51 protein-coding genes, 2 tRNA genes, 1 other RNA gene and 1 CRISPR repeat array (1 of these 55 running past the window's edge) are annotated in these 57,671 nt (G+C 54.3%); of the genes, 28 read left to right on the forward strand and 26 right to left on the reverse strand.

The annotated features are described in order from the left end of the window. The first annotated feature begins 203 nt into the window (after positions 1-203). Together JX360_RS05670 and JX360_RS05675 are read left to right on the forward strand one after the other, a co-directional pair. Positions 204-288: transfer RNA gene (locus tag JX360_RS05670), tRNA-Ser, on the forward strand. Positions 289-462: 174 nt separating this feature from the next. Continuing rightward, a tRNA-Met gene (locus JX360_RS05675) sits at positions 463-534 on the forward strand. 495 nt (positions 535-1,029) lie between these two features. Here the strand turns inward: JX360_RS05675 and JX360_RS05680 are convergent. From JX360_RS05680 to cas10, 13 genes are all read right to left on the reverse strand, one after another. Further along, positions 1,030-2,355: a TIGR02710 family CRISPR-associated CARF protein gene (locus JX360_RS05680; RefSeq protein ID WP_244349643.1), complete on the reverse strand. Its 1,326-nt coding sequence runs from the start codon at positions 2,353-2,355 to the stop codon at positions 1,030-1,032. Beyond that, positions 2,337-2,900 (reverse strand): Uma2 family endonuclease, encoded by a 564-nt coding sequence (locus JX360_RS05685; RefSeq protein ID WP_244349644.1) that lies wholly within the window; start codon positions 2,898-2,900, stop codon positions 2,337-2,339. The genes JX360_RS05680 and JX360_RS05685 overlap by 19 nt, the downstream gene beginning before the upstream one ends. Before the next feature lie 25 nt (positions 2,901-2,925). After that, positions 2,926-3,834: a putative CRISPR-associated protein gene (locus tag JX360_RS05690; protein WP_244349645.1), complete on the reverse strand. Its 909-nt coding sequence runs from the start codon at positions 3,832-3,834 to the stop codon at positions 2,926-2,928. Between the two features lie 15 nt (positions 3,835-3,849). Next, the gene (locus JX360_RS05695) at positions 3,850-4,524 is read right to left on the reverse strand and encodes a hypothetical protein (RefSeq protein WP_244349646.1); all 675 of its coding nucleotides are present in this window, start codon (positions 4,522-4,524) and stop codon (positions 3,850-3,852) included. Continuing rightward, positions 4,524-5,519 (reverse strand): RAMP superfamily CRISPR-associated protein, encoded by a 996-nt coding sequence (locus tag JX360_RS05700; RefSeq protein ID WP_244349647.1) that lies wholly within the window; start codon positions 5,517-5,519, stop codon positions 4,524-4,526. The genes JX360_RS05695 and JX360_RS05700 overlap by 1 nt, the downstream gene beginning before the upstream one ends. Before the next feature lie 77 nt (positions 5,520-5,596). Continuing rightward, positions 5,597-6,046: a hypothetical protein gene (locus JX360_RS05705; protein WP_244349648.1), complete on the reverse strand. Its 450-nt coding sequence runs from the start codon at positions 6,044-6,046 to the stop codon at positions 5,597-5,599. Beyond that, positions 6,043-7,008: an RAMP superfamily CRISPR-associated protein gene (locus JX360_RS05710; RefSeq protein ID WP_244349650.1), complete on the reverse strand. Its 966-nt coding sequence runs from the start codon at positions 7,006-7,008 to the stop codon at positions 6,043-6,045. Before JX360_RS05710 ends, JX360_RS05705 begins: the two co-directional genes overlap by 4 nt. A 25-nt stretch (positions 7,009-7,033) precedes the next feature. Beyond that, the gene (locus JX360_RS05715) at positions 7,034-7,663 is read right to left on the reverse strand and encodes a hypothetical protein (RefSeq protein ID WP_244349651.1); all 630 of its coding nucleotides are present in this window, start codon (positions 7,661-7,663) and stop codon (positions 7,034-7,036) included. A gap of 14 nt (positions 7,664-7,677) precedes the next feature. Then, a complete protein-coding gene (gene csx7 / locus JX360_RS05720; protein ID WP_244349653.1) occupies positions 7,678-8,529 on the reverse strand; it encodes a type III CRISPR-associated RAMP protein Csx7 in 852 nt (283 codons plus the stop codon). Positions 8,530-8,635: 106 nt separating this feature from the next. Then, positions 8,636-9,073, reverse strand: coding sequence for a hypothetical protein (locus tag JX360_RS05725; RefSeq protein ID WP_425244365.1), 438 nt, complete (start codon positions 9,071-9,073; stop codon positions 8,636-8,638). Further along, a complete protein-coding gene (gene csx10 / locus JX360_RS05730; RefSeq protein WP_244349657.1) occupies positions 9,070-10,287 on the reverse strand; it encodes a type III-D CRISPR-associated RAMP protein Csx10 in 1,218 nt (405 codons plus the stop codon). The genes JX360_RS05725 and csx10 overlap by 4 nt, the downstream gene beginning before the upstream one ends. Beyond that, a complete protein-coding gene (locus JX360_RS05735) occupies positions 10,287-11,012 on the reverse strand; it encodes an RAMP superfamily CRISPR-associated protein (RefSeq protein ID WP_244349659.1) in 726 nt (241 codons plus the stop codon). The genes csx10 and JX360_RS05735 overlap by 1 nt, the downstream gene beginning before the upstream one ends. Then, complete coding sequence (gene cas10, locus JX360_RS05740; protein ID WP_244349660.1) at positions 11,009-13,366, reverse strand: type III-B CRISPR-associated protein Cas10/Cmr2; 2,358 nt, start codon at positions 13,364-13,366, stop codon at positions 11,009-11,011. The genes JX360_RS05735 and cas10 overlap by 4 nt, the downstream gene beginning before the upstream one ends. A 508-nt stretch (positions 13,367-13,874) precedes the next feature. Here cas10 and cas6 point away from each other — a divergent pair. After that, positions 13,875-14,999, forward strand: coding sequence for a CRISPR-associated endoribonuclease Cas6 (gene cas6, locus JX360_RS05745; RefSeq protein ID WP_244349662.1), 1,125 nt, complete (start codon positions 13,875-13,877; stop codon positions 14,997-14,999). Between the two features lie 50 nt (positions 15,000-15,049). Next, positions 15,050-19,595: a CRISPR direct-repeat array (repeat unit 37 nt; unit sequence GTTTCCGTCCCCTTGCGGGGAAAAGGTAGGGATCAAC). A gap of 263 nt (positions 19,596-19,858) precedes the next feature. Here cas6 and cas2 read toward each other — a convergent pair. The 3 genes from cas2 to JX360_RS05760 form a co-directional block, all read right to left on the reverse strand. Beyond that, positions 19,859-20,137: a CRISPR-associated endonuclease Cas2 gene (gene cas2, locus JX360_RS05750; protein WP_244349666.1), complete on the reverse strand. Its 279-nt coding sequence runs from the start codon at positions 20,135-20,137 to the stop codon at positions 19,859-19,861. Further along, positions 20,137-21,147 carry a CRISPR-associated endonuclease Cas1 gene (gene cas1 / locus JX360_RS05755; protein WP_244349672.1) on the reverse strand — a complete coding sequence of 337 codons (1,011 nt, stop codon included), beginning with the start codon at positions 21,145-21,147 and terminating at the stop codon, positions 20,137-20,139. Before cas1 ends, cas2 begins: the two co-directional genes overlap by 1 nt. Positions 21,148-21,347: 200 nt before the next feature. Further along, on the reverse strand, positions 21,348-22,790 hold the full coding sequence (locus JX360_RS05760; RefSeq protein WP_244349674.1) for a TIGR03985 family CRISPR-associated protein: 1,443 nt from the start codon (positions 22,788-22,790) through the stop codon (positions 21,348-21,350). Between the two features lie 251 nt (positions 22,791-23,041). Here JX360_RS05760 and crn3 point away from each other — a divergent pair, with 251 nt between their 5' ends. From crn3 to JX360_RS05850, 18 genes are all read left to right on the forward strand, one after another. Beyond that, positions 23,042-23,962, forward strand: a complete 921-nt coding sequence (crn3, locus tag JX360_RS05765) for a CRISPR-associated ring nuclease Crn3/Csx3 (RefSeq protein ID WP_244349681.1) — start codon at positions 23,042-23,044, stop codon at positions 23,960-23,962. Between the two features lie 226 nt (positions 23,963-24,188). Beyond that, on the forward strand, positions 24,189-25,343 hold the full coding sequence (locus tag JX360_RS05770; RefSeq protein ID WP_244349682.1) for a LabA-like NYN domain-containing protein: 1,155 nt from the start codon (positions 24,189-24,191) through the stop codon (positions 25,341-25,343). Positions 25,344-25,383: 40 nt separating this feature from the next. Next, positions 25,384-26,157, forward strand: a complete 774-nt coding sequence (locus JX360_RS05775) for an HD domain-containing protein (protein ID WP_244349684.1) — start codon at positions 25,384-25,386, stop codon at positions 26,155-26,157. Positions 26,158-26,323: 166 nt separating this feature from the next. After that, a complete protein-coding gene (locus JX360_RS05780; protein WP_244349686.1) occupies positions 26,324-26,530 on the forward strand; it encodes a hypothetical protein in 207 nt (68 codons plus the stop codon). Then, complete coding sequence (locus JX360_RS05785; protein ID WP_244349687.1) at positions 26,527-26,829, forward strand: acylphosphatase; 303 nt, start codon at positions 26,527-26,529, stop codon at positions 26,827-26,829. Before JX360_RS05780 ends, JX360_RS05785 begins: the two co-directional genes overlap by 4 nt. A gap of 175 nt (positions 26,830-27,004) precedes the next feature. Next, on the forward strand, positions 27,005-30,214 hold the full coding sequence (locus tag JX360_RS05790) for a PAS domain-containing sensor histidine kinase (protein ID WP_244349688.1): 3,210 nt from the start codon (positions 27,005-27,007) through the stop codon (positions 30,212-30,214). 85 nt (positions 30,215-30,299) lie between these two features. Further along, positions 30,300-31,973, forward strand: a complete 1,674-nt coding sequence (locus tag JX360_RS05795; RefSeq protein WP_244349689.1) for an NAD+ synthase — start codon at positions 30,300-30,302, stop codon at positions 31,971-31,973. 193 nt (positions 31,974-32,166) lie between these two features. Beyond that, positions 32,167-32,385: an NAD(P)H-quinone oxidoreductase subunit O gene (gene ndhO / locus JX360_RS05800; RefSeq protein ID WP_244349690.1), complete on the forward strand. Its 219-nt coding sequence runs from the start codon at positions 32,167-32,169 to the stop codon at positions 32,383-32,385. Positions 32,386-32,442: 57 nt separating this feature from the next. Beyond that, positions 32,443-33,309, forward strand: coding sequence for a cell division protein FtsQ/DivIB (locus JX360_RS05805; RefSeq protein WP_244349691.1), 867 nt, complete (start codon positions 32,443-32,445; stop codon positions 33,307-33,309). Positions 33,310-33,315: 6 nt separating this feature from the next. Continuing rightward, positions 33,316-34,053 carry an energy-coupling factor ABC transporter ATP-binding protein gene (locus JX360_RS05810; protein ID WP_244349692.1) on the forward strand — a complete coding sequence of 246 codons (738 nt, stop codon included), beginning with the start codon at positions 33,316-33,318 and terminating at the stop codon, positions 34,051-34,053. 574 nt (positions 34,054-34,627) lie between these two features. After that, entirely contained in the window at positions 34,628-34,936 is a 309-nt protein-coding gene (locus tag JX360_RS05815; protein ID WP_011430450.1) for a carbon dioxide-concentrating mechanism protein CcmK, read from the forward strand. A 137-nt stretch (positions 34,937-35,073) separates the two neighbouring features. After that, positions 35,074-35,415 (forward strand): carbon dioxide-concentrating mechanism protein CcmK, encoded by a 342-nt coding sequence (locus tag JX360_RS05820; RefSeq protein WP_235277274.1) that lies wholly within the window; start codon positions 35,074-35,076, stop codon positions 35,413-35,415. Next, a complete protein-coding gene (ccmL, locus tag JX360_RS05825; RefSeq protein ID WP_244349693.1) occupies positions 35,415-35,714 on the forward strand; it encodes a beta-carboxysome shell vertex protein CcmL in 300 nt (99 codons plus the stop codon). Before JX360_RS05820 ends, ccmL begins: the two co-directional genes overlap by 1 nt. Before the next feature lie 68 nt (positions 35,715-35,782). Then, positions 35,783-37,759 carry a beta-carboxysome scaffolding protein CcmM gene (gene ccmM / locus JX360_RS05830; RefSeq protein WP_244349694.1) on the forward strand — a complete coding sequence of 659 codons (1,977 nt, stop codon included), beginning with the start codon at positions 35,783-35,785 and terminating at the stop codon, positions 37,757-37,759. Between the two features lie 62 nt (positions 37,760-37,821). Next, entirely contained in the window at positions 37,822-38,475 is a 654-nt protein-coding gene (gene ccmN / locus JX360_RS05835; RefSeq protein WP_244349695.1) for a beta-carboxysome scaffolding protein CcmN, read from the forward strand. Between the two features lie 25 nt (positions 38,476-38,500). Beyond that, positions 38,501-39,217: a beta-carboxysome assembly protein CcmO gene (ccmO, locus tag JX360_RS05840; RefSeq protein ID WP_244349696.1), complete on the forward strand. Its 717-nt coding sequence runs from the start codon at positions 38,501-38,503 to the stop codon at positions 39,215-39,217. 119 nt (positions 39,218-39,336) lie between these two features. Then, positions 39,337-39,434, forward strand: an RNA gene (gene ffs / locus JX360_RS05845) — signal recognition particle sRNA small type. 94 nt (positions 39,435-39,528) lie between these two features. After that, positions 39,529-39,933: a hypothetical protein gene (locus tag JX360_RS05850; RefSeq protein WP_244349697.1), complete on the forward strand. Its 405-nt coding sequence runs from the start codon at positions 39,529-39,531 to the stop codon at positions 39,931-39,933. A 79-nt stretch (positions 39,934-40,012) separates the two neighbouring features. Here the strand turns inward: JX360_RS05850 and serS are convergent, their stop codons facing one another. The 4 genes from serS to JX360_RS05870 form a co-directional block, all read right to left on the reverse strand. Then, positions 40,013-41,320 (reverse strand): serine--tRNA ligase, encoded by a 1,308-nt coding sequence (gene serS / locus JX360_RS05855; RefSeq protein ID WP_244349698.1) that lies wholly within the window; start codon positions 41,318-41,320, stop codon positions 40,013-40,015. A 19-nt stretch (positions 41,321-41,339) separates the two neighbouring features. Next, positions 41,340-42,332: a ketol-acid reductoisomerase gene (gene ilvC / locus JX360_RS05860; protein WP_244349699.1), complete on the reverse strand. Its 993-nt coding sequence runs from the start codon at positions 42,330-42,332 to the stop codon at positions 41,340-41,342. A 112-nt stretch (positions 42,333-42,444) separates the two neighbouring features. Further along, positions 42,445-43,845, reverse strand: a complete 1,401-nt coding sequence (locus JX360_RS05865) for a glycosyltransferase family 2 protein (RefSeq protein WP_244349700.1) — start codon at positions 43,843-43,845, stop codon at positions 42,445-42,447. A gap of 155 nt (positions 43,846-44,000) precedes the next feature. After that, the gene (locus JX360_RS05870) at positions 44,001-44,462 is read right to left on the reverse strand and encodes a YlqD family protein (protein ID WP_244349701.1); all 462 of its coding nucleotides are present in this window, start codon (positions 44,460-44,462) and stop codon (positions 44,001-44,003) included. A gap of 280 nt (positions 44,463-44,742) precedes the next feature. On the opposite strand from JX360_RS05870, the gene hemC reads away from it, so the two are divergent. Next, positions 44,743-45,729, forward strand: a complete 987-nt coding sequence (hemC, locus tag JX360_RS05875) for a hydroxymethylbilane synthase (protein WP_244349705.1) — start codon at positions 44,743-44,745, stop codon at positions 45,727-45,729. Positions 45,730-45,821: 92 nt separating this feature from the next. Here hemC and purC read toward each other — a convergent pair whose 3' ends face one another. Next, positions 45,822-46,613, reverse strand: a complete 792-nt coding sequence (gene purC, locus JX360_RS05880) for a phosphoribosylaminoimidazolesuccinocarboxamide synthase (RefSeq protein ID WP_244349706.1) — start codon at positions 46,611-46,613, stop codon at positions 45,822-45,824. Between the two features lie 56 nt (positions 46,614-46,669). Then, positions 46,670-48,133, reverse strand: coding sequence for a sugar transferase (locus tag JX360_RS05885; RefSeq protein WP_244349707.1), 1,464 nt, complete (start codon positions 48,131-48,133; stop codon positions 46,670-46,672). A 66-nt stretch (positions 48,134-48,199) separates the two neighbouring features. Here JX360_RS05885 and JX360_RS17520 point away from each other — a divergent pair, with 66 nt between their 5' ends. From JX360_RS17520 to JX360_RS05905, 5 genes are all read left to right on the forward strand, one after another. Next, a complete protein-coding gene (locus JX360_RS17520) occupies positions 48,200-48,328 on the forward strand; it encodes a hypothetical protein (protein WP_279611282.1) in 129 nt (42 codons plus the stop codon). 40 nt (positions 48,329-48,368) lie between these two features. Further along, on the forward strand, positions 48,369-49,142 hold the full coding sequence (locus JX360_RS05890) for a ZIP family metal transporter (RefSeq protein WP_244349708.1): 774 nt from the start codon (positions 48,369-48,371) through the stop codon (positions 49,140-49,142). A gap of 23 nt (positions 49,143-49,165) precedes the next feature. After that, entirely contained in the window at positions 49,166-49,933 is a 768-nt protein-coding gene (locus JX360_RS05895) for an alpha/beta hydrolase (RefSeq protein WP_244349710.1), read from the forward strand. Between the two features lie 101 nt (positions 49,934-50,034). Then, entirely contained in the window at positions 50,035-50,397 is a 363-nt protein-coding gene (locus JX360_RS05900; RefSeq protein ID WP_244349712.1) for a DUF7980 family protein, read from the forward strand. A gap of 57 nt (positions 50,398-50,454) precedes the next feature. After that, a complete protein-coding gene (locus JX360_RS05905) occupies positions 50,455-51,141 on the forward strand; it encodes a cadmium resistance transporter (protein WP_244349713.1) in 687 nt (228 codons plus the stop codon). Positions 51,142-51,199: 58 nt separating this feature from the next. Here the strand turns inward: JX360_RS05905 and JX360_RS05910 are convergent, their stop codons facing one another. From JX360_RS05910 to pruA, 4 genes are all read right to left on the reverse strand, one after another. After that, on the reverse strand, positions 51,200-51,466 hold the full coding sequence (locus tag JX360_RS05910) for a hypothetical protein (protein WP_244349714.1): 267 nt from the start codon (positions 51,464-51,466) through the stop codon (positions 51,200-51,202). 119 nt (positions 51,467-51,585) lie between these two features. Further along, positions 51,586-52,560, reverse strand: a complete 975-nt coding sequence (gene murB / locus JX360_RS05915; protein ID WP_244349716.1) for a UDP-N-acetylmuramate dehydrogenase — start codon at positions 52,558-52,560, stop codon at positions 51,586-51,588. Beyond that, a complete protein-coding gene (gene murC, locus JX360_RS05920; protein WP_244349717.1) occupies positions 52,557-54,077 on the reverse strand; it encodes a UDP-N-acetylmuramate--L-alanine ligase in 1,521 nt (506 codons plus the stop codon). Before murC ends, murB begins: the two co-directional genes overlap by 4 nt. A 170-nt stretch (positions 54,078-54,247) precedes the next feature. Beyond that, the gene (pruA, locus tag JX360_RS05925) at positions 54,248-57,202 is read right to left on the reverse strand and encodes an L-glutamate gamma-semialdehyde dehydrogenase (protein ID WP_244349718.1); all 2,955 of its coding nucleotides are present in this window, start codon (positions 57,200-57,202) and stop codon (positions 54,248-54,250) included. 354 nt (positions 57,203-57,556) lie between these two features. Between pruA and JX360_RS05930 the strand changes: the two genes are divergently transcribed. Beyond that, positions 57,557-57,671 carry the beginning of an RNA-guided endonuclease InsQ/TnpB family protein gene (locus JX360_RS05930; protein WP_425244366.1) on the forward strand. 1,154 nt of this gene lie beyond the right edge of the window, so the window shows 115 of its 1,269 coding nt (coding positions 1-115); the start codon lies at positions 57,557-57,559; its stop codon lies off the right edge, out of view.

Genomic DNA, 57,671 nt, shown 5'->3' on the forward strand with positions numbered 1-57,671 from the left:
GTGGTGGTGACCCGTTTCATGGGGACTATTGTATGTACTATTTCTGTTGCTGAATAAATTCAGCCTGTGCGCTTATATCCCCCGGTTAGAAACCGGGGGCTTTACGCTGCTTTTCGTAAGGGATCCCAATAAGGGCGCCACTGGGGGGCGAAAACAGGCCAAAGCTGGATCCCGGGTCTGATACAATTGAGGGTCTGAGCGCTGGAGAGGTGGCCGAGTGGTCGAAGGCGCAGCACTGGAAATGCTGTGTGGGGCAACTCACCGTGGGTTCGAATCCCACCCTCTCCGTTCTCCTCATGCACCTCGTCAGAACTGAGGTTACAAGTCGTTTGTGCCAAGGCGCCGCTGTCGCGAAGGGGAGTGGCCATCGTGGATCCCTGTGATTCCTTCTGGATTGCCACTATGATCTGCGAAGAATTCAACTGGGATCTTAAGGATGCTATCCTAGTTAAGCGCTGCTCTGGCTCAGTAGCTCAGTGGTAGAGCAGGGGACTCATAAGCCCTTGGTCGCGTGTTCAAATCACGCCTGAGCCATCCCACTACAACCCCCGCATGGGTAGTGCTCCCAAGATAGGGAGGTTTTCCCTATTGGAGCCACTGTTTGTTGCAGCGTTGTGACTGGATGTCGCTGCTTGGGGCTGGTTCGACCTCCAATCTAGTCCGTTGGCGCAGTCTGCCAAAGGCGTGATTTACATTCCCGATGAACCCTGTCTGAGTATCCAGCCCTATGTAGAGCAAGTGGTGCTGCCGACATTGGCAGATCCTAATGTCGGATGCTGGAACGGCTGCAACAGATGGGTCTACTGATGGGAGTTTGTACCCTTTACCGATGGGCAGATGAGAGTACTGGCTTTGGTGGGTTTGTCGGTCTTCAATGTGGTAGGAAGAGGATGTTGGCTGTGCAACCGAGAAGGTTAACTTGCCAGCGAGCGCATTCAGTCCCTCCGACATTCGCCCTTGCTCCTTATCTTCTGGCTTCCTCTTCTATGGGTTAGGGATCCCTACCCTCTCAGCGGATGTATTCTTCCTTCAGGGCTGCTCAAACAGAAAGTCCTGGGGAAACTGAGGGGACGAAGAGGACTTTTTGAAATTGAGTTCAGCAGCCAGCAGTTGCACACCCTCTCGAATAAAAGCCACCAGGGATCCCTGCATTTTTTGATAGTCACTTTGGGTGATGGGCTGAAATCCATGGGCAAATAATGAGTGGTTTCGCACCTGGAGGGCATCTGCAATCAAGGACTGCCGTTCCTGGAACAATTTTCCCAAAGGATCCCCACCCAACTGGCTGAGTAACTCATAGCTTTTGCGCAGGGCGATCTCGATTTTGCCTTGGCGATTTTGATAATGGGTGCGCAGAGCTTCAGGCAGTCGCTGGGGATCCACATTTCCGGTCTCAATCTCATACTTTTGTTTGAGACGAACTTGAGCCAATAACTCTAATGCCCGATAAATCCGACCCACTGCATCATCAAATCGCTGTTGGGAGGCTCGCCGCTCAGCATTGAGCAGGAGATCCTCGACAATCTCATAGCCATGACCTGGGGATCCCTGGGATCCATCAAACTCAGGATCAATCAGCCCCCGACTACTCATCACCCGCTTGAGAAATAGCCCCAACGGCTGGATCCATTTTTGTTTCATCAGAGGCTGTAGGTATGCCCACGCCTCCAGGTGATCAAAACGATCCCAGGCATCAAGAGCTAGGCAAAGAGATCGATGATTTCTAACTCGCCTGCTATCATCGGGCATCATTCCTTGCGCAACCACCAGATTTTCAAGCTCCACCAAAGCAGCAGGATAGTTATACTGAGCCACTAATGGGGGTACTTTTTGCTTTAATAGACGCTCTACCATCACAGGAGTAAGGCTGACCTGCATCGTCATTTCTCCTCTATTGACCCTAACTGTATCTGTGCGTTCTCCGGTGGTGAGAAATAATTTTGCCTCATAGTCTAATCCTGCTAATCCTAGGGCTAGAGACATGGTTTTTGTGCCGCCTGTATAATCAGCTTGCACAATGTTGCCGGGATCCTGCCTAATCTCAGCCATCTTTGCAGCAATCACTCGATAACACTCTGAAAGATCATCAAGACTTTCTAAGACGACGACATCTTGTTCTGGATCAAATCGCTCTCCTAGATTGGCTTGAGTTGGAATGTTGGGTAACCGTTCAATCACATCGGATCCCTTGTGAATCTCACAGGGAGTACCTGAGCCTGTAACTTGAGACACGGTTGTGCTGGAGCAAACAAATATGACTCGTTCAGGATTGAGCTTTTTGATGGCAGTGATGATGGGAGGAGGGGATCCCCCTACGGTGACAAAGAGAACGGTTTTCATAGAGACAAGGGCCACAGTTTTTCCAGAGAGCAAGTGAAATCGGGTAGCAAGGGGGAATCCAGAACATCCTGCCCCAGACAGGTTTTGATCAACACCAGGGATCCCTCCTGGCGGCGATAGATTTCGGCTTGTTTTTGCTGGGGATCCAGGATCCAGTATTCTTGCACCCCGCGACGGCTATAGAGTTTGAGCTTGATCTGGCGATCCCGGTTGGCATTACGGGATCCGGGGCTGATTACTTCAATCACCAATTCTGGGGCACTGTGCAGTTTGCCATCTTCTTGCAGGGCGTTTTGTAGGCGACTATGACTGATCCAGACCACATCTGGGGCGACATCGTCATCTTCGGCAAAGATCAGTCCCGGTGCGGTGTTCGCTATGCCCAAGCCTGTTTTATCGCTCCATTCATTCAGAAATTGAGCAAGGCGGGTTGCAGCATATTGGTGTTGCCAACTGGATTGATGGGTCACATACAACTCTCCATCAATGACTTCATAGCGCTTGCCATCCTCCGGCATCAGGGCCAGATCCGAGGACGTAAAGCGGTGGGCAGCAATCATGGCGTACCTCAAGAGCTAGGGTTCTTTAGAGCAACCGACCCAGGCGCTCCCGCAACTCAGCGGCGGCTTGTTCCAGATGAGCGGGAGTATGCCCCGTAGTCTCCACCATAACCGCCATGTGGGTGTCTGTACTCTCATGGAGGTGGATCCACAAAATATGCCGCCCATCAGGAGTTTTGCGAGGGCAGGACTTGAGACCATTTTTGGGGGCAGCGTAGGCTTGGGGGTCGTACCTGACCCGATCTACCCAGAGAGTTTCTTGCAGCAGTTTTTCCACTTTGGGCCAGATACGTGGGCGATGGTGGGCGGTATTGGCTTGCACTTGAATGACCTCAGAGCGTTGGCGACCAGAATCGGGCAAATCAACCCGGATCACCCGCTGCTGAGACTCTGTTTTGCCTGACAAGTAGGGCAGGTACACCAAGGCATCGTACTGCTCATGGATATAGCAGACTGGGATCCCCAATTCATTGCCCACCAGAGCCATGATCATGCTCTGGGCTTTGAACCCTCCTGTTGCTGCAAAAGTAACCATTCCTTTGGCCTGCTCAACCCAATGTTTCAAGAGGTGAGCCATGCGTTCCAAAGAAGACCTCTGTTCATTTGAGTCGTAGTTGAGCCCAGGGAGGGGTACCAAAGAAACATCCTGCTGCCCCAACTCCTGCTCAAAATAAAGCTTGAGGATCTGGGCACATTCCAACCCACTAGGGGTGTCGGAGTGCAACAATATCAAAACGTCTTGAGGAGTGGGATCCAGTCGCCAATAGGTATTGGTTTCAGCGCTGATCCGTTCCAGCTCAGCACTTTTCATCCAAGCGAGTGCTCGCTGGGGATCCCCGATCCTGTTTTGCCCAAGCCAGGGACGCTTGTTGTCGGATTCTGTGTCACGGTTGGTGAGGAGAGAGGTGCCCACGGTCATCATAATGGTTTGCATGGATTCTCCTAAGGGTTAGAGCAAGCTAATCCTACGGATCCCGCCATCGTCCTTCAGGTCTGTAATCGCCACTTGCACCACCTGACCCACAGACAGGGATCCTGCTCTTTTGGGTTCTTTTTGGGTAAGTCGAATGGTACCCAAGATCTCGTAGGTAACCCTGTTGCCATTGATATTAGCGACAGTGGCATCCAGTTTTTGGCCAACTCGAAACTGGGTGTTATCCCGGACTTCCGCAATTTCGGCGAGCCGTTGGGCTTGTTCTTCTACGGGGCGCTCTGAATCACTATTGAGCTGGGATCCCGGTGGTGGGGGTATTTCTCCGAGGGGCATACCTCCGTCTTTGTAGTAGCGCATGAGTCGAGCGGCCCAGCCCAAGATCTGCAGCATCTGGGCAGGGTTGTCCTTCAAGGATTCTAAGTAGTCCTTACAGATTTCTTCAATAGAGCGATAGTACCCTTCGGTTTGTTTGGTGCGGTGCAGGCGACGTTCTCGAACCAGTTCACTCATGAATTTGAAAAAGCGGGATCCCGCATCCGGGTGATGGGCAACGGATCGCAGATAAGCAGTCACTTTGCTCAGCTCATTGACATCCGTATTCGCCTTCACCAAGGTCATGGCGATGCTGTGAGCCAGATCCCAAGATTGGGGGCTCAGATCAACGGATTCCAGTAGAGGGGTGTTGGCCATCAATACACTCCAGACGGGGGTTTACGTAGAGCGGTGGGGTTCAAGATGGAGGAAAGTTGCTTTAGTTGCCCAGGCAGAATGTAGCCTTGGGTGGCTTTGATCTGTTTCTGGATGAAGGCTTTTAGGGTTTCGCCCTCCAGGATGTCCGATGCTGGGGCAACATAACTGCTGTAGCGGTCTTTGAGGTTAGCAGGCCGCTCAATTTTATCAATGGTGATTTGAATGGAACCTAAGCCCACTGGTTTACCGCCGCCCAGTTTGAGCAGCATTGGATGATTTGGATCCTGACCCAAAACGGTGAGTAGGGTGCCCAATTCGGCAGATGTGAGATTTTTGAAATGGATTTGGGTTTTGAACACAGTCTTTTTGGCAGCTTGTTGCGTGGGGGTGCCCCCATTTCCCGCATCCAACGCCTCAGTTTGAGCATAGTAAAACTTTCGCCCGGCAGCTTTACCATTTTGGAAATAGGCGCGACGCTGATCAGGACGAGGGCGATAGAGGGCAGGCAGGGATCCCCCGCTGGATCCGGCACTGACAGCGATGGCATCGCTGAACTCGACTAGACCTTGCCAGTCTAAGGCACCAAATACACGACTGGCGGGACAGAGTTGCTCTTTTTTGCGGCAGGGATGTCTATCTGGGGGGATCTGAGATCGATATTTGTTGGTGATAACGGCGAGGGTACTGTTGGTGATGGCCTCATACATGGCCCGAATTGCACCTTTGAGGGAACTTCCCTGGATTTTCAGCTTTTGATCCGGTGTGGTTGTCATCGTTTTCAGGAGTGGGATCCCGCGCACTCCCACATCACTCCCTAAGGCCAAGAAACCTGTAGAAACATGAACCGCGGTCTGCACCGTCAAGGTGAGAAAAAGGGTGCCATGTAACCTGTCAGCATGGAACTTAGCATGCCCGGCTGGCCTTTCCAGTTTGGGAGACTCTTTGGGAAACGGAATCAGTTCATAAGGTTTGGAGGAAACTGATTGGCTTCCCATATTTTGATTCTGATTCGGCTGGAGAGTTGTTGGATGGTGAGTTTGATGGGGAAGTCCTCTAGGGCCTCGGGTCATAGCTACCTCGGAATCAGTGCAATAAAGTGAACACGAGCAGTGACTGAATCGATAAAATATCGTTGACCTATCTCCAGCGCTTTGGAATAGTCAAAAGATTTGGGAAAACGAGTTTCCTGGTTTTGTGGGTTACCATAGAGATCGGCTTCGTAATCTTCATACCGCCACTCGCCTGAAAGGGGGGTAAAGGATGCTGCTGGACTTTGGGTGCCCAAATAGAGTAAATCCAAACCTCTTACAGTCTGCTTCCATCTCAGCTCCGCCTGAAGCGCAAACACTTGACCTTCTTGACAGGTGAAGTCATGCGGGATCCCAGACTGAATGCCGCTGACTTGGTGAGGCCAGCGCAAAAAGAAGTAGGTCGTTTCTGTATTGGGAAAGTGATGGTGAAGGATCCCAGCAATCTCAGAAGTATCTTTGAGTTTCAGCGAAGCAACGAAAGCCTGTCTCATGATGCTTTGGCCCCCTCTTGAAGTAGCTTGGCCCATGCTTTCACTGCCGTTGCCAACAGATGTTCAACTTTTGCCTCAGTTGACTGATTCCAGGTGAGTTTGGCTCCAAAGCCCAAGGGCATCAGTTCAGCCCCAACAGGCACGGCTTCACGATCAGGTTTGGGAAATCCATATTTCTTCGCCTCATCCGCAGTCAGAAACTCCCCTACCCCCAACAGGGATCCCTTGGGCCAAGAGAGATTGGATCCCATCAGCTTAAGGGTGTCCTCGACAAGGCAACCTGGATACTCCACAACTGCCGACTCATACTGAACCTGGACTGTGCCCATGCCTCGTGATTTGGCAAAACCAATGCCAAACCATCCTTCATTGAGATCTCGCAAGACTAGACCAATTAAACCCAATTGCGCCAGGGTAAAGTTTTTGAGGTGAATTTTGGTTTGAAAGGAGCCTTCCACACACACCTGGTAGTTAAATGGCCCCACTGCTACCGAGCCAAAAACCCGATCAATAGCAACACCGTTGCGTTCTTCAAGTCTAAGAGGAGCCCCTGGTTTGGGATAGGCATCTTCGATGCGGATGCGGCTGGCAAGGGCCGTATTGCCAAACATTTGATCAGTAAACGAAGACAGAGCATAGACTCGGTGGGATTCCTGGATCTTTTCCAGCCATTGATTGGCTTTTTGATCCAAGGGATCGCTGGCCCAAAGCTTGAACTTATCTCCTTCAGGCCGCTGATCACTGCCCACCGTTCTGACAATTCGTTCGGCATGGGCACGGATGGCTCCTTTGAGGGAGCTGCCAGGGAAATAAACGGTTCTGCCGCCCCGATGATAGGTTTCCACAAACTCCATATCGGGTTTGGTGGGATCCGCTCCTTCTTTACCTGATTTAATCAGGACAGGGCCATCGGGCTTAAGGGTGAGGGTGAGGGTGCAGTGGTTCACGTAACGTTTGTGCATTGTTTGAAATCCTCGAATAAGGGAATTAGGCAGGGATGAGAGTTTGCAGCTGAATAGTGCATTGAGAGAAAACAAAGTTAACAGCAGCAAATAGTTCGTCTAGCTGCTGGATAGTGTAAAACTCTCTATTCAAGATAAATTGATTATCTCTTAATTTTCCAAACTGCCAGGTTACACCGTTAGAAGTAATACCATAAATAATAATTCTTTTAATTCTTTCGTTGTCATTGAGACGCTGAGCAGCAATCATTTCAGAAATGCACTGCCCCCAAGCTTGGTCAAAGTTATCTTTTTTTGCTTCAACCAATAGCAAATAAGGTTTATCGAAAACAACTCGGCCTAATGGTGAGCGACGAGCCAAAATATATTCGGGGAAACCCTGTAGATCCTGATCATATGCTAGATAGCGATGGCTCCAAAGAATAAAATGCTCTCGATAAGTTTTCCATACTTCCTTGAAGATAGGATAGATAATATTTTCGCAAATAGCAAACTCTGAGCTGTCAACAGCTCCATCTTTCATAACAATCTCAAGATCCTGTCGAAAAAACTCTGGGATAGAGAACGGCAGCTCTTCAAGAAAAATTTCCTCTCGATAAAAGATCTGAGAGGCTTTAATTGTTTCACCTACTGTTTTATAGTTTGTAAAGGCCATCGGGATCCCTCCTTTTATGCACCAATGCTGGTCGGTTGAAGCTGGGAGGTTGTTCTTAATTTAGTAATGAGTGCCTCGACCCAGTCTTGACGGTAAGCCTGTGCCGTTTCTGGCGAAAGCGGTTGTCGGGATCCGCGCACCAACTCTTGTAAATAGCGGAGAAGGCGTTGGGGATCCCCTTCGGAGTCAAACCAATAGGTTTCCAAAATATCCAGTTGGACGACCCCCAATCCCCGTGAGCGCCCGCCCCCCAAAGGAATCTGCTCTGTCTCAAATTGGTGTAAGCCAATGGTGAATAAACCCAGTTCCCATTCTTGGGCATTTTCTACCACGGCATGAAACTCAAACGGTGTGTTGGCGGGTACCACCTGAAAATCATAGAGCTTGCCATCTGAGGCTGTTTCCGTATCTCGGTCAATCGCTACTCCATCCCGCTCTTGATATTGTCCAAACCAAGCGCTTGGCACCACAGGCAGATCGCGAATTTGCACCTTGCCCGCCAACCAAGGGGAGCCGAAAACTTGCGACACCAGATCCGTAACCCCCAAGAGAGCTTCCGTTAAGGCAGCATCGTTATTCTTGTGATTTTGTTTGAGGTCATTGATAATCCTAAATTGCTCAGAACTGGTTAACTCACTGGGATCCTTAGCCAAGCTTGGATCAATTCCCCGCAAGAAACTTTCCAAACGGGAACGCATGGCACCCTTGAAGCTGGAGCCGGGAATGATCGGGCGACCGACTGCATCTTTGAGAACGGGTAAATCCGAGCCGATGGGTTCGGTAGAACGTCCCGCTCCAATTCTTAGGGCGGTCACTGTGGTGAGGATCCCGGTGATTTCAAGTCGGTTTTTGAAGATATCAAACATGGCTCTTTCCTAAACTAAGACAGGCTGCTGCGTATAAGAAAGCAGGATCCCTAGGATTTTATTGATTGCGTTGATGGATTACTCCTTGGAGTCAATAGCAGGAATCTTAGGATTCCCCGTCGCGCTTGTACTTGAGATAGCGGGCACCATAGCCGAGGTATCGACGGATCAAATCCATCTTAATCTCGTTGGTTTTGGGGGATCCCTTAGCCACTTCGGCTTCTTTGGCAATGTCAATGGCTTTTTGATGAATCCAATGATCAATATCTTTGATGATGGATTCAGCCAGAGAATTTTTCCCCTTCCCCCATTTGTTATCTCGACCGACTTGATAGCGAAGAAAGTTCTTGATGACCTCTGGACTATCTGTGGAGGTTGCAACATGGAGTAAATTGCGGTACTGAGATTCCTCTAGATTTTTGAGATCCCTAAAATTATCCAGAGCAGTTTGGATTCTGGTAACCAGCTCATCTTCTGCTAAGCGGATCCCACGTTGAATCTTAAGCTCCTGCTCAGAACTAACCTTGTCAGTTGTGATTGTCATACCGCATTCTCCCAAAAATGAAGATGAAACTCGCTGCACACTTCAACTTGACCAAATCCTTCGCTGGTACGCTCACCAACGCCGATCTGCTCTAAGTCAGTCAGTGCAGGGATCCAGCGATCCAACTGAGTGGTACTGAAAAGAAACACACTCCCTGGGCTGGTGACCAGATCCACATCTTTGAACAATCCCCATGCAGCATTCCAACCAGAAACATAGTCGTAACTGCTGAAGGCAAGCTCCAGACAGAGGGATCCATCCTCAATACCCGTCTCTTCCTGCAGCATGGCAGGGCTAAGAACGGTGGTTCGCTGCCAGTTGTCTCGTAGGATGGCGCCGGACTGTAGGCCGATAGCGAAATACTGCCGGTCGGAGGGTAGTTTTGCGGAAGCAAAAATTTGCCAAGCTTGCCATCGCTCTTGAAGTTTTTTGTTAAAGGTTGTGAGGCGTTGAGGCAGGGAGGAGGGGGTGGAGGATTGAGGTTTGGCTTCAATCCTGACCCGTCCCAAGCCGCGGGATACACTTCCACCCAAGCGGAGCAGATGGGCATTGGCTTGGATATATCTGGTTAGGGTTTCCGCCAGTTTGGCATCCCTAAGATAAATCTTGCCGTTAAAGGTTGTGGCCCGAATCGGTTGCTCCTTTCTGGGTTGACCTTCATTCATCACCTCCAAGCTATAGAGGATTTGGTCGGCAGCGGTGGCGCGGCGCCGGTTGATGCCGACACGGGTGAGAAGGCGTTTGCCGGTTGAAGCCATTTCATACTGGGATCCCTTGGGCTGGTAAAACCCTCGGTAAGGCTCGACCCGTCCCCCGGATCCATCTGGCTCAGTCGGGTCAAAGGGGATCCCCAGCTTGTGGGAGCAGAAGCGGTCGATGAGGGTGTCAAAGATGCCCGTCTTATCCTTGCCTGAATCTTTGAACCCCGGATCATTTTTGGAACTCAGAGCCGTAGCAGGCAGAACCTTACTTTGGGATCCTGGATAGGCGTTGGTAAAAACGGCGGGCTGAGCCGCTGTGAACAGGGCCGCAAAATCTCCCTCCAGAGGAGCATGGGGATTGGCTTGAGCTTGGCTCAGGATCAAACCGGCTATTGCTCCGCGAATGACACTGCCAGGGATGTAGTCCTGGGCTTCGCTGATGGCTCCCCCTGGTTTTTGGCGACCAATGGCAAGGGGAGATTCCGCCGTAAGGGTGAGTTGGATAGTTTCCATCAGACCCATCCTCCTTGACCCAGTTGCGCCCAATCTTGCTCGGTCGGTTGCAGCGGAACCAGCGATTGGGGATCCCAAGTGAGCCAACCCAACCCCGCAGATTTACTCCCTCCCAAGGCATGAATGTGATGGAGCGCTGCAAGGATGAGGGCTTTGCCCCAGGATGGACAATCCGGCAACAGGTGCAGGGATCCCGTGAATTTCAGGGCTGTTGCGGGAGAGGTCTCGATGAAATAGAGCCGTTGATCTTCGGCGGTTTGGCGGCGACGGTTGAGGGTCACCCCAGGGCGCAGAGCCTCCTCATAGCCCTCTGGAGAAAGATCACACACCAGGTCATCCACCCAAAGGCGAGAGGGTAGGGTGGGGTTGCCAAAGATTTGACAAACCCAACAATGGGATCCCTCATATCCCGCAACCCGGTACTCCTCGCGCTCAAAACGACCCGGGATCCCTTCCCGTTTGGGGCACATCAGGTTGGGATCCGGAGATTGGCAAATGGCCCAGCCCAGCCCCCGCGCTAATTTTTCACATTCATGACGCAACCGTCCTTTCAGTTGGGATCCTGGGATCAACAGTCGGCCAAAGGCATCTTTGACGATGGGTTTGTCCGCCAGGGAGCCACTGGAGCCACCGGATCCCACCGAAAGCGCAGAGGAAAGGGTGGCGGTGAGGGAGACAGAGGCTGTGGTACGGCCCTGAAGGGGTAATTCTGCCAGTCGAATCATGCCTCTCCCTCCACGGCTGCTAGAGCACCGACTTTTTGATCAGCACCCTCTACCTGTACAAACCCATAGAGATCCACCAGGTCTTGCCAAATCGTCTCGTAGACACTGGATGAACCTTCGGATCCCAGGTGCATCCAGGGGGGGAGGTAGCCATCATTGGTTTTGGCTTTGCACCAGGTTTGTTCAAACGCTTCCACGAGGGGCTTACCTTTGGATCCCAAGCGGGTGCGGAAATAGAGGTAGTTGAGGGTGGCAGTCCGTTTGCCTTTTTCCAAAAAGCTGCGCATTTGGTAAAGTTGTGAACGAGGGAATCCAGAAACTTTAAGGGCTTGTACAGTTTTCAATAAGCCGTGGACTTCCTGTACAGTATAGGGAGCAGCATAGAGCTGAAGGGTGTGATTTCCTTTGGAAATCTCTAGGGCTTGCTGACGAAACTCCTTGATGCTGGAGGCAATCATCGTCACTGACTTGAGAGTGAGAAAATCAAGAGTTGCAACAGAAGAATCTGAATGAGCAGGCTTGAGTTTTTTGGAGTAGGTCTTAGCGGATTTACACAGTTGATCAGTGAGTTTTTGAGCATAGTAAATCGGAGTGTCTTCAGATGCGATCAAAACACCTGCTGAGCTGGATAGCTGACACAGCTTGGCGGATTGAGAGTCAGACCCATATGGTTGATAGCGTTGTTTGATTGTCCCAGGAGACTGGGCAGCATAATCTTTGGACTTAGAGAGCAGTATTTGCTCAAATTGTTCACAAAACGTTGTGGCAATATCAAGCGCTTTGTGAGCGGGAACGATAACAAATACATCATCCCCTCCCACAGTTAAAATCTCAAAAGGATGAATCCATCGTCCGTTGCGCTCCTTACCGGTTTCGGAATCCTGCTGTAGGCTATGGATTTGATGAGCTTGCAAATGCTGAGCCAAGGCATGATAAACGGCTTTTTCGGTTGCTTCTGAAACATCCTGGCTAAATCTTTGATAGGCTTCTGGGGTTTTGATTTGTTTTTGGATATAGCCTCCCATGTTGTTGCCATCAGCATAGATATAGGCAACAAAGCCCTGGCAGCCGCTACTTGCATTGGCAATCTCTCGCAAGGACTGTGCCTCGCCAATGGTATCGTGAGGATGGGCTTTTTCTTCATGGATTTTATAGTAGAGATCTTGATAAAACCGACCTTCAGAAGAGTCCAAAAAACGTGCGAAACGACTCACCCAACTTTCCACAAAACCGGGATCCCATTCGGGAAACTTGCGAAACCATCCTTGCTTGCCAGTTTCCATCCTTTTGGCTTGACGACCGACCAGGGCTTTGCGGGCAGTGGCTTCCGAAAGCCAAGGCTCACCGGGTAGCTCAGCTTTGGCAATGGCAGAACGACGGTCGGTGCTATCCCGACGGATATAGGGATGGGTCTCAAAGAAGGCAGGATGGGCGCGGCTGGGGCGGTTAGGATCCGGGTTGCCGTTGCGGCGGTGGTTAAACTGGGCAGCCAGATGACCGACCAATTCGTTGAAATTTTTCCGGCTTTCAAACTCTTTTTGGCTTGCATTTTTGCCGTAATAGGCTTGCACCAGAGGATTGCTGTTGTTACGGGTGAGCCAATCCAGCCAGGGGGTCTCCTCAATCGGATCCCGCAGCAACCCGTAGCGCAACTCCAGTAACCGAAAGGTGGATCCCACAGCGCAGGCGTTGGCGGTGAGGGTTTCTTGGGTGTAGCGGCGCTCAATGGCATCGGCGAGATCATTGACCCAGGCTGCCGGACAAAAAGCAAGGATATTGCCACCGGTGGAATAAATGATCAGCTCCGGGATCAGGGCTGAGGCTAACCCCGGATAGTGTTGCTCGAGCCAAGCGTGGATCCCATGCTTCGGCTCAGGATCCTTCACAAACCTTTTGAGGGCAGAACGACTGGTTTCATCCAAATCGGCCCAGCCTGCGTAGGTATCTTCGGGATCCCCAAAAAAGGCGGGTAAATCGATCAGGTTAATGCGATCCAGAAGGGCGGAAGCGCCGCGGATCTCCGGTAGCTTGGCGGACTCGAAGACATACCCCTTGATCTTGGTGGCCCCACCGTACACCAGACCGATGCGGGTAGTCTGTTGCCAAACCTCTGGATAAAGAGCCTGAAGCTCCGCCGGTGTTTCTGGGAACTTACTGGGGTTTTGCTGCAACTGCTGGATCTGCTGAACAAGGGCGGCTGATTCGGGCGGGATCCCGGACTGATCTCCAGAGCGCAGAGCCGTGAGCATTTGTTGCAGGCTGGCAGGGTTCTGGGAGGGAGCCTTGGTTTCCCCCCAAGCCAAGCACCAGCTTAAAGCAGTGGCGATCCGAGCAGTTGAGTTGGCGGTACTCATGTTCTGTGCCTGGCAAGTTTCCTGAGGTGGGTCAAGGATTCTATGGATTGGGATAGCTTGGATGCGAAGGGCTACCTTACCGCTCAAGCTACTTTGGGCTTGCTTTTGAAAAAAATGAAAATAAGCCAGTCTCCTTTATCTTGAGTTCGATTCAGTGTCCAGCAGGCCGACCCTGTTTCAGAGAGTCAGCGACAGTTTTTTTCGACTATACACGAGTTCTGAGGCAGCCTACAGTCTCTGTTGCATAGAAGTTGATCCTTTATGAACTATAACAGGGGAAAAGCTGTAACCTGGCTTTCCACCTGCTGTACTGGAATCATTTTCTGAGTAGCAAAGTAACATAGACTGCCCATAATCGATTGGATTACAATTCAAGATTTTCTTTAGGTTGTTGTTCTCCCTTGGTCTTTTTAAGGGTAGGTTCTACTGGAAGGGATCCCTTCCAATTTCTTCTTGAAGGGGTGTACTGGCGAGATGGGCTAGGTTCTGAGAGGGTTAGGGGTTGGCCATGGTCAGCGAGCTTTGTTTTTCGGATCTGCCAGCCGAAGCAGGTCAGGGGTGGCCAAGGGGTGGAGAGATGGTGGGGATAACGCTGGAGGTTCAAGCTCTCCAGTCCTACAGCTTGGATCCGCACTATGCGAAGGGATTGCATGCTTGGTTCTTAAGCCAAGTGGAGCAAACCCATCCGCGTCTGTCGGCCTATCTGCACGATGGAGAATCTGAGAAGCCCTTCACCCTATCCCGGCTGATGGGGCCGTTCCGAGAACAGGGGGGGCGACAGGTCATCCCTCCCAATACCCCCTTCCAATGGTCAATCACTGGCCTCAATCCAGAGGTGGTGGACTGGCTGTGGGGATGGAGTCAACGGTTGCCTGCTTGGTTGGAACTAAGGGGATCCCCGCTGCAGATTCGGGGGTGGAAAGTTTTGTTTCCTCCACGAACCTATAGTCAACTGCTTGAACAGGCACCTTCTAGTGGGTCTTGCAGTCTTTCGTTTGTATCTCCGACCAGTTTCCGGCACCGAGGGCATCATCTCCCTTTGCCGGTTCCCAAAAACCTGTTTCACAGCTATCTTCGCCGTTGGAATGATTTTTCTGGCCTGCCGATTGAGGTGGATCTGTTTCTCGACTGGGTGGATAGGGAGGTCACCATCCAAAGATACCGCCTAGAATCTGTCAAAACCACGGCAGGTCGTCAGGGATCCGTGACAGGGTTCATTGGTTGTATTCAGTTGGCTGCGTCACCCCGCATGCCTGAGTTGCTGCGCCAACAGGTGCAAGCCCTACTTCAATTTGCCCCCTACTGCGGCACCGGCCACAAAACAACCTTTGGACTGGGACAAACCCGCTTGGGTTGGCTAGCTGCTGAGCGGGTTTCTACGCCTAGAGCTTCTCAGGAGGAGCAGATAGCTGAACGAATCCAGGAGCTGAGCACCCTATTTCTGTCTCAGCGCCAACGGCAAGGGGGATCCCGGGCAGAGAAGACGGCTTGGTTATGGGCAACGATTCTGGCCCGACGGGAGAGCGGAGAATCTCTGGAGGTGATTGCCAAGGATCTGGAGATGCCTTATGAGACCGTCAAGACCTATGCCAAGCTGGCGCGGCGAGCAACTAAGAATTATCAATCCGTCTAGTGTCTCCTAGGCTGTACGACAACCAGATATTGACGAGTATTCAGTGTCAGGTTTCCGTCCCCTTGCGGGGAAAAGGTAGGGATTAACCACAGTCCCCGATATGTGGCGGCGTATCGAGGGATTTTGTTTCCGTCCCCTTGCGGGGAAAAGGTAGGGATCAACGCAAGCGGCAGAGAAACTGCATCCCAACCCGGAAGGCTTGTTTCCGTCCCCTTGCGGGGAAAAGGTAGGGATCAACACAGATCTGCGGCCAGCCGCCTGTTAGGATGCCAACCCCAAGTTTCCGTCCCCTTGCGGGGAAAAGGTAGGGATCAACTGCCATGAATGGCGCTAATGGGGGACTTCCTGGCAACAAGTTGCGTTTCCGTCCCCTTGCGGGGAAAAGGTAGGGATCAACGCAGCCATCTGCAGATCGGTGCCCAAGTCTTCGCTCCTCAGTTTCCGTCCCCTTGCGGGGAAAAGGTAGGGATCAACCGGGAGATCTAGGTTACGGAAGCCTTCACGGCTGCCCTTGGGAGTTTCCGTCCCCTTGCGGGGAAAAGGTAGGGATCAACTCCGTAATTCTACTAACCCGCTAATCAATAAAGCATAGTTTCCGTCCCCTTGCGGGGAAAAGGTAGGGATCAACGCTACGGCCGGGTATTCCCGGGCTGATGAGGAAACCTTTGTTTCCGTCCCCTTGCGGGGAAAAGGTAGGGATCAACCCTTGAATAAGCCTAATTCTTCAGGGAGGTTTTCCCCTTGTTTCCGTCCCCTTGCGGGGAAAAGGTAGGGATCAACATGGCTATATTCCGGGTCGCGCGATTTGGACCGATCATCGTTTCCGTCCCCTTGCGGGGAAAAGGTAGGGATCAACTTGAAACCCGTCGGGTTGCGCCGTGACTGTCATTCCCAGCGTTTCCGTCCCCTTGCGGGGAAAAGGTAGGGATCAACAAAGCCAAGCCAAAATCACTAAATATCTCGTAGATTGGGGAGTTTCCGTCCCCTTGCGGGGAAAAGGTAGGGATCAACTCTGGGGCAGGTTGCCAAGCGAGACCTAGGAAGGTACGTTTCCGTCCCCTTGCGGGGAAAAGGTAGGGATCAACGGCGAGAATATCCAGCTCACCCCTGAGCAGTTGGGGTTTCCGTCCCCTTGCGGGGAAAAGGTAGGGATCAACCTGCATTGGCTAAGGCCAAAAATATGCTCAAGCAGTCAGGTTTCCGTCCCCTTGCGGGGAAAAGGTAGGGATCAACGATTTTTCAAGTTTTGTCTACCAAGAAATAACTTATTGTTTCCGTCCCCTTGCGGGGAAAAGGTAGGGATCAACTATTAGTCTCTGAACTCCGCAAAGCCCAACGGGCTGAGCGAGTTTCCGTCCCCTTGCGGGGAAAAGGTAGGGATCAACGGCTGGCTCCACCAGCCTACACAGGATCTAACCACCGCGGATCGTTTCCGTCCCCTTGCGGGGAAAAGGTAGGGATCAACGCTAAACAGCTTTGGGTCATCTCTCGGGCGTATCTAGTTTCCGTCCCCTTGCGGGGAAAAGGTAGGGATCAACTCGGACCAAAGTAAAGCAAGAAAACGAGGAAAACCTGAATGTTTCCGTCCCCTTGCGGGGAAAAGGTAGGGATCAACCATTGAGCGGGAGGAAAGCCAGAGCACAGTCCCTGTGCGTTTCCGTCCCCTTGCGGGGAAAAGGTAGGGATCAACGCTATGAGGCCGTCGGACTCGGTGTCAAAGCCATTGTCACGTTTCCGTCCCCTTGCGGGGAAAAGGTAGGGATCAACCACGTAACCGATGGAAACCGGTTTGTCCGTACCATCTAGGGTTTCCGTCCCCTTGCGGGGAAAAGGTAGGGATCAACCCCAGGCGTCTTGCACGTTGATTTAGCAGATCCTGATTTGGTTTCCGTCCCCTTGCGGGGAAAAGGTAGGGATCAACAGAAGCACAGTTTGATTTGTTTAATACACGAGATGCAATTAAGTTTCCGTCCCCTTGCGGGGAAAAGGTAGGGATCAACGGTGTTATTCACTGAGATAGGCCCCGAGGGCCCATCCCAGTTTCCGTCCCCTTGCGGGGAAAAGGTAGGGATCAACTGGGGTTGTCGTTGGCCCCACACATGAATTTAAACGTTTCCGTCCCCTTGCGGGGAAAAGGTAGGGATCAACCCAATATTGGCACGTGGGGTGACGAACCCCTTAAGGCGGGGCTAGAAGTTTCCGTCCCCTTGCGGGGAAAAGGTAGGGATCAACGAAGGCGGTTAAAGTCGCCAAAGCGGGGCTGAATGCCGTTTCCGTCCCCTTGCGGGGAAAAGGTAGGGATCAACAAGATGACAACAACACAGGAAGTAATCAACCTGTTAAAAGTTTCCGTCCCCTTGCGGGGAAAAGGTAGGGATCAACATCAGTAAAAGCCTATGCTCATGTACCTACACAACAATCTAGTTTCCGTCCCCTTGCGGGGAAAAGGTAGGGATCAACGTAGGTGGGAATGTAAGAGGGAAAAGGGGTATGAAAATGTTTCCGTCCCCTTGCGGGGAAAAGGTAGGGATCAACGGCGGGGTACGGCCTGCTTCCTTGAGGTGCGCCTGCTGAGGTTTCCGTCCCCTTGCGGGGAAAAGGTAGGGATCAACAAGCTCACGACTAAGCCCACGGCTAAGCTCACGACTAAGTTTCCGTCCCCTTGCGGGGAAAAGGTAGGGATCAACTTGCGGCTGCCGTGGAGAAGCTCCAGGTCAACAAGCTGAGTTTCCGTCCCCTTGCGGGGAAAAGGTAGGGATCAACAACCGGCCACAAAGCCGACTACGAAACCGACCACAAGTTTCCGTCCCCTTGCGGGGAAAAGGTAGGGATCAACGTTGGGGTCGTAACCTCTACTGCGTCAACAGTAGGGGGTTTCCGTCCCCTTGCGGGGAAAAGGTAGGGATCAACCAACGCTGCTGCCAAACGACTTGCCCATGTTGCCTCTGCTGGTTTCCGTCCCCTTGCGGGGAAAAGGTAGGGATCAACCTCCGGTGCCAAAATCTGGGACGCCGCCCCAATTAGAGAGTTTCCGTCCCCTTGCGGGGAAAAGGTAGGGATCAACCGCGTAGACTGCGGCTGCCGGTAGTGGCTACCGCAGTGTTTCCGTCCCCTTGCGGGGAAAAGGTAGGGATCAACGCTGAACGCTGAGAAGGCTGCCAAAACCGCTAAAGCGGGGTTTCCGTCCCCTTGCGGGGAAAAGGTAGGGATCAACAGGCTGTTCTTGGCTTCCGCCAAAGCAGCCTTGGCCGCTTCTGTTTCCGTCCCCTTGCGGGGAAAAGGTAGGGATCAACCCAGATAATCCCTGTATTGTATTCACAGAGGTTTCTAACAGTTTCCGTCCCCTTGCGGGGAAAAGGTAGGGATCAACACCCAACCGCCCACTGCACTAATTTGGCGGGTAGCAACCCGTTTCCGTCCCCTTGCGGGGAAAAGGTAGGGATCAACAGTTATTGCAGAAATCCGCTAACCTGCGCAAGCAGGTGAAGTTTCCGTCCCCTTGCGGGGAAAAGGTAGGGATCAACCAGTCTGGGCACAGCCTGATCACAGTCCAGGTACAGTTATTAGTTTCCGTCCCCTTGCGGGGAAAAGGTAGGGATCAACGAATTCAACGTGTTCCTCTAGGCGAGGGCGCGTTCGGGCGTTTCCGTCCCCTTGCGGGGAAAAGGTAGGGATCAACACCTGGGCAACGTCATGGTTCACAGTGACGGAGTCACCGTGTTTCCGTCCCCTTGCGGGGAAAAGGTAGGGATCAACTTCATAATATTCTATACAACTTGAACACTAAAAGTCCCGTAGTTTCCGTCCCCTTGCGGGGAAAAGGTAGGGATCAACATGGAGCCCAACATCGACGGGTACCTAAACCTGAACGAGCTGTTTCCGTCCCCTTGCGGGGAAAAGGTAGGGATCAACAGAGCCTCCGGAAGGCAGCCAACCTGCGCAAGCAGGGTTTCCGTCCCCTTGCGGGGAAAAGGTAGGGATCAACACAAACAACATGATACAGCACATCCAAACGATGTTAGGTTTCCGTCCCCTTGCGGGGAAAAGGTAGGGATCAACAGCTGGACTGTATGTCCGGCTATGTCGCCTTACTGTGGCGTTTCCGTCCCCTTGCGGGGAAAAGGTAGGGATCAACCGCTTTATCTCTACTTCATTGCGCTCACTAAGGTTGCACATGGGTTTCCGTCCCCTTGCGGGGAAAAGGTAGGGATCAACATGTAAAGGACTTCCTAGACCTGTGTGCGGCATGGGGAGCAATGTTTCCGTCCCCTTGCGGGGAAAAGGTAGGGATCAACAAGCAGGGCTAAATGCCCCGCTAGAAGCGGCTAAGGTCGGTTTCCGTCCCCTTGCGGGGAAAAGGTAGGGATCAACACGAAAATAGGCAGTTGGATAACCTGGGATTCATATTCCCGGTTTCCGTCCCCTTGCGGGGAAAAGGTAGGGATCAACGCCCGTTTGGGTCCCACCTCAAAAGGTGGAAAGACGTTTCCGTCCCCTTGCGGGGAAAAGGTAGGGATCAACGTCGATGTTGGGCTCCATCGACAGTTGCACACCCAAGTGTTTCCGTCCCCTTGCGGGGAAAAGGTAGGGATCAACCCTACCTCTGGAAAAGCTTGAATTCATGAGGTTTTCAAGGTGCAATTGCGAGGCACCACGGAGGTTCTGAGATACGAAAGTTAACTTTGCTTCCATGGATTAGCCCCAAAGGTGGAAATTGCTTTCCTTGGTTCATTATTCCATAGTTTCTCATGGATTTAGTCGTGGCATGTGAATTTCTTCTTGAAATCTTCGCCCGAAGAGTCAAGGCTTTTAGTGCCTAACTGCGACAAATCCGGCACAAAACTTCACACTTTGCCCCGTCAGAAGATCACGTAATCGGGAGGTTCATAGGGAGGAGGCCCACCAAAAACCTTGGTCCGTTCCTTGGCAGTGGCATCTAGGGGATAAGCCCGCAAGCTGTCTTCCTCCAGGTTTAGCAATGGCAACCACAAGCGTTCCAACTTTCCCTCCAGATCGGCAGTTTGCAACGGGCACTCAAACACAGAATATTGCACCCGTTGGCAGTATTGCTCCAACCGCTTAGCCAGCTTTTGTCGGCGCTTATCGTCGACTACGTCGTAACAAACCAACCACAGCATTAGCGCAGCCCCATTGCTTCGTAATCCAGATCGCCACTGATTAGGCAACGGCTTAACCAGCGGGCTTGCTCCAGCACAATTTGACTCAGAGCTAAGCGGCGAGATTGAGGTGGATAGAACAACGGCTCCCGGAAGCGCCGTTCTAACTCCCCTAAGAACAGCTTCTTGGCTAGGGATCCCAGCCATATTCCCGTTCCATCCGGTGAGGGTTCAAAATCTTCTGGAGTGAGCAACTCCGCTTTGATCACCTGGATAACTGCCCAATCCACCACCAGGGGTCGGAATTCCTCCATCATGTCCAGAACCAAGTTGGGACGATAGGGCAGATTGGCATGGAAAAAGCCGAGATAGGGATCCAACCCAGCCATCACCACTGCTGAGAAAACCCGTGCCAGCAATACTCCATAGCCCCAACTGAGGAGTGCATTAATGGGGTCGAGGGGAGGCTGTCGGTTACGGCCAGTGAACTTCCAGGCAGGGGGAAAGTAATGGCGCAAGGATTGGTAATAGGTGCGGGCACAAATGCCCTCAAGTCCCATCAATGTTTCCCGTTCTAAGGGCGGTACAGAGCGATCCAACTGCTGAAGGTAGGCAGCAATTACATCAATCCCCTCCTGCAAGGGGGCAATTCGGCCACGGGTAGCACGGTTGCGCAGTTGCAGAATCGCCCGTTGGTTACGAATTTTGCCCCGGACGATTTTGCAAGCCCACTCCAACCCCCAAGGGGAATGAATCCTCTGGTATTGGGCCAGCCGAAGCTCCGGATAGGTGGAAAATGGCCCCTGCAAGCGCCCACGAAAGCTGCCATCAGCCCGCAGGAAAATGGTTTCAATACCCCGATCCAGTAACTCTGCCAAGGCCCCACTGCTCACTTGGATCCCGGGCAGGATCACCACCAGCTCGATCTCAGAGAGCCGACAAAGCCGTTCTTGGTTACGCCAACGGATGAGCAGAGCCTGGTTTCGGCACTGGACAACCGTTCCAGGCTCCGTTAGGTAGAGGGTGGTCATGGGGGGGAGTCGGCTCCTTTCCAAGCGGTTACAGGCTTGGCTTAGGGTTGCTTTTCCAGCAAACCTGCAATTGGAAGTCCCCTCTTCTTACATCCGTTGCCTCCGTTGAACAGTCTCCTGCCGGGATCGCGAGGGCTTGAGCAATCCGGTAGCCTAGCCTATGGCTCTGGAACTAAGGTCTGAGTTTTTTCTGAAGTTGCTCAAGTGAGAGGAAGGGGAGGGAATCGATAAAACTGACATTCCACCTCTGCTTCTTGTCTCATTTGTTCTCGATAGGCCAGTGGGGCAATTACTTCCCCATTGGATCGCCAGTCCCGTAAACGCATGGTCAGGTTGGTATCTCCCACGCGCACGTAGGCGCGGAAATAGCGATCGGTTTTGGGTCGATGCTGGAGAACTTGCAAAATGTATTCCTGCTCTTTGGGATCGGTTATCTCTTTTTTCACCAAAGCTGGGATCCGTTCATAGGCAATGGGCTTAAAAGTGGGATGTCGTTCTGTGTTATCGACATAACGGCGGGCAAAGTCTGGCGGGAATCGCAGGATGAGTAAAGCTTTAGGTAAATAAAAGTCGGATCCCCAAGCGGCCTCCCATTCCGTTTGGACATCTTCTGGGCTAGGGAGTTGATTCCGTTGTTTGAGGGCCATGAGTTCTGGAGGAATCATGGGATCCGACCAGGGAACAATCGACAAGAGCGGAGACTGGATCCGATCCAAGCGAAAATTGTACCAACCTATTTTTCTTGCTCCGGCTGGATGATGCAGTTCTGAGGAAGCTAGACTGGGTCGCTCGCCGAAGGCAGTTAGATACTTGGCGCGACGGGCGTAAAACAGGCAGACCGGATAGGTGAGGATGGAACGGATCCCCTGTTGGCGGGTGGCGTAGTCAAAGCGAATCATCCCCGGTTCTGGGTTGGCCCAAAGGGTTTCAAGTTGGTTGTGATATTCATCCACCTGTTCTTGTTGTTCGGGGGACAAAATATACTCAAACTGAACAAAGATCCGCTGCTGAAGCGCTTTATGTTTTCCCCAGATCTCACTTAACAGGATTTCTACATTGGGATGGACAAAAGCAACATCATTGAGGATGTGATAAATCTTTTGCAGCTGATGATCAGACAAGGGAAGGGAGGCGGTTGATGGCAGGGGTTGGGGATGATCTCCTAGTGCTCGGCGGCGAAAGTTGGCTCGACTTGTGGAGTTGGCTTGAATCTGTTGGATCCAGCCCTGATCCTTGAGGAAGTCTAGTTCTTTGCGCAGGGTACGGTGGGTTTTTTGAAAGGGGCGGCTGAGCAGGAGGGTTTCCAGATCCGGGATTTCCGATTTCAAGGCAGCCAGCAGGTTGGGATCCGTCAACCAGAAGCTAAGGGGCCGCCGGCAAATACAACTGGCTTCTGGACAAGGTAGGGATGAAGGGATCCCTGAGTTGACCTCCGGATCTTGCTTGGGATGCCGGGGTGAGAACAGTTGATCCCGGATGTGGGCATAGCCAAAGGTTTCCGGTAGCTCTTGCCATTGTTGCTCGCCGTACAAACAATGCAGCAGCACCCATAGTCGCACGGCTCGCTCCAACCGCCCGGCCAGTTGCCCGCCTGCTAGCCAGCGCAGGATTTCGAGGGTTAAAGGCAGCTCAAACTGGCTCATTCTGGTTCACGCTCCTAACCTGAGGAGAGAAATCTGCCGCTTGACCACCCGGATGCGGGTTGGAAAGCCCTGCTTCCAATTGTCTCCATACTGGGGGTGTTCTTTGATTTTTTCACTTTTTCCTTTTTCTACTTATGTCTCCTATACGGCTTCATTTGCGTTTTGAACATTTGGATCATTCGGATAGAGGAGAACTCCATTTCCCTTGCAATGTCTCCGGTACCCTGTTGGAAGGGGGATTATCGTTTCAAGTGATTGAGATTGAACTCACTCGACCGGATCGGTTGATGTTCCCCGTGGATTTACAAACTCTGAAGCTGCCTGACCATCTGAATCCTCGGCTGGGGGTGGTTTTGACGGGGCGGGCTCCGATTTGGCTGTACGGTTGGCTGGTGCATGAATGTCATTTCACCCGTTGGGTTGCCTGTTATGACCCCCGCCTGGGAGCGGTGGTGGTCTCTAGCCATAGCCCGGAAGTGCGGGTGGGGGAGATCATCCCTTGGATGGAGGGGAAATGGAAGCCACAGCAGCTGGCGGCTCTGGACAGGGATCCAAGGGATAGCAAGCCGACTGAGGAGGGGATCCCTGCACCCCCATCTGGGTTAGCAGCGGCGGTGATGGTGGCGGGGCCGCCAAATAGTGGCAAAAGCCGTCTTGCCCATGCCCTTTTCCATGCTCTGTTGCCGGAGTACCCCGGTATCTATCTGCAACGTGCCCATTGGGATGGGGAAGGGAATTGGACTCTGGATTTACCACCGGAACAAGCCAAGGCTCTGAAGCAGCGGCACCGAGGCCGTTTAACCCCTGAGTTTTTTGGGTTTCATGCCCAGGCCATTCTCAATCTGCGGCGGCAAAAGAGCCTGGTGATTGTGGATGTGGGGGGTCAGGTGGATCCCCACAAGCAGCCGTTGCTGGAAGCCTGCTCCCATTATGTGCTGGTCAGCCGGGATCCAGAAGCCATTCCACCTTGGCGGGAGTTTTGTCAAGACCGAGGCAATTTGCGCGGTCTGGCCATTCTGCACACTTCCCCTCAGGGGCCTCTGCCTGTCGGCCATCAACCTGTTCGTTTCAGCGGGACGGAGTTCCCCTTGCAGCTGCACTGGATTCCTGGCACTGCTTTGCCCGAAGAACTGGTGCAAGCGGTGCGCCGCCTTATTCCCAGAATGAACTAGGTTTTGACCCTTGAGGATGCCGTCCCGCTAACGGGAATGGAAGGGATCCCTTCCAATAGCCTCTACAACTGGGGGTGCAGAGGGTTTGAATCGACTTCCCATCGTAGGTATTCGGATATTGGGATTCAGGCCCGTTGCACAGACGTTATGCAGGTTACACAGACGTTGTATGTCAACCCTACAGGAAGTGAAATAAACCCAATCTAAACCCTAGGAGAGTGGCGGTATGAGAAGAGCGATACAGTCCCATGAGGCCTGGATTTGGGGAGGATCCCTGGTATTAACGGTGCTGACGCGACAGATAGCCTTTGGGCTAGTGCCGCTGGCCCTGGCTCATGGGCGATGGCAACGGCAGCAATGGGAACAGCGACTGGTGGAGCACTCCAATCGCTGGGAACAACAGTGGGAACGGTGGCTGGTGGAGCACTCCAATCGCTGGGAACAACAGTGGCGAATTCAGCAACACCAGATCTTCCAGCGGGTTGAACAGCATCTTCAGTCGGTGCAGCCCACTCCTGCTCCCCTGGTCCATTCGCCGCAGCCGGCGGTGGATGCGCAGGTAACGCAGCTTTTGGCGGAGGTGGGATCCCTGGCGGAGCAGGTCAAGCAGCTCCAGGAACAACCCCGTTCTCATCTCTCTATACAGCAGCAGATGGCTCCGCTGGTGCAACGTCTTCACCTCTTGCAAGAGGATTGGCAGCGACTCAAACTCCAAGCTCTACCGCATCTGGAGGAGACCCAGCAGCAGTTGCAGAAACAACTGAACCAAGTCCAATCCCAGATTGACAAGTTCCAGCAACAGCTGGAAAAGCTCCAGCAACAGCAGGCCGCTGTTTCGTCACAACCCTGCCAGGACTCCATCCCGCCAAGGCGAGCAGGGGTCGGGGTATTTATTGACGGAGCTAACCTGCATGCCAGTGCCCGCGACTTGGGGGTATCCCTGGATTACGAATCGCTGATTCCACGTCTGTTGGGATCCTCAGCCAAGAGGGCGCAGATCCACTTCTACAGCGGATGGGATCCCAAAGATCCACAGCAAAAAGCCTTTCACGAGTACCTAGAGCAGCTAGGGTTCCATCTGCACCGGAAACCAGTGGTTCACTTCGCCAATGGAGGCAGCAAGGCCAACATGGATGGGGAAATGATCGTGGATATGTTGGTGAGTCGGTATGGGCGGGTGATTCTCCTCAGCGGAGACGGAGATTTTCTCCGAGCGCTCCAGCATTTGCAGTCCCAAGGGGTTCAGGTTGAGGTGGCGGCTTTTGGACAGCATACCCAGTGGGAGATGAGGCGCCAGTTTCCCTTTGTGGAGCTTTCCCGCATGCTGGACAGGGGGCGGGAGGTGATCCCTCTCCCGGCTAAGCAGGTCCCCTCTGCTTAATTAATAAATTTCTTGCTTGAAAGGACTAGGAGGACTAATCATGTTGTCGAATGCTCAGGAGGGCCGTCAGGAGGGATCCCTTCAACCCGTTGCACCCGCGTTGCAAAGCAACAGCGCAACGCCGCCACGCTGCGGCCCCCGGTTTGCCCGAGCCCTGACTTATGCTCACCAGCTGCACCACACCCAAGTCCGTAAGGGCAGTGGGATCCCCTACTTAAGTCATCTGCTGGCAGTCGCTGCCACCGCTCTGGAACATGGGGCAGATGAGGATGAGGCGATTGCCGCTTTGCTCCATGACAGCTTGGAGGATGGCCCCCGCAATACCGGGATCCCACGCTCTCAGATTGAGCAGCAGCTCTCGGATCAGTTTGGGGATAAGGTTTTACAGATTGTGTTGGGGTGTACTGACACCAATAGCGATTCCAGTGCCAAGGAACCGCAAGAGCAATGCTCCCCTGACGGAGAAGCAGAAACGCAGGGGGATCCGAGGACTACGTCCCGCTTACGCGAACAGGAGAGCTGGTGGGTGCGCAAAGAAGCCTATCTGCAGCATTTGGAGCAGTTGGTCAGGGAAGACGCTCACCCGTTGGCCAGCTCTATCCTGCTGGTGGCCAATGCAGACAAGCTGCACAATGCCCGTTCGATTTTGCGGGATTGGCAGCAACTGGGGGATGCGGTGTGGGAGCGCTTCAGCGCCGGTAAACAGGGATCCCTGTGGTACTACCGCCGTTTGGCTGAGATTTTCATGCAGCGACCTTCTCCCTTGGCTAGGGAATTGCAGCAGACGGTTCAGACTCTACTGCAGGCTGCTTAGGTTGCTTTGGGTTTCTAAATCATCCAAATCCAGAGCCTCTGGATCCCAGGGTTTCGGTGAGCCTGGAAACTCAAGGGATCCGGCATCTGCTAAGGTGCATGGGGGTTGAGTTCTCCGGCACAAGCGTTATTGCTACGCAACGCTTTGCGAATGTGAGGTGATGTTCATGTCTCCCGTGCTGTGGCAAGCGATTGGGTATGCCTGTGGGATTTCGCTGGGAATCCTGGTGTTAGCAGGCTTGGTGAATCTTCTCATGCGGCGCTTGGAGCAGCAGCCTGAATCCTCTCGCGTTAGCGGGACGGAGTCCTCATCCCTTGAAGCTCAATCCGCTCCAGAATCTTCCAACACATCTGAAGGATCCCAGTCGGCATGAGCGACAAGGTACGGGTTCATGTTTGGGTGCGGGGACGGGTACAGGGGGTGGGGTTTCGTGCCTACACTGAGGCGATGGCCCGCAAGGTAGGAGTGCAGGGGTGGGTGCGTAATTTGCGGGATGGGCGAGTAGAAGCGGTTTTTGAGGGATCCCCATCGGCAGTGGAGGCAATGGTAGCCTGGTGTGAACAGGGTAGTCCTGGTTCTAAGGTGGAGTCCCTAGAGCGACGTTCGGAAGCACCTGAGGATCTAGAAGGCTTCCAGATTCGTCCCACACCACAAGAGCAAGAGGGGAGCTAAATTGCGCTTTCTTCCCTGTTAATTGGGCGAGCGAGAGATAAGCTTGTGACCTAAAAAACAGAGATAAGCTTATGACCTAAAAAACATCGCTCAGGATGAAAATGATACATACTATCAAGGGGTAGCTATCCCTCTCAACATTCTAATGCTGCTGGTGAAAACATAGGGGATCCTGATGCTGACTGGGTTTGATGCACTCCTAGAGAATGCCCCCATCGGGATCTTTCGTCTGGATTTGGAGGGGCGGTGTCTATTTGCGAACTCTAAGCTAGCGGAGATCTACGGATATCGTTCCACAGCGCAGCTGATTCGCCACCTAACGGATTTTGGGCATCGGTTTTATCTGCAAGCCTCCACCCGCAGCCAAACTTTGCAAGAACTGCTGCAAGCCAATCCACAACCTTCCCCATCCCCCCACGAGTTTCAAATCCGCAACAGACAAGGCCAAACCCTGTGGGTGCGAGAGCAGATTTATGTGGTTCGAAGTAAAGCTGGAGATCCGCTTTGTTTTGAAGGGTATGTAGAGGATATTACGGCACAGAAAGAAACTGAACAAGCTCTTGCAGACAGCCAGGCCCGTTACCAAAGCCTGATTTGGGCTATTCCTGAGGTGTTGGTCATTCTCAGTCAAGACGGGGAATATCTAGAGCTGACCTATCCGCCAGAAAATGCCCACCTCACCTCGATTCCACTACAAGATTTTCAAGGTCAATCTGTACGGGATTTGTTTACACAAGACGTTGCTGATTTATTACAAAGGCTGATTGCTCGCTGTTTGGCCACTGGATCCCGACAAACTCTAGAATATCCCGTCACCACCCTCAATGGAGAACCCCGCCACCGAGAAATTCGCATGGTGCCCTACGGATCAGACCGTGTCCTAGGTTTGATCCGAGATATCACCGATCGCAAACAAATAGAGTTGGCGCTCTTAGAAAGTCAGCAGCGGTTTTGGGGCATTGTGGAGTCCTGTAACTTGGGCATTTCCCTGATTTCTCTGGAGGCGGAAGCCAAGCCGCACGGCATGAACCCAGCCCTCAGCGAGATTACGGGGTATTCTGCAGAGGAACTGAGAACTTTACCTCTAGAAGCCTATATCCCTGATCCAGCCGATGTCGAGACTCTGAAAATCTTTTGGCAGGAATTGGTCAACGGTCAGCGTAGCCACTATGAACTAGAGCATCGCTGCATCCGAAAAGACAACCAAGTCATCTGGGTGAAGTCTCAGGTATATGTGGTCAAGGATGAGAATAAACAGCCGCTGTTCGCAGTTTCTTTCCTGGATGATATCAGCGATCGCAAACACATTAAGTCTGATCTCGAGAAAACCAAAAATCAACTGGAAGGCATCTTCAATTTCTGTGGGCAGGGAATTGCCCTGATGAACTTTGATCCCAATCCTCAGTACCTCAGTCTAAATCCAGCGATGGCGGAGATTACAGGATACAACGAGGAAGACTGGCTAAACTTAAAGATACAGGATTACACTCCTCATGCCGAAGATCAAGAGCGGGGACAAATCCTTTGGGAAGAGTTAATTTCTGGGTACATCAATAACTATGAATACGAAAAAATTATTCGACGCAAAGACGGCAAAGAAATTTGGGTTCATCTGCAGCTATTTGCAGTGCGATCTCAACAAGGGGATCCCCTGTTTATCTTGTCTTTTTTAGAAGATATCTCAGAGCGAAAAAAGGCAGAAATTCAATTGCGAAGCAGTCTGGAAGATTTGGCACGGAGTGAAGCCCGTTATCGTGCCCTGTATGAAGCAATCCCCGATATGCTGTTACAAGTGGATCGGCAAGGGTTAATCTTGTCCTACAAGCCCCCACGCGGATTTTCCACGGTCTACGAGAGTGATTGCTACCTCAATCGCTATGTTCGAGATCTTTTTCCAGAACACTGGACAGTCTATTTTAGCTCGTTGCTAGAGCAGGCGTTTCAAACGGGACAGGTTCAAGTAGTGGAATATCCACTGCCTCAGCTTTCTCAGGGGAAGATACCGGAATACCGAGAAGCCCGTCTGCTGTCGTTTGGACCGGATGATGCCATTGTATTGGTGCGAGATATCACCCTGCGTAAGCGGTTGGAAGCAATGCAACAGGCCCGTGAAGCTGAGTTACAAGCCCTGGTACAGAAACGGACGCAGGATCTGGAGCGCAGCTTAGAGTTCGAGTCAATCCTGCGTCGGCTCACCCATCAAATGCGCGAAACGCTGGATGAAAGCACTATTTTGCAGACGGTGGTGCAAGAGTTAGGTACTTTTTTAAGAGTAATCTTTTGTGATATAGGTCTTTACGATAAGCGCAGAACTTATTCACAGATCAGCTACGAATATACGACTCTGGAGACTCCTGGAATTGGCGATCGGATCTGGATGCAAGACTTTCCCTTTATTTACGAGCAGCTGTGGCGAGGCTGGAGTTTTCAATTGTGCGACCTCGATCGAACTAGGGATCCCGAAATTTCTCCTCCGTACCTCACGAAGCTGGCTTGCCCAATTGCCGATGATCAGGGCATTCTTGGCGATCTGTGGTTAGCACGACCGATATCGGAAAGCTTTAGTGAATGGGAAATTCATTTGGTGCAGCAAATGGCAGCACAGTGTGCCATTGCCATCCGCCAAGCCAGACTTTACCTCAGCAGCCAAGCCCAGGTGACCGAGCTGAAAAAGCTCAATCAGCTGAAGGATAACTTTCTCGCTACGGTCTCTCATGAGCTGTGCACTCCCCTGACCAATATCAGTCTCTCCATCCGCATGCTAAAGTTGAGTGCCAGAACGGCTCCTCTGGATCCGAAGCAGGTTCATTACATCGAGGTATTGGAGCAGGAATGCGAACGGGAGATTTCCCTAATCAATGATTTTCTGGAACTCCAGAAACTGGATAATCATGCCCCTAGACTCCGTCAAGAGCGACTGTACCTGCCTACGTACTTAGACCCCCTGATTCAGGAGTTTCGACAACACATGCAAAATCGGCAGCAAGACTTCCAAGTACATTGGGATCCCCGCTTGCCCTTTCTGCAAACGGATCCCCGCCTGTTGGAACGAGTGGTTAGGGAACTTCTCACCAATGCCAGCAAATTTACCCCGGCAGGAGGGCAAATTTTCCTAGAAGCTCTTGCTCTGGATTCTGATGGATCTGATGAATTGGAATTGCGATTTACCAATACGGGAGTTGAGATCCCGATTGAGCAGCAGGAATCTATCTTTGAGCGGTTTTATCGCATTTCGCAGCCGGATCCCTGGAAACACGGGGGGACAGGTCTGGGATTAGCCTTAGCCAGGGAGATCGCCAACCATCTGGGGGGGGCTTTGCGAGTGGAGAGTGCCACTCATCAGACTACCTTTATCCTCAGCTTGCCCATCACGGGATCCTGTTGACGATCCTGTCGGGGTCACTTATGGTGAAATCTACCATATTAAGCGCCCACTGTTCTGGGAAAGGAGGTGGGTGCAGGGGGACGGGGTGAAAGTAGCACTGTTGCAACTGAACTATACCGTGGGGGATTTGAGCGGGAATGCTGAGCGGATCCGTCAGGCAGTGCAGGAAGTAGCGGCGGCAGGAGCTGAGTTGGCTGTTACCTCTGAGCTGGCGCTGCTGGGGTATCCCCCTCGAGATTTGTTACTTTACCCAGCCTTAATCCTCAAGGCCGACCAAATCCTGGATCGTTTAGCTAAAGACTTAGCGGGAAGCATCCCGGTTGTGGTGGGATCCGTACTGCCCAACCCAATTCCCGCAGGTCGTCCTCTTTACAATGCAGCGGCTTGGCTGGAACAAGGTCAGATCCGCCATTGGTTCCAAAAATCCCTGCTACCCACCTACGATGTTTTTGACGAAGATCGCTATTTCGAACCGGGATCCCAATCCCAACCGTTTCCCTACCGGGGATACCGCTTGGGCTTCACCATTTGTGAGGATGTTTGGAACGACCGCGATTTTTGGCAACACCGTCGTTACCATCGGGATCCGGTCGAACAGATGGCCCAATCGGGTGCTGATCTCCTGATTAACCTCTCGGCTTCCCCCTTTAGTCTGGGCAAACAAAAGCTGCGGGTGGAGATGCTGGGATCCCTGGCTCGCAAGCACGCTTTGCCGATCCTCTACGTGAACCAGGTGGGGGGCAATGATGACTTGATCTTTGATGGAGCCAGTTGTGCCCTGGATCGCTCAGGGCAAGTTGTGGCCCAGGCTGCTGCCTTTCAACCGGATCATCTCATCCTGGATTTGGCTGAACTCACCCAATCCCAGGGATCCCCCTCCATCGCGGCAATGCCCACTGGCTGGCCTGTGGAGCCGGAAGCCCAACTTTACGAAGCCTTGGTGCTGGGTACCCGCGACTATGTCAGCAAATGTGGATTTCAGTCGGTGCTGTTGGGGTTATCTGGGGGGATCGACTCCGCCGTTACGGCAGTCATTGCTGCTGCCGCCCTTGGGCCAGAACAGGTGTTGGGAGTGCTGATGCCTTCCCCCTACTCCAGCCCAGGCAGCCTAGAAGATGCCTATCAACTGGCCGAGAATCTGGGGATCCCCACCCTGAAGTTGCCAATTCAATCTGTGATGGATAGCTACCGCGACCTCTTGGCGGAGACCTTTGCCGGACTGCCCCCCGATATTACCGAAGAAAACCTGCAATCCCGCATTCGCGGCACAATCCTGATGGCATTGTCCAATAAGTTTCGGCGGCTGCTGCTCACCACCGGCAACAAATCGGAGCTGGCGGTGGGCTACTGCACCATCTACGGAGATATGTCCGGTGGACTGGCGGTGATTTCTGATGTGCCCAAAACCTGGGTTTATCGGCTGGCCCATTGGATCAACCGACAACAGGAGCGGATCCCACGCTCTACCTTAACCAAGCCCCCTTCCGCGGAGCTGCGGCCCGAGCAACAGGATAGCGATAGCCTACCCCCCTACGAGATTCTGGACGGGATCCTGCAGCGACACATCGAACAGCACCAATCAGGCCCGGAGTTGGTGGCGCAAGGGTATGATCCGGAGACGGTACAGCGGGTTTTGAGGTTGGTAGAAATCGCCGAGTTTAAGCGACACCAAGCCCCCCCTGGCTTACGAATCACGGATCGGGCCTTTGGAACCGGCTGGCGCATGCCGATTGCCAAGCGCAGTGAGGGCATTCACTGACATCCTCCCAACACCGAATCAAAGATTATGGCGTGGGATTCCCAATTCAACCCGTAAATTCTAGAGACGCACCAAAGGATGAAGGATCCCGTGTTTTTTTGAAATTCTCCATCGCAGCAGGAACAGACATGATACAACTGCTAATCGAATGCTAATTGAACCAGTCACCCAACGTTCTGCTTGAGGAGGAGCTATGGCGATTAAACGGGGAAGCTTAGTACGAGCCGTCCGCGAACACTTGGAAGGGAGCCTAGAAGCCCAAGCCAGTGATGCCTTCATCCCCAACTACGTCTTCGAGACCGCTGGAGAGGTGGTGGATATGAAAGACGACTACCTGCAGATCAAGTTTGGTGTTGTCCCTACCCCCACCATTTGGCTGCGGGTAGATCAAGTGGAGGAGATTGGTGGCTGAATTAGGAGCATTCACAGCTCCACATCTCCACAGCAATGGCTGGGTTGAGGTGGTTTGATGGTTCCTCTGGCTCCTCCCACACGCGAACAACTGTTGCAGCGCCGCCGACTTCTCCGTCAGCAACGGCGTGGTCGGTTTTGGCAAGGGTCCTGGCGACTGACCAGTTCAATGGCTGTCCTGGCGGTGCTGGTGCTGGGGCTACGACAGCCCTACTGGCAGATCCGCCAGCCAGAACAGATCCAGGTAGAAGGTACCGATTGGGTGGATCCCGATTGGGTGCGCTCCCAGTTGCCGTTGCGCTATCCGCTCGATATTTGGCAGGTGCAACCTGTTGCTCTAGAAGAGGCCCTGCTCGGATCTCCGACTCAACCTTCTCCTATCAAAAGTGTTCAGGTGCGGCGACGGCTGCTGCCGGTAGGTGTGATCGTCCAGATTCGAGAACGACAACCAGTGGCGCGAGCGATGCGGGCCGATCAACTGGGTTTGGTGGATCTTGAAGGCAACTGGCTGGCCCTCAACTTTTTTCAGGATTTTCAAAAAAATAGTGCTCTTGGTAGTACTGCCGATCGTTCCACCCGTCCTCTGCCCCAGTTGGAATTACTGGGTTGGGAGAGCCATACCCCGGAGCAATGGGCGCTTTTGCTTAACACTCTGCAGCAGTCTCACATTCCGATCGAGGCGGTGGATTGGCAAGGGGGCGAGGGGATCACCTTGCGCACCGAGCTGGGGAATGTCTACCTAGGACCCATTTCCGACCGATTGGCGCTACAAATTCAAACCCTCAACCAAATGCGGGATCTGCGCCGTTACTGTGACTGCACCCCTGAAGAAATTATCCACATTGATCTGACCAGTCCCACTGTCCCTACCTTGCAACTCACCCCTAGCGCCAGCCAAGAGCGTTGGCAGCTAGAGCTGCCCTAAACCCCTATGAACGTTCCGCCCCCCCCTGAAGTGGCAGTGGATGCCAAGCAGTTGTGGATGGCTTACCCCGGTCATCCACCCGTGTTGCAAGGGATCGATCTGCAGGTCAAGGTTGGGGAGCATCTGGGGGTGATTGGCCCGAATGGCGTGGGTAAGACTACCCTGTTCCTCACCCTCTGTGGTCTGTTGCCGATTCACTCTGGCCACGTGACCGTGTTGGGGCAGCCGCTTGTGCCAGGGGAGTTTCGCCCGGAAGTGGGGTTGGTGTTTCAGGATCCCAATGATCAACTGTTTGCCCCTACTGTTGCCGAAGATGTGGCCTTCGGATTGCGCAACTTGGGTGGTTCGGAACAGGAGATCGCCGCTGGCGTTCAGGCAGCGCTCCACCACACCGGTACCCTACACTTGGCCGAGCGCCCTCCCCATCAGCTTTCGGGTGGTGAAAAACGCATGGTGGCGATTGCCGGGATCCTGGCAATGCGACCGCAACTGGTTCTTTACGATGAGCCGACCGCCAACTTGGATCTGCGAGCGCGACGGCGACTGATTCAGTTTCTGCACCACACTCCGCAAACGCTGCTGCTGGCTTCCCACGATCTGGAACTGGTTCTGGAGGTGTGCGACCGGGTGATTCTGCTGGATCAGGGCCGGATTTGGGCAGCGGGATCCCCAACCGCAGTGATGAGCAACCCGGATTTGATGGCAGCCCATGGCTTGGAGGTACCCCACTCCCTACGCCGTTAAACGGTCGGGATCAGGTGAGCCTATTGGTAACACAGCCCTTTGATGCTGGGTAGAGACCAGGAAATGTCGGCTTTCGAGCACAATGTTTGTGTCCCTGACCGATCATGAGCCAGTGCGCTTGGGAACGATGCCATACGAGATGCCCTGCGAAGGGACTCGCGAAAGAGCTGCAATGTCAAGAATTATTTTTTAATTGATAGTAATTTAGTCTCTCTTAATAAAAAGCTATCAAGCTAATTAAAAATATTGATTTTTGTTCAGGATCAATTGGGGATATCATTTTGTTAAGTCGGAGAACCTTCCTCTGGGTCATCCTGATCGATTTTGTATGATCAGTTTTATGGGAGATTGATGCAAGAAAGACATGGATTGTCTCTCAGAGTTAGTGCCTTTGCCCTCCTGGTGGTCGGTCGAGGTTTAGCCAAGATGGCCTTTTGAGCAAGGTTTGGGCAGAAATTCCGCTCTGACGAGATCGCATAAGCGAACCCAATAAGCGAGATAAATTTGCCTCATTGCTTGGTTTTGCGACGTTCAGGAACTCAATGTCCAAAAATGGAGAAAATGGAGAGTTGATATGCCTATCGCAGTAGGAATGATCGAAACCCGCGGGTTTCCGGCAGTGGTGGAAGCTGCCGATGCCATGGTGAAGGCAGCTCGCGTTACCTTGGTGGGTTACGAAAAAATCGGCAGTGGCCGGGTCACGGTGATCGTGCGGGGTGATGTCTCGGAAGTGCAGGCTTCGGTGGCCGCTGGTTTGGAGTCGGCCAAGCGGGTGAGTGGTGGCGAGATTCTGTCTCACCACATCATTGCCCGTCCCCACGAAAACTTAGAGTTTGTCTTGCCCATTCGCTACACCGAAGCGGTCGAGCAGTTCCGTACCTAAGGGTTGGATGTCCTCAGGGATCCCTGGGGTGATGCAAACACTTGGTAACGGTAATACGGCAATGGGGCTAGGCTCCGCAGTTTTGGTGTTGAGTCCACATTCGCACCCTACCCTCGCATTTCAGCAAAGGAGTACATATGGCTATTGCAGTCGGCATGATTGAAACCTTGGGCTTTCCCGCAGTGGTGGAGGCCGCCGATGCCATGGTGAAGGCAGCTCGTGTCACCTTGGTGGGCTACGAAAAAATCAGCAGTGGCCGGGTCACGGTAATCGTGCGCGGTGATGTCTCGGAAGTGCAGGCTTCGGTGTCTGCCGGGATCGACTCTGTGAAGCGGGTCAATGGCGGTCAACTGCTCTCCTGGCACATCATCGCCCGTCCCCACGAAAACTTGGAGTATGTTCTTCCGATTCGGTATACGGAAGATGTGGCCCAGTTCCGCGAAGGGGTAAATGCCATCCGTCCCTTCACCCGTCCCTGATGCGTATCGCCATCGTCCGGGGCACCGTCACCAGCACCCAGAAGGATCCCAGCCTGACGGGCGTTAAGTTTCTGTTGGTGCAGTACGTCGATCTGCAGGGGCAGCCGCAACCGGACTACGCAGTGGCCGCCGATCCTGTGGGGGCCGGAACCGACGAGTGGGTACTGGTCAGCCAGGGCAGTGCTGCCCGCCAGCCGCAGGGGAATGAAGCTCGCCCTCTGGATGCGGTGGTCATGGCGATTATCGATACGGTTAGCGTCAGTGGGCGCTCCCTTTACAACAAGCGAGATCAGCGCTAGCCCCACTTTAACGATTTCCCACTTTTTTCGATTCACTTCCCCCAGATACGCTCTCGAGGCTCTTGGATATGCCTGTACGTACCTATGCTGCGCCGCCGACCCCTTGGTCTCGTGAATTGGCGGAACCCGATATCGACCCCTCTGCTTATGTGCATTCCTTCTCCAATTTGATTGGGGATGTGCGGGTGGAAGCGCAGGTGCTGATTGCGCCGGGCACTTCCATCCGAGCTGACGAGGGATCCCCTTTTCACATTGGCGAGGGATCCAACGTTCAAGATGGGGTGGTGATCCATGGCCTCGAGCAGGGACGGGTTGTTGGGGAAGATGGCAAGCCCTACTCTGTCTGGATCGGGAAGAATACCTCCATCGCTCACATGTCCCTGATTCATGGGCCAGCCTATGTGGGTAATAACTGCTTTATCGGCTTTCGCTCGACAGTATTTAACGCCCGGGTCGGGGATGGCTGCATCGTTATGTTGCACTGTCTGATTCAGGATGTAGAAATCCCCCCTGGCAAATATGTGCCCTCCGGCTCGATCATCACCACCCAAGCAGAAGCCGACCGACTGCCCAATGTCCAGGACAGCGATGCCAAGTTTGCCCAGCATGTGATCGGTATTAACCAGGCGTTGCGGGAGGGTTACCAATGCAGCGAAAACCTGGTCTGTATTGCCCCGATCCGCAACGAACTGCAATCGAGCACCCATAAAACGGCTACGGAGACTGCAACCATGACCTATTCCTCCCATCGCGCCAACGGCTGGAACGGCGGTGGATCCCATCTCAAGCCTGAGGTGGTGGAACAAATTCGCGCCCTATTGGCCCAGGGCTATCGAGTTGGCCTTGAATATGCCGATGCTCGCCGCTTCCGTACCTCCTCCTGGCAAAGTGAAAGCCCGATCACCAGTACCCGCGAAGCTGAGGTGATGCAGTCGTTGGGGGCAATTCTGGCCGAGCACCAGGGGGAATATGTGCGCCTGTTGGGGATCGATCCGAAGGCCAAACGGCGGGTCTTGGAGCAGATTATCCAAACGCCCGATGGCCCTGCCCAAGTGGCTGGAGGATCAGCTCGGATCCCGTCAGCCCCTGGCGCAAGTGCTGCACCGGCTATCCCTTCCGGCGAGGGTCTAAACCTAGAAGATCAGATCCGATCCCTGTTGGCACAGGGGTATCGAGTCGGGCTAGAAGCCGCCGATGCCCGTCGTTACCGTACCTCCTCCTGGCAAACGTTGGGTAACCTGAGTGGCCAACCCCGCGAGATTCTCGCTGCCATCCAAGCCGCTCTAGCGGAGCACTCAGGGAAATATGTGCGGTTGCTGGGGATTGATCCCAAGGCCAAACGGCGGGTTCTGGAGCAGGTGATTCAAACCCCGCAAGGGCAGGTGAGTCACAGTTCTGCTGGTGGAGGCAAGGCTGCTGGGGCTGCGTCTGGAGGAAGGACCGCTGGGTTAGAGCTGGGGCTGCAGGAGGAAGTTCATCGTCTCTTGGCCCAGGGTTATCGCATCGGCTATGAATACGCGGATGAACGTCGCTTTAAGACCTCATCTTGGAAGAGTGGCCCCACCATTCGCGCCACCCGTGGGCCGGAGGTGCTGGCCAAGTTGACCGCAGCATTGGCGGAACACAGCGGCGAGTATGTGCGCCTGATTGGCATCGACCCCAAGGCCAAAAAACGGGTCTTTGAGAAGATTGTTCAAACACCCCACCGCTCGCCCTCGATGGCAGGATCCCCCTCCACCCCCATCGCCCCATCTTCTACCAGTGCCTCCACCCCCTCCTCCACCCGTCTTGATGCCGAAGTCTTGACACAGGTACAACAGCTACTCGGCCAAGGCTATCGCATCGGTACCGAACACGCGGATAAGCGTCGATTCCGCACCTCCTCTTGGCAAAGCTGTAGCCCCATCGAAGCAACCCAGATCCCTCAGGTGGTGGCGGCTCTAGAAGCCTGTCTAGAGGAGCATCGGGGCGAATATGTGCGCCTGTTGGGCATTGATCCCAAGGCCAAGCGGCGGGTGTTGGAGCAGATCATCCAAACCCCCTAAGGGATCCCTTCCGTAGTTAACCTGTTGGGCTTGAGCCCGACCCCCTAGCGATGAGGAGCATCTTGGCCTCTACTCTGCCAAATCTGTGGACGCTTATCGCCTTGCCCAGCCAAGTCAGCGAAACCCGCTATTTCGTCAGTGGTGAGGTGCATATCGAGCCTGGGGCGGGAATCGGGGCAGGAGTGCTGTTGCGAGCCAATCCCGGCTGTCGCATCCAGATTGGGCGGGGAGTCTGTATTGGCATGGGATCCATCCTGCATGCCCAGGGAGGAACCTTGATCATCGAGGCGGGGGCAACTTTGGGAACGGGAGTCTTGGTCATCGGGCAGGGCACCATTGGCAGCAATGCCTGTATCGGCTCCGAAACCACCCTTCTGAACTGCTCCATTCTCAAGCAACAGGTGATTCCTCCCGGCTCTTTAATTGGGGATCCCACCTATTCCGCAGCGGCAAACACCAGCGACTCTACCCAGGCAGAAGAACCTGCGCAGGCAGCAGTATCCCCAGAATCTGTGCCACCGCCACCCCCCGATTCTCCGGTGGCTAATGTAGAGAAGCAAACCCGTCGCTGGCAGGAATCCGCTCAGCAAGCTGAAGAAAAGCTCCGCCCCATGAAGCTCCGGAAACTGAACGGGATCCCGGGGCACTCGGAGCTGGATCGGCTCTTGGGCAAGATTTACCCCCATCGACAGGCGCTCTCCTCCAACGATAGCTAGACTGGCATGAGTAAGTAGGATGCCGATGTCAACCTCTCTGGGCCTGATTCAGACACGCAGCTTCCCGGTGATCGTGCGCATTGCCGATGCCATGACCAAATCAGCCGGGGTGACTCTGATCGGCTTCGAGAAAACCTCCGGGGGCTACTGTACCGCGATCGTGCGGGGGGGCATTGCCGATGTGCGGATTGCCATCGAAGAGGGGATCGAGCTGGCCCGTCATTTCGACCAGGAGGAGCTCTCCAGTTTGGTGATCCCGCGTCCGCTGCCCAATTTGGAGGTGGTGCTGCCAATTAGCAACAAGCTTTCCCAACTGGCGCAAAATCGCGGTTATAGCCGCCTCAGCAACTTGGCGGTGGGCCTGCTAGAAACACGGGGTTTCCCGGCCATGGTCGGGGCTGCCGATACGATGTTGAAAACCGCCGATGTGCAACTGGCCGCCTATGAAACGATTGGGGATGGCCTTTGTACGGCAATTATACGGGGCACAGTAGCCAATGTGGCGATTGCCATCGATGCTGGCATGTACGAAGCGGAGCGCATCGGAGAATTGCACGCGATTGCGGTGATTCCGCGCCCCCTCGACGAGCTGGAACAAGCCCTGCCTGTGGCCAGCTGTTTTGTGGCTCAGCCCGTCAGCTTGCCGGTGGCCATTCCCCAGGCCCAAGAACAAGAGGTTCAACGCAGCGATACAGCTGTGGAGCGGATCCCCGTTTATCTGGAACCGCCTGAGACCCCCTGAATTTGCAAATAGACTGGTGTTGGGTATTTCCTCCCGCCCCTAAGCCCCAGTCTGACCCCCAAGAAAGAAACGGGATCCCCACCCAACAGCCGGACGGGAAAAGTGCTAGGGTAATTGAAGACCTGGGTCCGTGCGGCTCCGACGCCCAAACCGTGTCAGGATCGGAAGGTAGCAGCACCACGGGATGCTTTGAGCAGGCGCGTCAACCCGGGTCGCCCATTATCACTCAGTCTCTCGCTGCGCTGGGTGAGTTGGTTTTTTATTCCGTTTTTTCTAAGTCCATCCACCATTGCACTGGCAACACACCACGCATGGCTGAGACAGACAATCCCATTGCCAATTTTGCCCAGAAAGCCTTCTATCTCGGCATGGGTTTGGCCGCTGTGGCGGCAGACAATGCTGCAAAAGTAGCAGGTAAGGCGGGCAGCCGTCTGTTTGAGTTGCGTAAGCAAGCCCAGGCCTTGTTGGATGAGTTGGTGGAGCGAGGAGCCATGAGCGCTGAAGAGGCGCGCGCATTTATGGACACCATGGCTGCCAATGCCAACCGCAAAGGGGAACCGGGACAAGGCAGTGGCCCTCGCAGGATCAGCATTGATGACATTGGCGACGAAGCCGATGAGGCTGGCACCGCCATCGAGCTTTCGGAAGCAGCCCGCCTACGACAGCAAATTGCAGAATTGCAGGCGGAGTTGGATCGCATCAAGGGCAAGTCTTGAGTCCAAGAGGTGACCAAGGTAGGGTTAGATTTATCTTCGGATCCCGCCGGATTGGCCAAGACTGGATAGGGAAGAGGAATCAGGGGGTTGGGATCAGGATTCCGTCCTTTGAGAGAAAGCGGGGGCTTAAGAAAGGCTGCAATGCCTTGGGAATGCGAATCGAGCCATCCGGCAGCTGGTGATTTTCCAACAGAGCCGCCAACGATCTTCCCACCGCCAGCCCAGAACCATTCAGGGTATGGACAAACTGAGTTCCCTTTTGGCCGGTTTCTTTGCAGCGCAAATTGGCCCGTCGGGCCTGAAAATCCCAGCAATTGGAGCAACTGGAGATTTCGCGGTACTGATTTTGGGAGGGGAACCACACTTCCAGATCGAAGCAACGCGCTGCTGAAAATCCCAAGTCCCCCGTGCACAGCTCCACAACGCGGTAGGGCAACTCCAGCATCTGTAAAATGGCCTCGGCATCCTGTACCAGCTTCTCGTGCTCCACTTCCGATTGATCCGGGTGGGTCACCTTGACCATCTCCACCTTTTGGAACTGGTGCAACCGGATTAGGCCCTTGGTATCGCGGCCATAGCTACCGGCCTCGCGGCGAAAGCAGGGGGTATAGGCACAGAAATAAAGGGGCAGTTGCTCGGCGGGAATCACTTCGTCCCGGTACAGGTTGGTGAGGGGAACTTCCGCCGTCGGGATCAACCAAAGATCATCCTCTGCACAGCGAAAGCTATCTTCGGCAAACTTGGGCAACTGCCCAGTTCCCTGCAGAGCAGCGCTGTTGACCAAAAAGGGGGGGATCACCTCGGTATAGCCGGCTTCAATATGGCGATCCAACATCATGGCAATCAAGGCCCGTTCCAGGGCTGCCCCCGCCCCGATCATGGCGACAAAGCGGCTTTGGGCTACCTTGACAGCACGACCGAAGTCCAGTAAACCCCATTTCTCAGCGATTTCATCATGGGGTAAGACGCTATGGGTTGGCTTCAACTCATCTCCCCAGCAACGGATTTCCCGGTTTTCGCTTTCATCTTGGCCGATGGGCACGATGGGCAGGGGCAAATTGGGCAGCGTGAGCAATTGCAACTGAATCTGCTCCTCCAGCTGCCGTTCCTGCTGCTCCAGTTGAGCAATCTCAGCTTTGAGATCCACCCCCCGCTGCCGCAGGGCTGCCACCTCGGATCCCTGGGGATCCGCCCCTTGGCGGATGATCTCACCCACTTTTTTGCCGATGCTGTTACTTTCTGCTTGCAGGGATCCCCGCCGGGTTTCCAACTGTCGCCGTTGCCGATCCAAATTGAGGATCCCGTCCAGATCCACAGTTGCTCGCCGGTTTCGGAGAGCTTGGTGTACATATTCGGGGTGATCCCGCAGCAGCTTCAGATCCAGCACAAAAATTGCCCATCTCTGCCTATTTCTTCAGCCAGCTAAACATGGCCCGCAGCTCCTTGCCCACCTTTTCGATGGGATGTTCGGCTTCGCGGCGACGCATGGCAGTAAATCCGGGTTTGCCCGCTTGGTTTTCCAGCACGAATTCACGGGCAAATTGTCCGGTTTGGATCTCGGCCAGGATCCGTTTCATTTCAGCACGGGTTTCGTCGGTAACAATGCGGGGGCCACGAGTATAGTCGCCGTACTCAGCGGTGTTGGAGATGCTGTGGCGCATTTTTTCCAAGCCACCTTCGACGATTAGATCCACGATCAGCTTCACCTCATGCAGGCACTCAAAGTAGGCCAATTCCGGCTGATAACCGGCATCCACCAAGGTTTCAAAACCCGCCTTAATCAAGGCTGTGAGGCCACCACAGAGTACCACCTGTTCCCCAAACAGGTCAGTTTCGGTCTCTTCCCGGAAGCTGGTTTCCAAAATGCCGGCTCGCGTACCGCCAATTCCTTTGGCATAGGCCATGGCCCGATCCCGTGCCATTCCAGAAGCATCTTGATGCACGGCAAATAGACAGGGTACCCCTTCGCCAGCTTGGTAGGTGCGGCGCACCAGATGTCCGGGGCCTTTTGGCGCCACCATGATCACATCCACATCCGCCGGGGGCTGAATTTGTCCAAAGTGAATGTTAAACCCATGGGCAAACAACAGGACCTTGCCCGCTTGCAGGTGGGGACGGATCTCGCTGTTAAAAATGGCCTTCTGAACTTCGTCCGGCAGCAGAATCATCACCCAGTCGGCGGCAGCAGCAGCATCAGCCACGGACTTGACGATCAACCCATCGGCTTCTGCTTTCGGCCAGGAGGGGCTACCGGGATACAAACCGACGATGACCTTGACACCGCTGTCGTGCAAGTTGAGGGCATGGGCATGGCCTTGGCTGCCGTAACCGATGATGGCAACGGTTTTGTCGGCCAAAAGCTCCAAATTGGCGTCGGTGTCGTAGTAAAGGCGTGCCATAGTCGGGCCGTAGTATCGGTATGGTGTTTGATTTGCGCTTGATGCGCTTGACTAGGATAACAGGATCCAAGGGATCCCTTGACAGAATCTCCAGATCTTCTCCAAACCTCCTCTAGACCGCTCCGTGGTGAACCGTTTTCACCCACTTCAGCCGTTTGGGCTGCACACACATCCGCGCCGTTGTAGCAATCATAACCGGGAGCCAGTGCAGCATGTAGACCAAACCCAGTGCGGTGCGCCACCACAGTTGTCGTCCTTGTAGGCCCTCCACTTGGCGTAGCCCGCGATAAAAGGCCACCGTCAAGCAGCCCATGACCAGGGCATTTAGGGGTAAAAGCACCGAGGAATGACCCGTGAACAACACCCAGAGGGTATCGGGCACCAGAGCCATCGGCAACAGGTACTGAGAAATGAAAAAGGCCCACAGATCCAGGGTTTTGGCCACCCCCATGCGGCGACTGAGGATCCCTGGCCAATAATCGAGGTAGCGTTGGTAGCCCCCTTCCGCCCAGCGGCAGCGTTGGTGCCAGAGGCTTTGCCAGGAGGTCACCCCTTCTTCGGCAATGGCTGGCTCCATCAGAAAGGCAATATCTACACCCGCCAAGTGCAGCTTGAAGGTTAAATCCAGGTCGTCGGTCAGGGTGCCTTCGTTCCAGCCCCCGCATTTTTCCAGCACATCCCGCCGTATCAGTTGGCCATTGCCCCGCAGCTCACCAATGCCTCTAACGGCTACCCGCTGTTGTTGCAAGTAACTGTCGGAGGCCATTTCCGCCACCTGCCCCCTTGTCCAAAAGTTGATCCCTGCGTTGCTGATAGCCTTGCGTACCTGTACCGCACCCACCGCGCGCCGACTGGCCCGTTGAGTTTGGGCAAACAATGGCAGGGTACGGGTGAGAAAATCCGACGGCACCACGGAGTCGGCATCGCACACCAAGAGGATCTCCGCTTGGGTGAAGGGCAGTACTTCATTGAGAGCACCGGATTTCCCCCCACCGCGCCCCGGCTGCCGAGGGTAAACCCGCAGATGCGGGATCCGCGTTTGGGCTTCCCGCAGAATATCGGGGGTGGTGTCGCTGCTGTCGTCGTCAATGGCCCACAGTTCCAGGTGACTGGTGGGGTACTGAAGCTGAGCCAGGCTGTCGAGTAGGCGGGGGAGTACTGCACTTTCGTTCTTGGCCGGGATCAGCACAGCCACGCGGGGTAAGGCTGGCAACTTTGCCTCAGAGGACTCAGCTTCGGGATCCAGCTCTTGTTGGGGATCCCAGCTCAGGGGGGGTGGAGGGGCGGGCGGCTGCAGACGAAACAGTCGATTGATATGGATCACCATCAAGGTGGCGAGGCCAATGGTGAACCAGCGCGCCACTGGAAGCAGATGCATCAAGCTGACCAATCCCCACACCAGCACCAACACCAACAGGGCTTTGAGGCGACGGCGCTGGGCTGTTGTCAGGAGCCAGTCGGGGAGATGCAGATCCTCAAGGGGTTCAGGCTCTGACCAAACGAACTCAGACATGGGGATCCATCTCGTGGGTGAACAACTTTGCCCAGCCCCGACTGTCTAACTCAGGCAGGCGAAGGCTGTTACTTATTGTCACCTATTGTTTCCACAGGCTAAGCAGGAATGGCAAATTTTGGATCCCTGCGGGAATTGTGAGGTGGGTATAGCGCTTATGGGTTCCCCCGAATCTCTTTGATCACCCCATCTTCGAGGAGGATTTCCACCTGCATTTTTTGAATGAGATTATCCCCCTGCTGCACCCGGAAGAAACTCTCCACATTGCCCTGCAGCACCTCTTGGTTGAGTTCCAGCGTGCCCAGTTGGTTGACCTGTTGCAGGAGTTGATTTTTTTGATCGAGGAGCTTAATTTTTTGCTCGTTCACTCGGCTTTTCACCGCCTCCACCTGCTGGAGGACTTGCGGGCTGTTCGGATTGGGACTTTGCTTTTCCAGTTCGGCGATCGCCCGCTTGCCTTGAAACTCCAGTTGCTGCATTTGAGCATCGGTGGCCTGGATTTGCCGTTGCAGTTGCTCCTGCATCTCGCTTTTCCAGAGGGAGGTAACCACCACCTTGATGGGAATGTTGCGCTTCAGAAGTAACTGGGTACTATTGCCGTTGTTGTTTTCTTCCATAAAACCTAATCCAGGCAGACTGTCAACCAAATCAGGGAACCCAGCTCACACAGAACGGTTCCCTCAGGACTTCCGAGCTCAAAGAAGGGGGTTTGGCACACCACACACTTCCCCGCCGCGACGGAGAATCCGCTTACTCATCCTATCGGCTCGGATCCCTGGGGTAAAGTCTCTCGCCGCCGGGAAAAGGCAATTTTGGTTAAGGATCTTGAAGGTCAACGGCGTGCTCCGGCCCAGATTCAGCTAGCGTGAAAGACGGTGTTCTTTTTTTGCAGTAGCCATGAGCGAATCGGCCTTGACCACCTCTGAACCCTCTTCTTTGGCCACTGAACCGGTACGAATCGCCTCCCGTAAAAGCGAGTTGGCTTTGGTGCAAACCCATTGGGTGATGGGGCAGTTGCAGGAACACCACCCTGGCCTGATCCTCGAGCTCAACACCCTCTCCACCCAAGGAGACATCATTCTCGATGTGGCACTGGCTAAGATTGGCGACAAGGGCCTGTTCACCAAAGAGTTGGAGGTGGGTCTTTTAAATGGCAGCAGTGATTTGGCGGTGCATAGCCTTAAGGATCTCCCCACCCGTCTGCCAGAAGGTCTGATGTTGGGGGCAATCACACGGCGGGAGGATCCTCTGGATGCTTTGGTGGTGCACGAGCGGTTTCGGGACTATCAACTCTCCACGTTGCCGGAAGGAACGGTGATTGGAACCTCTTCACTGCGGCGGTTAGCGCAGTTGCGCCACAACTTTCCCCATCTGCAATTCAAAGATGTGCGGGGCAATCTGAATACCCGTTTGGCCAAGTTGGATAACGGGGATTACGATGGGCTGATTTTGGCAGTGGCAGGTCTGAAACGGCTGGGCAAGGAGGATCGCATTCATCAGGTGTTGGATCCCAGCGTCTCTTTGTATGCTGTTGGTCAGGGATCCCTGGGGATCGAGTGCCGGCAGGGGGATGGGCGGATTCTCGGTTTGATTCAACCTTTGGCGGATGCAGAGGCAACGGCCCGCTGTTTGGCGGAACGGGCCCTCTTGCGAGCCTTGGAGGGAGGATGCCAGGTGCCGATTGGAGTTCATAGCCACGTGCAAGGAGATGAACTGCACCTGACGGGCATGGTGGCGCAATTGGATGGTCAACGGTTAATCCGGGATAGCCAAACGGGATCCGTGGCGGATGCAGAGGGGATCGGTATAGCTCTGGCGCACAAGCTGAAACAGCAGGGAGCGGACGAAATTTTGCAAGCGATTTTTGCCCAAGCTCGTGGCTAATTGCACTGCTGTTCAGCGCTGTTGAGCAAGGAAAGCAAAAGATGGGTTGAGAGATACGCTCCAAACCCAGCTCACTGCCCTGAAGTTCACCCCTAGGCGCTGTTGGGATGGGGCTGTTGTTCGACGACCTGCAGAACCCGTTGCAACACCTCTTGGTAACCTGCCACGGGATCCCCCAGATCAAACCGGAAGAGATCCTTATCCAGTACCCTTGGCGCTGAGTCATCTCCTGCCGCTAGGTCCCAAAGGCGGCAGGTGTCGGGGCTAATCTCATCCGCCAACAGGATTTCTCCCTCGGCATCGCAACCAAATTCCAGCTTGAAATCAACTAACTCCAGTTGACAGGCCCGCCAAAAGGTTTGTAAGTGTCCGTTGATGGTCAAAGCCAGGGATCCCACCTGTTCCACTTGAGAGGGGGTAGCCAACTTTAACAAACGAATGTGGTCCTGGGTTACCAAGGGATCCCCGAGGGCATCGTTTTTGTAGTAAAACTCCAGCAAGGGGGGGTCGATGGGCAGCCCCCGCTCTAATCCCAGTCGTTTGCACAGACTACCCGCCGTCCGGTTCCGCACCACCACTTCCAGCGGCAAAATCGTAACGGCCTTCACCTGCATTTCAGTGGGACTGGGTTGGGCAAGAAAATGGTTAGGGATCCCCTGCTGGGCAAGGTAGCGGAAAAGATGGCTGGATACGGTGCAGTTGACCTCCCCTTTGCCCGCAATGGATCCCCGTTTTTCGGCGTTAAAGGCTGTGGCATCGTCTTTGTACTGGCAAAGATACACCTGCGGATCGGCGGTGCGGTACACCCGCTTGGCTTTGCCCTCATAGAGCAGCTCCTGAGGTGCGCCAGGAAAAGGTGAAGGGGAGGGAGAAGAAGAGGGCATGGGGGCTTTGTGCTGAAGTTCTAGTGAAGTTCTGGGGTGAATTGGTGGAGGTTTTTTTAATACCCAGTTAGTTGTCCTCGCATCCCTTGCCAGAGGGTGATGGCGAGGATGCGCAGATCCAACCACAACGACCAGTTTTGCACGTAGTACAGATCGTATTGGGTACGGCGGGCAATGCTGGTATCACCCCGTAGGCCATGGATTTGCGCCCAGCCGGTCAGACCCGTTTTCACCAGGTGCCGATCCAGGTATTTGGGGATCTCCTGGCTAAACTGCTGCACAAAGTAGGGACGCTCTGGGCGTGGCCCCACTAAGCTCATTTCCCCCTTCAACACATTCCACAGTTGTGGCAACTCATCCAAATTAGCCCGTCGCAAAAAGGCTCCAATTGCGGTTCGCCGCGGATCCCCCGGACGGGTCCAGCCAGGTTGGGCGGATCCCTCGGCATCCACGCGCATGGTGCGGAATTTGGCAATCCAAAAGGACTGGCCATCCAGGCTCACCCGCTCCTGGAAATAGAAAATCGGGCCAGGACTACTCCAGGCTACCAAAGCGGCAATCCCCAAAAAAACAGGGCTGAGGCACATCAACCCCACTAGGGATCCCACCACATCCACCGCTCGTTTAATCCAGCGATTGTGGGCATAGCGCAGCGGTGGCTCCCGTAAGGTCAGCAACGGGATCCCGTCTAAAGATTGCAAACTCAGGTTCACCGTCAAAAAGGCGAGAATATCCGGTACCAGACGCACCTGTACCGACAAGGCTTGCAAACTGAGCAACAGCGGCGCTGTAGCCAAATCCGGTTGCCCAAACCACACCTCCTGCACTTCCGGGTGGATTTGTAGATAGGCGATTAAATGGCCGGGATCCAACCGTTCAAGAATTGACCAGGAAGACTCCGGTTGAAGCAGGGGAGCTTGAACCGCATGCCCATCCTGAGGACGGGAACTTTCCCCAGAGATAGCCGGCTCCGCTACAGCCCAAGCCACGATCTCAAAGCCCAGGTGCGGGGTGCGCCCCAACCGCTCCAATACATCTGCCAAAACCGACTGGGATCCCACCCAAATTACCTGCCGCCGTCCATAGCCCCGAGACAATAACTGGCCCATGCCCAGGCGCAGTCCCGCCCGCGTCAGAGTCATCCCCAGCAAGGCCATCACTCCGGCATAGCCCAGCACCAGCCGCGACAAAGACACCGAGCGAATGAAAAAAGCCCCTGCCAGGATCAGGCCGAAGGTACACCCCAACCCCACCAGCAAACTGACCCATTCCTCAAAGTGAGACAAACGTTTGGGTTCGGTATACCCCCCCAGACCGGCCTGAACACCCCAGTAGCTGAAAATGGTCAACAACCCCAAGCCTGCGTATAAATCCCAAGGCAAGAGCTGATGGGGCGAAAGACTGCGTAGCCAGTAGCCCACCCCAAACGCTAGCCAAATACAGAGGCCATCCCCCAAACAGGCTAGGGGTACCCACAACTGTTGCAAATCCCACTTGGCTTGCTGGCCCCGTTCTGCCAAGGATGCTCTCCTCCCGGTCAAAAACTGCAAACCATCTTACCGTCTCGATTTCATCTAGAGCAGAAGATGAGGGTGCTCCCCAGGACGCGGCACGCCATCGGGTTACAACCCTGCCCAATCCTGACCCCAGAAGCGGACAATCAACTGGGATCCCTGCCTCGTAACAGAGCAGATCCCGATGGCCCGATGAGTTGAATGAACAAATGAACAAATTGAACATGGAGGACATTGACCCATGCACCCCATCTGGATTGGATCCCTGGGTAGCCTGATCGCCGGCTTAGCCACAGGGTTAGGGGCTTTGCCAGCCCTGTTTGTTCCCTCTATCTCTGACCGAGCCCAAGGGATCCTACTGGGGTTTGGGGGTGGGGTGATGTTGGCCGCCACATCCTTCTCTTTGTTGGTGCCGGGGACGGAAGCCGCTCTGGAGTTGGGGTATTCCCGGTTCATGGCTGCTTTGATCATGGTGGCGGGTATGTTGATCGGGGCCTTGTTCCTGGAAAGTGCCCACCGATTCTTTCCCCACGAGCACTTTTTCAAGGGAGTAGAAGGGGAGAACCGTGCCCATCTAAAACGCATCTGGCTATTCATCATTGCCATTACGCTGCACAACTTTCCGGAAGGCTTGGCGGTGGGGGTGGGATTTGCCACAGGGCAGATTACTGCAGGGTTGGCTCTAGCGATTGGGATCGGACTACAAAACATCCCGGAGGGCTTGGTGGTGGCCTTGTCATTGGTAGCCCAGGGGTATCGGCGGTTGTTTGCTTTTCGGGTGGCGCTCCTCACGGGTTTGGTGGAGCCGGTCGGTGGACTGATTGGGGCTACAGTGGTGTCGTTGGCGCAGCCTTTGTTGCCGTGGGGGATGGCTTTTGCGGCAGGGGCCATGCTGTTTGTCATTTCGGATGAGATTATCCCCGAGTCCCATCGGCAGGGGATAGAACGGGAGGCCACCTTTGGAGTCCTCAGCGGGTTTGTGGTGATGCTGCTGCTGGATACTGCACTGGGTTAAGCGCTGAGTTAAAGGGGGATCCGATGTTAAGCAATGAACCCTTTTTGTGGCGGGGCGCTGAGGGGGGGGATCACGCCTGTTTGCTGCTGCATGGGTTAGGGGGCGGCATCTACGAGTTGCAGTGGTTGGCGGAACGATTGTTGGGGTTGGGCCTGACGGTCCAGGGCTTCAACTATCCCGGCCACGACCAGCCTGCTCCGCGGATGCCTCGCTCCCGTTGGACGGAATGGTACGGGCGGGTTTTGGAGCATTACTTGGCTTTGCAGCAGGAGTATCGACAGGTTTCAGTGGTGGGATTTTCAACAGGGTGCCCTCTGGCTCTGCATCTGGCTTTTGCCCATCCCTTGCACAAGCTGGTGTTGCTTTCCCCTTTTTTTGCCATCCGCCACCAGTGGTACTACGGGTTGCGTCCGGAGCAGTACCTGAACAGCATCGGGCGGTTGCTGGAGGATGTCCCTCGCCTTCAACTACCGATTCGGGATGGGGATGTGCGAGCCTTTGCCGAAAAAGCTGCCTATTTCCAGAGTTTTAATCTGCCCTCGGTGCGCAGTGCTCTCGAGCTGATCGAGCGGGTGAGAGGAGAGGTGGCTCACATCCGAGTGCCCACCCTGATCCTGCAATCTCGTCAAGATACGGTGGTGGATCCCGAACAGGCGGAGTGGCTCTATCGGGAGCTGGGATCCGCACAGAAAGTCCTGCACTGGCTGCAACGCTCCGATCACATTCTTTCTCTGGATGTGGAGCGGGAGGAGGTCTTTGCCCGAGTTGGCCAGTTCTTGGGGGATCCCTAGAACCCCGCCCCAGGCTCACTCTCGGAATTAACCCTATTCCCAGGTTTTTATTAAGCAACGTGAAGTAAGATTGTGGAGACAAAACGCGGGAGAGCAGGAGGATGTGGAAAAAGCTGCGGGGGGGCTTCTTACTGGTTTTGGGATTTATGTTGTCGCCCCTCTCCTGGTGGAATGATTTGTTTTTCAACCTGCCGATTGCCTACGGGTTTGGCTATCTCTGTGGCTTGTGGCAGCCTGAGTGGATCTTGGGAGGAACCCTCGTCGGGTACTGGCTCTCCAACTTGGTTGGCATTGTCATGATGCAGTTTGGCGCTACGGATGTTGTGGAAACAGGTGAGAAACCTCGCAACATAAAACGAGATCTCCTAATCGGCCTAGCTTCTTCTACCGCCTACACGTTGGTGATCGTGGGATTGGTGCAATTCCATATAGTCGATATCAGTGCTATCTTCCCCATCTCCTAAATGGGCTTGGAGGAGTGTCGGGATCCCTGTTTCTTGTTTTGTTGGCCAAACAACTTTATGTCCGTCGCGGTTTTCTGGAAAACTTTAGTCGAAGGGATCATCGCTTTTGTCGCCACTCACATTGACGACTTTCTCCTGCTTGCCTTGTTATTTGCCCAGGTTCAGATCCAACCGAACTGGAAACCCTGGCACGTCTGGCTTGGTGGCTACATTGGCCTCATCGGTCTGATTGGCATCAGTCTGTTGGGCTATTTCGGCGGACTGTTGTTGCCCCCACCTGTGATTGGGTTGCTGGGATTGATCCCGATTGCTGTCGGTTGCTGGAAACTGTGGCGACCCGGAAATGAAGAAGAAGCTATTGAAAAGGAGCTGGAAGAACTCCAGGAACATCCGCCTAGAAAGAGATGGCTGTTCTCTTTGCCTTTCATCTCCCCGCCTGTGCTCATGTCAGTGACTTTGACCTTTGCTAACGGAGGGGATAATATCAGCCTCTATGTTCCCTTGTTTGCCAGTAGCACTCCACCACAATTGCTTTTGTTTTTTGTGATTTTCGTTCTCATGAAAGGGCTGTGGTTTGCTATCGCCCAAAGATTGTCTTTACAGCCAGTTGTAGTTAAGGTGTTAACAGAGCAGGGAGAACATTGGGTGCCTTGGATTCTCATTGGATTGGGAATTTGGATTCTAGTTGAAAATGAAACCTGGCGATGGTTTGTGTCCTACCTTGTGAATGGGATCCTGGGTTGAACCACTCCTCCTGCATCCAGTTCACCTTAACCAGACGGTTGCAAGACAACCCCAAAACTCAGTCGTTGTGTCGCTCAGGATAGGGATCCCATTCCGACTCTTCATGGCGATGTTCTCGTTCCCAGCGATGAACCCAGTCCCAGATGCGGTAGTGCTGGTCGGCGTTGAGTTGAGTGGGATCCTGCCCCAACGTAGCAGCCTCTTCCGGAGTGAGGAGAGCAGCCAGGCTGCCGATCTCCACCAAATGGCGACGTTCTTCGGCGGTGGTGTGGGCCTGGTGCAATCGTCGAATCAGCCGACGAACAGAAAGCGTTTCTTGACTCATAAGCCAATCCCAAACTGGGGGTAGAGGGTACACCTATCGGGGTCAGGAAGGGGCAAAGTTATCTTCTCATGCTGTAAAAACTTCAACCGTATCAAGCGAGCCCAGTCCTCATGGCCAACTCAAGAGGGAATGTCAAATTGCCCCAAGATGCGTACCTCTGGCTCTAACAACAGAGACCATTGTTGACACACTTTTTCCTGAGCCAACTGGATTAAATGGTGAATATCGCTGGCGGTCGCTTGATCACAATTCAGGATGAAATTGGCATGCCGCTCTGAAATTTGGGCTCCGCCAATCCGGTAGCCCTTCAGCCCCACCTGCTCGATCAGCCAGCCCGCCGGGTAAGTCTCGGGGTTACGAAAGACACTACCACAGCTGGGCAAATGATAAGGCTGCGAATTCAGGCGTTGGTTAAGGTTGCGCTGGGTTTCCAACTGCACCTGAGCGGGATCCCCACCTGGGATCAACTGCAGTGTTGCCCCTGTTACTGTCCAGGCCGATTCCTGCAAGCGAGAGCGGCGATAGCCAAACTGGAGATCTTCAGGATCTAGGCGATAGAGTTCCTGCTCCTCATCCAAAATCTGCGCTTCTACCAGCACATCCGACAAAGCAAAGGCATGAGCGCCGGCATTCATCACTACGGCTCCCCCCACCGTACCCGGGATCCCAATCGCCCATTCCAATCCTCGCCACCCCTGCTTCGCCGCCACCCGCGACAAATTGACCAACGGTTCTCCGGCAGCAGCCCAAATCCGCCCACCCTCCAACAGTTGGATCCCGCGCATGCGCCGGGTATTGACCACCAGCCCCGATAAGCCCGCATCGCTAATCAACAGGTTGCTCCCTGCTCCCAAGAGGGTGACTGGAATCCCTTCCGCCCGTGCCCAACCCAAGCACTGCCGCAGCTCTAAGTCTGTGCGGGGTTCGCAATACCACTCTGCTTTGCCCCCGACTCGAAAGGTGGTCAAAGGAGCCAACAGGATCCCTGACTGAATCAATCCAGAAAGGCCGACAGAAGCTGGGGTTGAGGCAGAAACTGGGCGGTCGGACACACAGGAGCTATCCCGCAGGATCATCACCGGAGCCGTAGTCATGATGCCAACACCTCAGAAGCACCCATCTCGCTGACCGAATCTTCTGCTTGCCTAGCTGAGTCTGGTTCAGGATCCGCTAGGGGCAGCTGCTCAGCCTGAGCAGCGTATGCCCGCATCGTAGCCGCTATCTGCTGATTCAGATCACCTGCGCCCAGAAAAGTCACCAGATCTCCAGGTTGCAAAACAGACCGTAACACCTCCGGCAACTGCTGCAGAGAACCCACATAGCGGACGTGGGGGTGATACTCAGACACCGCCACCGCCAGGCGCAAGCTGTCGGAACGCAACGGCGGCGACTCCCCCGCTCCATAGGTGGGCACGATCAACACCACATCCGCATCCCCAAAACAGCGGGCAAAATCCTGAAACAACCTGGCCAAACGGCTGTGGCGATGGGGTTGAAACACTGCCACCACTCGGCGTTGCTGGAGCCGGGCTGCACGCAGGGTAGCCTGAATTTCACTGGGGTGATGAGCATAATCATCCACAAAAGTCACCCCACCCACTTCCCCTTTCCGCTCAAAGCGGCGATGCGCCCCCTGAAATTGAGATAGGGCTGAGGCAATCACCCCGAACCCCAAACCCAACTGGCGACCCACCGCAATGGCAGCCAACGCATTGCTCAGGTTATGGGATCCCAACACCTGTAAGCGCAGCTGACCCAGCCGGGATCCCCCTTCCCAAATTTCGGCTGAGGTGGAATCCCCGGCATAAACAATCTGACGGGCTTGGTAGAGGGCTTGGGGGTGCTCCTGTAGGCTATAGCCCACATCCACCGACAGATGAGCCGCTACATTTGGGCAATCCAGAGACGCAACCAAAGTTTGACTTTGCTGCCCATACTGTTGAAAGGCCCGAATCACTTGATCCAAGTCGGTGTAATGATCCGGGTGATCCAGCTCAATGTTGGTGATCACCCCCACCTTGGGGTGTAACCGCACCAGCGATCCATCCGATTCATCCACTTCTGCCACCAGATACTCCCCCTGGCCGAGGCGAGCATTGCCCTCCCAGGCATCCACCTCCCCGCCAATAATGAGGGTGGGATCCCAACCCGCCGAGAGCAACACATAGCCAATCATGCTGCTGGTGGTGGTTTTGCCGTGGGTGCCCGCCACACCAATACTGGGGCGATGGTTAAACAGGGCCGCCAACAAATCGGCTCGGTGCCAAATCGCTAAGCCTTTTCCCAAAGCAGCCGCCAATTCCGGGTTGCCAGGGCGAATGGCGCTGGAATAGATCACCTGCGGATCCCCGATCAGCCCCTCTGGGGTATGACCCTGGACAAAACGAACCCCCAAAGCTTCCAGTCGGCGGGTACGACCATTGGCAGCAATATCCGAACCGGAAACCCGAAACCCCTGCTTGGCCAGAATGTAGGCCAGTGCCGACATGCCCACCCCACCAATGCCGACAAAATGATAGGTGGCAATTAATGGATCTAAGCTGAGGGGTAAAGTCTGAGACTGAACCGAGACTGACGTGACGGGATCCTCCCCCCCAAGCGTTTCTAGCATTGCAACCCTACCTCACTCCTCAAAGATCACCACACCCTAAAAATCGGCACCCGTAGCCCAGGTCCCGAACAGGCCACATCATACCAGGAATCCCCTAGGGGGAGGTAGTTCGCGCTTCACAGGGGAATGGATCTGTTTGGGCAATCCATATATTTCTAGGGTCAGTATCCCTAGGATCCCTCAATGGGGGCAAAGCCCTGGCGCTGGATATTTTCGGTGAGGGTGCGGGGTTCCAAAAATTGCAGCAGGTAATCAGGGCCACCGGCTTTGGATCCCACGCCAGAGAGCTTAAAGCCGCCAAAGGGTTGCCGTTCCACCAAGGCCCCTGTGATGTCGCGGTTGATGTAGAGATTGCCGACGGCAAAGTCTTGACGGGCTTGTTCGATGTGGGAGGGGGTGCGACTGTAAAGACCGCCGGTGAGAGCATAGGGGGTAGCATTAGCCATTTCTAGGGCTGTGGAAAAGTTTGGAACACGCAAAATGGCCAGCACAGGGCCGAATAACTCCCGCTGCGCCAGATCCGATTGGGGATCCACTTGGCTAAACAAGGTGGGGCCGACAAAATAGCCCCGTTCCGGCACTGGCAAACTCAACTCCAGATGGGCATAGGATTGGGCGGATTGAATGGCTTGCTGTAGACGGGCTTGCGCCTCCCCATCGATCACCGGGCCCACCTGGGTACTGGGGTGAGCGGGATCCCCGATGTTTAAGGACTGGGTAGCCTCGATCAGCCGTCCCAGAAACAGATCGTGAATCGGCTCGAGCAGGATCACCCGCGAACAGGCGGAACATTTTTGGCCGCTATAGCCAAAGGCCGAGTTAATCACCCCTTTCACCGCCTGATCTAGGTCAGCACTTTCGTCCACGATGATGGCGTTTTTGCCCCCCATCTCGGCGATCACCCGTTTGATGTGCTGTTGGCCGGGGGCGAGCTGTGCCGCTTGAGCCAGGATCTGGCAGCCCACCGCCTGGGATCCGGTGAAGGCAATCAAATGGACGCGGGGATCTTTAACCAACAGGGGGCCAATTGCTTCCCCGACTCCCGGTAGAAACTGGAACACCCCTGCCGGGATCCCGGCTTCCGAGAGGGCGGTGAGGATAAACCCTGCCAATTTGGCTGCGATCACAGAAGACTGTTCTGCCGGTTTGAGCAGCACACAGTTGCCGGTCACCAAAGCAGCCACTGTCATGCCACAGGCGATGGAAAGGGGGAAGTTCCAGGGGGCGATCACAACAGCCAAGCCCCGCGGTTGATAGTGGTAGCGATTGGTTTCACCAGGGACATGGCGCTCTTGACCCCGCTCAAGGGTCTCCATCTGCTGAGCGTAGTAGCGGCAAAAGTCGATCGCTTCTGAGATCTCCCCATCCGCTTGGGGAATCGGTTTGCCCACCTCTAGCACCATCCAGGCAGCCAGTTCCGCCCGTTGGTCTGCGATTTGCTCCGCCACCCGCCGCAGGATCCCAGCTCTGACGGAGACAGGGGTGCGCTTCCAGAGGGGAAAGCAGGCTTGAGCCGCAGCAAGGGCTTCTTCGACTTGCTCCGGACTGGTCAACCCAATTTCTCCCACCACCTGTTCAGGATTGGCGGGGTTCAGGGAAGGAATTGCCTGTGGGGTTGCTTGATATTGCCCGGCGATCCAGGGTTGCACTTTCTGGCCCAGTTGGGTTTGAACTTTTTGCAGGGCTTGGAAAAATGGATCCCGTTGGCTGGGCTGACTAAAGTCGCTATCTGCAGCTGCTGGGAAAGAAAGAGGTGCAGCCTGAAAAACGGATGCGGCGTCGAAGGCAGGGGGGGCCAGCAATTGCTCGGCCTCATAACCCTGAACGCTCTGACGCAAGAAGGAACTATTGGCAGTATTCTCCAACAGACGCCGGATCAGATAGGCCATGCCAGGGAGCAAAGCCCCGTAAGGGCAATACACCCGCACCCGATGCCCCGTCTGCACCAAGGCTTTGGCCAGTTTGTCCGCCATGCCGTAGAGCACCTGCATCTCAAAGGCTGGCTTCGGTACCCCCAAGGCTTCCGCAATGGCAATGGCCTTGGCTTGAGACCGCACGTTGTGGCTACCGATGGCAGCATAAAGATGGGTGTGATGCTCTAACAAAAGCTGGGTGAGGCGCTCAAAGTTGGCATCGGTGGCTGCTTTGTCGTTGTAAACCGGCTGCGGCCAGTGCTTTTGTGCCGCCAGGATGGTTTCTTGATCCCAGTAGGCTCCCTTCACCAATCGCACCGTCACTGGGGATCCCCGTTCCTGGGCCCAGCTGATCAGGTTCTGTAAATCGGTATAGCTATCCCGCAGGTAGGCTTGCAGTGTCAAGCCAACATCGGTGCGGTTTCTGAATTCCGGCTCCAGCAACAGCTCCTGCAAAATGGAGAGGGTGAGGGACTTGTAGCGGTACTGCTCCATGTCGAAATGGATCCCTACCCCCAACTCTGCGGCTCGGCGCAGCAACGGCCGGATCCGTTCCCCTACCCTGGCTTTGGCTCCCACAGGATCAAAGGGGTCGAACTGGGAATAGAAGGCAGTCAGTTTGACGGAAACCTGAGGCTGCGGCTGGGGCTGCGGCCAAGTTTTGACGGCGGTTGCCAAATGCTCCATCACCTGCAGGTAGCGCTCCAAATAGGACTGGGCCTCCGCTTCGGTGATGACGGCTTCTCCCAGCAGATCCACCGTGAAGGTCATGCCCTGCCGATGCAACTGTTCCAAGGTTTTGCTCACCTGCTTCAGGGTTTCCCCGGCGATGTAGCGGTGGGCCAGAGCTTCTACGGCAGTGGTCAGGGTGCTGGCGGCCAACTGTCCGGGCAGGGAGTCGGGATCGGCAAAGTTGAGCAGGTTCTTCAACAGACTGGGTAACTCCACCGCCGCATCTGAGAGATACTCCTGCAGATGACGGGCCACTTCTGTTTTGCTTTTCAGGCTGGGCAACACATCGATGAGGCGAAACAACTGTGCCCGCAGATGGGGGCTTTCCATCGCCCAGGCCAGCAGTCGATCATCCCACCGCAGTTGATCGCGCCATTGGGCCAGCAGGGACTTGCCTTCTCCCCTGACTGCCGCCAGCAAGGATTGGGCAATCGTTTGGGTTTGGGCTTCGTAAGCGGGGAGGGTAGCTTGGACAACCATAATTACTGGGCAATAACTGGGCGAGCAGGGATCCCCTTATGCTGTCACAGGCAGGAGCGGGATCTGGGTAACTTTTGAGAAGATAATGCTTTTGTGAGGGCTAATGCAGAAGTGCCTTCACCGAACTTAACTCCTAAGAGCGCGAGAACATAAATCCCGCGCTGTACCTGAAAGGTCTTCGCCTAGCGTGCCGTAGGCATAGCGTCGGGATACAAAGCCCTACGGGCCGTGCGTAGCAAGACGGAGTCTCGCCGCTTGCTGTAGCAGTGGGGTATGCGCTTCGCGCAGGCTGAGCCAACGATACCCCCGAAGCAAGCATTTACCACCGCACTCTAGTTGTGGTAAACTATGGCTATGCTGACCCTGAACTACACCTACCGAATCTATCCAGATGCCGCGCAGCAGACTCAACTGCTGGAGTGGCTTGAGATATGTAGAAGCGTGTATAACTACGCTTTGCGCGAACTCA

The organism is Thermostichus vulcanus str. 'Rupite', from assembly GCF_022848905.1.
GTDB lineage: Bacteria > Cyanobacteriota > Cyanobacteriia > Thermostichales > Thermostichaceae > Thermostichus > Thermostichus vulcanus_A.

Bases quoted from the DNA above. Each gene is read 5' to 3' on its own strand.
- JX360_RS05900 (WP_244349712.1), top strand. From the start codon at position 50,035: ATGTGGAAAAAGCTGCGGGGGGGCTTCTTACTGGTTTTGGGATTTATG.
- JX360_RS05770 (WP_244349682.1), top strand. From the start codon at position 24,189: ATGAGAAGAGCGATACAGTCCCATGAGGCCTGGATTTGGGGAGGATCC.
- ccmL (WP_244349693.1), top strand. From the start codon at position 35,415: ATGCGTATCGCCATCGTCCGGGGCACCGTCACCAGCACCCAGAAGGAT.
- JX360_RS05790 (WP_244349688.1), top strand. From the start codon at position 27,005: ATGCTGACTGGGTTTGATGCACTCCTAGAGAATGCCCCCATCGGGATC.
- JX360_RS05780 (WP_244349686.1), top strand. From the start codon at position 26,324: ATGTCTCCCGTGCTGTGGCAAGCGATTGGGTATGCCTGTGGGATTTCG.
- JX360_RS05870 (WP_244349701.1), bottom strand. From the start codon at position 44,462: ATGGAAGAAAACAACAACGGCAATAGTACCCAGTTACTTCTGAAGCGC.
- JX360_RS05685 (WP_244349644.1), bottom strand. From the start codon at position 2,900: ATGATTGCTGCCCACCGCTTTACGTCCTCGGATCTGGCCCTGATGCCG.
- JX360_RS05810 (WP_244349692.1), top strand. From the start codon at position 33,316: ATGAACGTTCCGCCCCCCCCTGAAGTGGCAGTGGATGCCAAGCAGTTG.
- JX360_RS05735 (WP_244349659.1), bottom strand. From the start codon at position 11,012: ATGATTCGACTGGCAGAATTACCCCTTCAGGGCCGTACCACAGCCTCT.
- JX360_RS05820 (WP_235277274.1), top strand. From the start codon at position 35,074: ATGGCTATTGCAGTCGGCATGATTGAAACCTTGGGCTTTCCCGCAGTG.
- JX360_RS17520 (WP_279611282.1), top strand. From the start codon at position 48,200: ATGAGGGTGCTCCCCAGGACGCGGCACGCCATCGGGTTACAACCCTGC.
- JX360_RS05690 (WP_244349645.1), bottom strand. From the start codon at position 3,834: ATGCAAACCATTATGATGACCGTGGGCACCTCTCTCCTCACCAACCGT.
- JX360_RS05850 (WP_244349697.1), top strand. From the start codon at position 39,529: ATGGCTGAGACAGACAATCCCATTGCCAATTTTGCCCAGAAAGCCTTC.
- csx7 (WP_244349653.1), bottom strand. From the start codon at position 8,529: ATGTTTGATATCTTCAAAAACCGACTTGAAATCACCGGGATCCTCACC.
- pruA (WP_244349718.1), bottom strand. From the start codon at position 57,202: ATGGTTGTCCAAGCTACCCTCCCCGCTTACGAAGCCCAAACCCAAACG.
- cas6 (WP_244349662.1), top strand. From the start codon at position 13,875: ATGGTCAGCGAGCTTTGTTTTTCGGATCTGCCAGCCGAAGCAGGTCAG.
- JX360_RS05865 (WP_244349700.1), bottom strand. From the start codon at position 43,845: ATGTCTGAGTTCGTTTGGTCAGAGCCTGAACCCCTTGAGGATCTGCAT.
- JX360_RS05695 (WP_244349646.1), bottom strand. From the start codon at position 4,524: ATGGCCAACACCCCTCTACTGGAATCCGTTGATCTGAGCCCCCAATCT.
- hemC (WP_244349705.1), top strand. From the start codon at position 44,743: ATGAGCGAATCGGCCTTGACCACCTCTGAACCCTCTTCTTTGGCCACT.
- JX360_RS05700 (WP_244349647.1), bottom strand. From the start codon at position 5,519: ATGGGAAGCCAATCAGTTTCCTCCAAACCTTATGAACTGATTCCGTTT.
- JX360_RS05715 (WP_244349651.1), bottom strand. From the start codon at position 7,663: ATGGCCTTTACAAACTATAAAACAGTAGGTGAAACAATTAAAGCCTCT.
- JX360_RS05890 (WP_244349708.1), top strand. From the start codon at position 48,369: ATGCACCCCATCTGGATTGGATCCCTGGGTAGCCTGATCGCCGGCTTA.
- JX360_RS05895 (WP_244349710.1), top strand. From the start codon at position 49,166: ATGTTAAGCAATGAACCCTTTTTGTGGCGGGGCGCTGAGGGGGGGGAT.
- purC (WP_244349706.1), bottom strand. From the start codon at position 46,613: ATGCCCTCTTCTTCTCCCTCCCCTTCACCTTTTCCTGGCGCACCTCAG.
- cas2 (WP_244349666.1), bottom strand. From the start codon at position 20,137: ATGCTGTGGTTGGTTTGTTACGACGTAGTCGACGATAAGCGCCGACAA.
- ccmO (WP_244349696.1), top strand. From the start codon at position 38,501: ATGTCAACCTCTCTGGGCCTGATTCAGACACGCAGCTTCCCGGTGATC.
- csx10 (WP_244349657.1), bottom strand. From the start codon at position 10,287: ATGGAAACTATCCAACTCACCCTTACGGCGGAATCTCCCCTTGCCATT.
- ccmM (WP_244349694.1), top strand. From the start codon at position 35,783: ATGCCTGTACGTACCTATGCTGCGCCGCCGACCCCTTGGTCTCGTGAA.
- JX360_RS05710 (WP_244349650.1), bottom strand. From the start codon at position 7,008: ATGCACAAACGTTACGTGAACCACTGCACCCTCACCCTCACCCTTAAG.
- cas1 (WP_244349672.1), bottom strand. From the start codon at position 21,147: ATGACCACCCTCTACCTAACGGAGCCTGGAACGGTTGTCCAGTGCCGA.
- JX360_RS05705 (WP_244349648.1), bottom strand. From the start codon at position 6,046: ATGAGACAGGCTTTCGTTGCTTCGCTGAAACTCAAAGATACTTCTGAG.
- cas10 (WP_244349660.1), bottom strand. From the start codon at position 13,366: ATGAGTACCGCCAACTCAACTGCTCGGATCGCCACTGCTTTAAGCTGG.
- murC (WP_244349717.1), bottom strand. From the start codon at position 54,077: ATGCTAGAAACGCTTGGGGGGGAGGATCCCGTCACGTCAGTCTCGGTT.
- ndhO (WP_244349690.1), top strand. From the start codon at position 32,167: ATGGCGATTAAACGGGGAAGCTTAGTACGAGCCGTCCGCGAACACTTG.
- JX360_RS05775 (WP_244349684.1), top strand. From the start codon at position 25,384: ATGTTGTCGAATGCTCAGGAGGGCCGTCAGGAGGGATCCCTTCAACCC.
- JX360_RS05815 (WP_011430450.1), top strand. From the start codon at position 34,628: ATGCCTATCGCAGTAGGAATGATCGAAACCCGCGGGTTTCCGGCAGTG.
- JX360_RS05905 (WP_244349713.1), top strand. From the start codon at position 50,455: ATGTCCGTCGCGGTTTTCTGGAAAACTTTAGTCGAAGGGATCATCGCT.
- JX360_RS05785 (WP_244349687.1), top strand. From the start codon at position 26,527: ATGAGCGACAAGGTACGGGTTCATGTTTGGGTGCGGGGACGGGTACAG.
- ilvC (WP_244349699.1), bottom strand. From the start codon at position 42,332: ATGGCACGCCTTTACTACGACACCGACGCCAATTTGGAGCTTTTGGCC.
- JX360_RS05910 (WP_244349714.1), bottom strand. From the start codon at position 51,466: ATGAGTCAAGAAACGCTTTCTGTTCGTCGGCTGATTCGACGATTGCAC.
- JX360_RS05805 (WP_244349691.1), top strand. From the start codon at position 32,443: ATGGTTCCTCTGGCTCCTCCCACACGCGAACAACTGTTGCAGCGCCGC.
- murB (WP_244349716.1), bottom strand. From the start codon at position 52,560: ATGACTACGGCTCCGGTGATGATCCTGCGGGATAGCTCCTGTGTGTCC.
- JX360_RS05760 (WP_244349674.1), bottom strand. From the start codon at position 22,790: ATGAGCCAGTTTGAGCTGCCTTTAACCCTCGAAATCCTGCGCTGGCTA.
- JX360_RS05725 (WP_425244365.1), bottom strand. From the start codon at position 9,073: ATGACAATCACAACTGACAAGGTTAGTTCTGAGCAGGAGCTTAAGATT.